General features: G+C 67.6%; 55 protein-coding genes and 2 pseudogenes (1 of these 57 only partly in view). 30 read left to right on the plus strand and 27 right to left on the minus strand.

Annotated elements, in window-relative coordinates; genetic code table 11:
- The 3 genes in view from ACFSXZ_RS04680 to ACFSXZ_RS04690 are tightly spaced (at most 40 nt apart) and all read left to right on the plus strand, a layout consistent with a single transcriptional unit that may run on beyond the window.
- Positions 1–171: the final stretch of a TauD/TfdA family dioxygenase gene (locus tag ACFSXZ_RS04680; RefSeq protein WP_378261568.1), read on the plus strand. 831 nt of this gene lie to the left of the window's left edge; 171 of the gene's 1,002 nt are visible here — the last part of the coding sequence; its start codon lies off the left edge, out of view; the stop codon is at positions 169–171.
- Positions 168–1,769, plus strand: a complete 1,602-nt coding sequence (locus ACFSXZ_RS04685; RefSeq protein WP_378261570.1) for an acyl-CoA ligase (AMP-forming), exosortase A system-associated — start codon at positions 168–170, stop codon at positions 1,767–1,769. Before ACFSXZ_RS04680 ends, ACFSXZ_RS04685 begins: the two co-directional genes overlap by 4 nt.
- Positions 1,770–1,809: 40 nt before the next feature.
- Positions 1,810–2,118 carry an acyl carrier protein gene (locus ACFSXZ_RS04690; protein WP_378261572.1) on the plus strand — a complete coding sequence of 103 codons (309 nt, stop codon included), beginning with the start codon at positions 1,810–1,812 and terminating at the stop codon, positions 2,116–2,118.
- On the opposite strand, the gene ACFSXZ_RS04695 is transcribed toward ACFSXZ_RS04690, so the two are convergent.
- From ACFSXZ_RS04695 to ACFSXZ_RS04705, 3 genes are read right to left on the minus strand one after another with little or no spacing between them, the layout of a single operon-like run.
- The gene (locus tag ACFSXZ_RS04695; RefSeq protein WP_378261574.1) at positions 2,108–3,325 is read right to left on the minus strand and encodes an NAD(P)/FAD-dependent oxidoreductase; all 1,218 of its coding nucleotides are present in this window, start codon (positions 3,323–3,325) and stop codon (positions 2,108–2,110) included. The genes ACFSXZ_RS04690 and ACFSXZ_RS04695 overlap by 11 nt on opposite strands.
- Positions 3,322–3,528 (minus strand): ferredoxin, encoded by a 207-nt coding sequence (locus ACFSXZ_RS04700; RefSeq protein WP_378261576.1) that lies wholly within the window; start codon positions 3,526–3,528, stop codon positions 3,322–3,324. The genes ACFSXZ_RS04695 and ACFSXZ_RS04700 overlap by 4 nt, the downstream gene beginning before the upstream one ends.
- A complete protein-coding gene (locus ACFSXZ_RS04705; protein WP_378261578.1) occupies positions 3,525–4,118 on the minus strand; it encodes a hypothetical protein in 594 nt (197 codons plus the stop codon). Before ACFSXZ_RS04705 ends, ACFSXZ_RS04700 begins: the two co-directional genes overlap by 4 nt.
- 273 nt (positions 4,119–4,391) lie before the next feature.
- On the opposite strand from ACFSXZ_RS04705, the gene ACFSXZ_RS04710 reads away from it, so the two are divergent.
- From ACFSXZ_RS04710 to ACFSXZ_RS04720, 3 genes are all read left to right on the plus strand, one after another.
- Positions 4,392–5,732 (plus strand): hypothetical protein, encoded by a 1,341-nt coding sequence (locus tag ACFSXZ_RS04710; protein ID WP_378261580.1) that lies wholly within the window; start codon positions 4,392–4,394, stop codon positions 5,730–5,732.
- Between the two features lie 97 nt (positions 5,733–5,829).
- Positions 5,830–6,243 carry a DUF6924 domain-containing protein gene (locus ACFSXZ_RS04715; protein ID WP_378261582.1) on the plus strand — a complete coding sequence of 138 codons (414 nt, stop codon included), beginning with the start codon at positions 5,830–5,832 and terminating at the stop codon, positions 6,241–6,243.
- Positions 6,244–6,380: 137 nt separating this feature from the next.
- Positions 6,381–7,187: an LLM class flavin-dependent oxidoreductase gene (locus tag ACFSXZ_RS04720; RefSeq protein WP_378261584.1), complete on the plus strand. Its 807-nt coding sequence runs from the start codon at positions 6,381–6,383 to the stop codon at positions 7,185–7,187.
- A gap of 209 nt (positions 7,188–7,396) precedes the next feature.
- Here the strand turns inward: ACFSXZ_RS04720 and ACFSXZ_RS04725 are convergent, their stop codons facing one another.
- Complete coding sequence (locus ACFSXZ_RS04725) at positions 7,397–8,728, minus strand: hypothetical protein (RefSeq protein ID WP_378261586.1); 1,332 nt, start codon at positions 8,726–8,728, stop codon at positions 7,397–7,399.
- A gap of 269 nt (positions 8,729–8,997) precedes the next feature.
- A complete protein-coding gene (locus tag ACFSXZ_RS04730) occupies positions 8,998–9,609 on the minus strand; it encodes a TetR/AcrR family transcriptional regulator (RefSeq protein WP_378261588.1) in 612 nt (203 codons plus the stop codon).
- A gap of 111 nt (positions 9,610–9,720) precedes the next feature.
- On the opposite strand from ACFSXZ_RS04730, the gene ACFSXZ_RS04735 reads away from it, so the two are divergent.
- Positions 9,721–10,686 carry an amidohydrolase family protein gene (locus ACFSXZ_RS04735; protein WP_378261590.1) on the plus strand — a complete coding sequence of 322 codons (966 nt, stop codon included), beginning with the start codon at positions 9,721–9,723 and terminating at the stop codon, positions 10,684–10,686.
- 68 nt (positions 10,687–10,754) lie between these two features.
- On the opposite strand, the gene ACFSXZ_RS04740 is transcribed toward ACFSXZ_RS04735, so the two are convergent.
- Both ACFSXZ_RS04740 and ACFSXZ_RS04745 read right to left on the minus strand, forming a co-directional pair.
- Positions 10,755–11,531 (minus strand): TetR/AcrR family transcriptional regulator, encoded by a 777-nt coding sequence (locus ACFSXZ_RS04740; RefSeq protein WP_378261592.1) that lies wholly within the window; start codon positions 11,529–11,531, stop codon positions 10,755–10,757.
- A 39-nt stretch (positions 11,532–11,570) separates the two neighbouring features.
- Positions 11,571–12,449 (minus strand): alpha/beta hydrolase, encoded by an 879-nt coding sequence (locus tag ACFSXZ_RS04745; protein WP_378261594.1) that lies wholly within the window; start codon positions 12,447–12,449, stop codon positions 11,571–11,573.
- Positions 12,450–12,610: 161 nt separating this feature from the next.
- Here ACFSXZ_RS04745 and ACFSXZ_RS04750 point away from each other — a divergent pair, with 161 nt between their 5' ends.
- The 11 genes from ACFSXZ_RS04750 (at position 12,611) to ACFSXZ_RS04800 (ending at position 24,071) form a co-directional block, all read left to right on the plus strand.
- The gene (locus ACFSXZ_RS04750; RefSeq protein WP_378261596.1) at positions 12,611–13,222 is read left to right on the plus strand and encodes a VOC family protein; all 612 of its coding nucleotides are present in this window, start codon (positions 12,611–12,613) and stop codon (positions 13,220–13,222) included.
- A gap of 163 nt (positions 13,223–13,385) precedes the next feature.
- Complete coding sequence (locus ACFSXZ_RS04755) at positions 13,386–13,643, plus strand: hypothetical protein (RefSeq protein WP_378261598.1); 258 nt, start codon at positions 13,386–13,388, stop codon at positions 13,641–13,643.
- Positions 13,640–14,902 (plus strand): alpha/beta hydrolase, encoded by a 1,263-nt coding sequence (locus ACFSXZ_RS04760; RefSeq protein ID WP_378261600.1) that lies wholly within the window; start codon positions 13,640–13,642, stop codon positions 14,900–14,902. Before ACFSXZ_RS04755 ends, ACFSXZ_RS04760 begins: the two co-directional genes overlap by 4 nt.
- Before the next feature lie 5 nt (positions 14,903–14,907).
- Complete coding sequence (locus ACFSXZ_RS04765; RefSeq protein ID WP_378261602.1) at positions 14,908–15,480, plus strand: flavodoxin family protein; 573 nt, start codon at positions 14,908–14,910, stop codon at positions 15,478–15,480.
- Positions 15,477–16,619: an FAD-dependent monooxygenase gene (locus ACFSXZ_RS04770; RefSeq protein WP_378261604.1), complete on the plus strand. Its 1,143-nt coding sequence runs from the start codon at positions 15,477–15,479 to the stop codon at positions 16,617–16,619. Before ACFSXZ_RS04765 ends, ACFSXZ_RS04770 begins: the two co-directional genes overlap by 4 nt.
- Positions 16,620–16,650: 31 nt before the next feature.
- Entirely contained in the window at positions 16,651–18,324 is a 1,674-nt protein-coding gene (locus ACFSXZ_RS04775; RefSeq protein WP_378261606.1) for a (2,3-dihydroxybenzoyl)adenylate synthase, read from the plus strand.
- Positions 18,325–18,349: 25 nt separating this feature from the next.
- Complete coding sequence (locus ACFSXZ_RS04780) at positions 18,350–19,339, plus strand: AraC family transcriptional regulator (RefSeq protein ID WP_378261608.1); 990 nt, start codon at positions 18,350–18,352, stop codon at positions 19,337–19,339.
- A gap of 60 nt (positions 19,340–19,399) precedes the next feature.
- Positions 19,400–20,584: a cytochrome P450 gene (locus ACFSXZ_RS04785; RefSeq protein ID WP_378261610.1), complete on the plus strand. Its 1,185-nt coding sequence runs from the start codon at positions 19,400–19,402 to the stop codon at positions 20,582–20,584.
- The gene (locus tag ACFSXZ_RS04790) at positions 20,581–21,531 is read left to right on the plus strand and encodes a PDR/VanB family oxidoreductase (RefSeq protein WP_378261612.1); all 951 of its coding nucleotides are present in this window, start codon (positions 20,581–20,583) and stop codon (positions 21,529–21,531) included. Before ACFSXZ_RS04785 ends, ACFSXZ_RS04790 begins: the two co-directional genes overlap by 4 nt.
- A gap of 51 nt (positions 21,532–21,582) precedes the next feature.
- Positions 21,583–22,929, plus strand: a complete 1,347-nt coding sequence (locus tag ACFSXZ_RS04795; RefSeq protein WP_378261614.1) for an MFS transporter — start codon at positions 21,583–21,585, stop codon at positions 22,927–22,929.
- Positions 22,930–23,075: 146 nt separating this feature from the next.
- Positions 23,076–24,071 carry a hypothetical protein gene (locus ACFSXZ_RS04800; RefSeq protein WP_378261616.1) on the plus strand — a complete coding sequence of 332 codons (996 nt, stop codon included), beginning with the start codon at positions 23,076–23,078 and terminating at the stop codon, positions 24,069–24,071.
- Between the two features lie 867 nt (positions 24,072–24,938).
- Here ACFSXZ_RS04800 and ACFSXZ_RS04805 read toward each other — a convergent pair.
- Positions 24,939–25,820: an SAM-dependent methyltransferase gene (locus ACFSXZ_RS04805; protein ID WP_378261618.1), complete on the minus strand. Its 882-nt coding sequence runs from the start codon at positions 25,818–25,820 to the stop codon at positions 24,939–24,941.
- Between the two features lie 133 nt (positions 25,821–25,953).
- The gene (locus ACFSXZ_RS04810; protein ID WP_378261620.1) at positions 25,954–27,564 is read right to left on the minus strand and encodes a glycoside hydrolase family 27 protein; all 1,611 of its coding nucleotides are present in this window, start codon (positions 27,562–27,564) and stop codon (positions 25,954–25,956) included.
- Between the two features lie 391 nt (positions 27,565–27,955).
- Between ACFSXZ_RS04810 and ACFSXZ_RS04815 the strand changes: the two genes are divergently transcribed.
- From ACFSXZ_RS04815 to ACFSXZ_RS04825, 3 genes and pseudogenes are all read left to right on the plus strand, one after another.
- Positions 27,956–29,494, plus strand: coding sequence for a glycoside hydrolase family 76 protein (locus tag ACFSXZ_RS04815; RefSeq protein WP_378261622.1), 1,539 nt, complete (start codon positions 27,956–27,958; stop codon positions 29,492–29,494).
- Between the two features lie 107 nt (positions 29,495–29,601).
- Positions 29,602–29,835 (plus strand): annotated as a pseudogene (locus tag ACFSXZ_RS04820) (transposase); the annotation flags it as partial.
- Positions 29,836–29,881: 46 nt separating this feature from the next.
- A complete protein-coding gene (locus tag ACFSXZ_RS04825) occupies positions 29,882–30,217 on the plus strand; it encodes a hypothetical protein (RefSeq protein WP_378261624.1) in 336 nt (111 codons plus the stop codon).
- A 32-nt stretch (positions 30,218–30,249) separates the two neighbouring features.
- Here the strand turns inward: ACFSXZ_RS04825 and ACFSXZ_RS04830 are convergent, their stop codons facing one another.
- Positions 30,250–31,056, minus strand: a complete 807-nt coding sequence (locus ACFSXZ_RS04830; protein ID WP_378261626.1) for an alpha/beta fold hydrolase — start codon at positions 31,054–31,056, stop codon at positions 30,250–30,252.
- A gap of 103 nt (positions 31,057–31,159) precedes the next feature.
- On the opposite strand from ACFSXZ_RS04830, the gene ACFSXZ_RS04835 reads away from it, so the two are divergent.
- Positions 31,160–31,993 carry a helix-turn-helix domain-containing protein gene (locus ACFSXZ_RS04835; protein ID WP_378261628.1) on the plus strand — a complete coding sequence of 278 codons (834 nt, stop codon included), beginning with the start codon at positions 31,160–31,162 and terminating at the stop codon, positions 31,991–31,993.
- Positions 31,994–32,010: 17 nt separating this feature from the next.
- Here ACFSXZ_RS04835 and ACFSXZ_RS04840 read toward each other — a convergent pair whose 3' ends face one another.
- The 3 genes from ACFSXZ_RS04840 to ACFSXZ_RS04850 all read right to left on the minus strand — a co-directional run bounded on the left by ACFSXZ_RS04840 (position 32,011) and on the right by ACFSXZ_RS04850 (position 33,551).
- Positions 32,011–32,295, minus strand: coding sequence for a DUF202 domain-containing protein (locus ACFSXZ_RS04840; protein ID WP_378261630.1), 285 nt, complete (start codon positions 32,293–32,295; stop codon positions 32,011–32,013).
- Positions 32,292–32,642 carry a YidH family protein gene (locus ACFSXZ_RS04845; RefSeq protein WP_378261632.1) on the minus strand — a complete coding sequence of 117 codons (351 nt, stop codon included), beginning with the start codon at positions 32,640–32,642 and terminating at the stop codon, positions 32,292–32,294. The genes ACFSXZ_RS04840 and ACFSXZ_RS04845 overlap by 4 nt, the downstream gene beginning before the upstream one ends.
- Positions 32,643–32,774: 132 nt before the next feature.
- On the minus strand, positions 32,775–33,551 hold the full coding sequence (locus ACFSXZ_RS04850) for a helix-turn-helix transcriptional regulator (RefSeq protein ID WP_378261634.1): 777 nt from the start codon (positions 33,549–33,551) through the stop codon (positions 32,775–32,777).
- 206 nt (positions 33,552–33,757) lie between these two features.
- On the opposite strand from ACFSXZ_RS04850, the gene ACFSXZ_RS04855 reads away from it, so the two are divergent.
- The 3 genes from ACFSXZ_RS04855 to ACFSXZ_RS04865 all read left to right on the plus strand — a co-directional run bounded on the left by ACFSXZ_RS04855 (position 33,758) and on the right by ACFSXZ_RS04865 (position 35,988).
- Positions 33,758–34,849 carry a hypothetical protein gene (locus ACFSXZ_RS04855; RefSeq protein WP_378261636.1) on the plus strand — a complete coding sequence of 364 codons (1,092 nt, stop codon included), beginning with the start codon at positions 33,758–33,760 and terminating at the stop codon, positions 34,847–34,849.
- Positions 34,850–34,987: 138 nt separating this feature from the next.
- Positions 34,988–35,458 (plus strand): VOC family protein, encoded by a 471-nt coding sequence (locus ACFSXZ_RS04860; RefSeq protein ID WP_378261638.1) that lies wholly within the window; start codon positions 34,988–34,990, stop codon positions 35,456–35,458.
- A gap of 47 nt (positions 35,459–35,505) precedes the next feature.
- Positions 35,506–35,988 carry a winged helix-turn-helix transcriptional regulator gene (locus ACFSXZ_RS04865; RefSeq protein WP_378261640.1) on the plus strand — a complete coding sequence of 161 codons (483 nt, stop codon included), beginning with the start codon at positions 35,506–35,508 and terminating at the stop codon, positions 35,986–35,988.
- 10 nt (positions 35,989–35,998) lie between these two features.
- On the opposite strand, the gene ACFSXZ_RS04870 is transcribed toward ACFSXZ_RS04865, so the two are convergent.
- The 10 genes and pseudogenes from ACFSXZ_RS04870 to ACFSXZ_RS04915 form a co-directional block, all read right to left on the minus strand.
- Positions 35,999–36,490 carry a PaaI family thioesterase gene (locus tag ACFSXZ_RS04870; protein ID WP_378261642.1) on the minus strand — a complete coding sequence of 164 codons (492 nt, stop codon included), beginning with the start codon at positions 36,488–36,490 and terminating at the stop codon, positions 35,999–36,001.
- Positions 36,487–37,191: an SDR family oxidoreductase gene (locus ACFSXZ_RS04875; RefSeq protein ID WP_378262763.1), complete on the minus strand. Its 705-nt coding sequence runs from the start codon at positions 37,189–37,191 to the stop codon at positions 36,487–36,489. Before ACFSXZ_RS04875 ends, ACFSXZ_RS04870 begins: the two co-directional genes overlap by 4 nt.
- Before the next feature lies 1 nt (position 37,192).
- Positions 37,193–37,537 (minus strand): annotated as a pseudogene (locus ACFSXZ_RS04880) (steroid 3-ketoacyl-CoA thiolase); the annotation flags it as partial.
- 289 nt (positions 37,538–37,826) lie between these two features.
- A complete protein-coding gene (locus ACFSXZ_RS04885; protein WP_378261644.1) occupies positions 37,827–37,964 on the minus strand; it encodes a hypothetical protein in 138 nt (45 codons plus the stop codon).
- Between the two features lie 144 nt (positions 37,965–38,108).
- Positions 38,109–39,146 carry a glycoside hydrolase family 15 protein gene (locus ACFSXZ_RS04890; RefSeq protein WP_378261646.1) on the minus strand — a complete coding sequence of 346 codons (1,038 nt, stop codon included), beginning with the start codon at positions 39,144–39,146 and terminating at the stop codon, positions 38,109–38,111.
- A 6-nt stretch (positions 39,147–39,152) separates the two neighbouring features.
- Positions 39,153–40,343 (minus strand): ROK family protein, encoded by a 1,191-nt coding sequence (locus tag ACFSXZ_RS04895; protein WP_378261648.1) that lies wholly within the window; start codon positions 40,341–40,343, stop codon positions 39,153–39,155.
- A gap of 171 nt (positions 40,344–40,514) precedes the next feature.
- On the minus strand, positions 40,515–42,110 hold the full coding sequence (locus ACFSXZ_RS04900; RefSeq protein ID WP_378261650.1) for an ABC transporter permease: 1,596 nt from the start codon (positions 42,108–42,110) through the stop codon (positions 40,515–40,517).
- On the minus strand, positions 42,107–43,018 hold the full coding sequence (locus ACFSXZ_RS04905) for an ABC transporter ATP-binding protein (RefSeq protein ID WP_378262765.1): 912 nt from the start codon (positions 43,016–43,018) through the stop codon (positions 42,107–42,109). Before ACFSXZ_RS04905 ends, ACFSXZ_RS04900 begins: the two co-directional genes overlap by 4 nt.
- Positions 43,019–43,046: 28 nt before the next feature.
- On the minus strand, positions 43,047–43,682 hold the full coding sequence (locus ACFSXZ_RS04910) for a TetR/AcrR family transcriptional regulator (RefSeq protein WP_378261652.1): 636 nt from the start codon (positions 43,680–43,682) through the stop codon (positions 43,047–43,049).
- A gap of 359 nt (positions 43,683–44,041) precedes the next feature.
- Positions 44,042–44,293, minus strand: a complete 252-nt coding sequence (locus ACFSXZ_RS04915) for a hypothetical protein (RefSeq protein WP_378261654.1) — start codon at positions 44,291–44,293, stop codon at positions 44,042–44,044.
- Between the two features lie 217 nt (positions 44,294–44,510).
- Between ACFSXZ_RS04915 and ACFSXZ_RS04920 the strand changes: the two genes are divergently transcribed.
- From ACFSXZ_RS04920 to ACFSXZ_RS04935, 4 genes are read left to right on the plus strand one after another with little or no spacing between them, the layout of a single operon-like run.
- Positions 44,511–45,458 (plus strand): ABC transporter substrate-binding protein, encoded by a 948-nt coding sequence (locus ACFSXZ_RS04920; RefSeq protein WP_378261656.1) that lies wholly within the window; start codon positions 44,511–44,513, stop codon positions 45,456–45,458.
- Positions 45,445–46,323: an amino acid ABC transporter permease gene (locus ACFSXZ_RS04925; RefSeq protein ID WP_378261658.1), complete on the plus strand. Its 879-nt coding sequence runs from the start codon at positions 45,445–45,447 to the stop codon at positions 46,321–46,323. The genes ACFSXZ_RS04920 and ACFSXZ_RS04925 overlap by 14 nt, the downstream gene beginning before the upstream one ends.
- A complete protein-coding gene (locus ACFSXZ_RS04930) occupies positions 46,316–47,089 on the plus strand; it encodes an amino acid ABC transporter ATP-binding protein (protein WP_378261660.1) in 774 nt (257 codons plus the stop codon). The genes ACFSXZ_RS04925 and ACFSXZ_RS04930 overlap by 8 nt, the downstream gene beginning before the upstream one ends.
- Positions 47,086–48,804, plus strand: coding sequence for an aminotransferase class V-fold PLP-dependent enzyme (locus tag ACFSXZ_RS04935; protein WP_378261662.1), 1,719 nt, complete (start codon positions 47,086–47,088; stop codon positions 48,802–48,804). The genes ACFSXZ_RS04930 and ACFSXZ_RS04935 overlap by 4 nt, the downstream gene beginning before the upstream one ends.
- Before the next feature lie 116 nt (positions 48,805–48,920).
- Here ACFSXZ_RS04935 and ACFSXZ_RS04940 read toward each other — a convergent pair whose 3' ends face one another.
- The gene (locus ACFSXZ_RS04940) at positions 48,921–49,970 is read right to left on the minus strand and encodes a C40 family peptidase (protein WP_378261664.1); all 1,050 of its coding nucleotides are present in this window, start codon (positions 49,968–49,970) and stop codon (positions 48,921–48,923) included.
- Between the two features lie 392 nt (positions 49,971–50,362).
- Between ACFSXZ_RS04940 and ACFSXZ_RS04945 the strand changes: the two genes are divergently transcribed.
- Positions 50,363–52,711, plus strand: a complete 2,349-nt coding sequence (locus ACFSXZ_RS04945) for an ATP-binding protein (protein WP_378261666.1) — start codon at positions 50,363–50,365, stop codon at positions 52,709–52,711.
- Between the two features lie 16 nt (positions 52,712–52,727).
- Here the strand turns inward: ACFSXZ_RS04945 and ACFSXZ_RS04950 are convergent, their stop codons facing one another.
- The 3 genes from ACFSXZ_RS04950 to ACFSXZ_RS04960 are packed head-to-tail and all read right to left on the minus strand — an operon-like array spanning position 52,728 to position 55,143.
- On the minus strand, positions 52,728–53,525 hold the full coding sequence (locus ACFSXZ_RS04950) for an SDR family NAD(P)-dependent oxidoreductase (protein WP_378261668.1): 798 nt from the start codon (positions 53,523–53,525) through the stop codon (positions 52,728–52,730).
- 34 nt (positions 53,526–53,559) lie between these two features.
- Positions 53,560–54,525, minus strand: a complete 966-nt coding sequence (locus ACFSXZ_RS04955) for an MBL fold metallo-hydrolase (protein ID WP_378261670.1) — start codon at positions 54,523–54,525, stop codon at positions 53,560–53,562.
- A gap of 21 nt (positions 54,526–54,546) precedes the next feature.
- On the minus strand, positions 54,547–55,143 hold the full coding sequence (locus ACFSXZ_RS04960; protein ID WP_378261672.1) for a TetR/AcrR family transcriptional regulator: 597 nt from the start codon (positions 55,141–55,143) through the stop codon (positions 54,547–54,549).
- Positions 55,144–55,156: the final 13 nt, after the last annotated feature.

Here is a 55,156-nt window from a genome sequence, read left to right on the forward strand (position 1 = left end):
GCCAAAACCACGCGGGAGCCCTGGCAGGCCGGCGATCTGATGCTCGTCGACAACATCCGCAGCGCACACAGCAGGGAGCCCTTCACCGGACCGCGCGAGGTCCTGGTCGGGATGGCCGACCCGGTTCGCCTGGCCGACTGCTCGCCGACCGTCGAGGTCGGCGCCGGATGACGATGATCACCCGGTTGCCCGACCTCCTCGCCAGGTCCGCCCAACGCTCCCCCGGCGCGCCGGCCTTGACCGCGCGAAAGACCACGATCTCCTACGCGGATCTGTACGACCGGACGGAGCGAGTGGCCGCGGGCCTGCACGATCTCGGACTCGATCGCGGTGAGCGCGTCGCGGTCTTTCTGGACAAGAGAATCGAAACGGTCGTGGCGCTGTTCGCGTGCTCGCGGGCCGGTGGTGTGTTCGTCCCGGTCAATCCCGTGCTGCGGCCCAGACAAGTGAGGCACATTCTCGATGACTGCGCCGTGCGGGTCATGGTGACCTCCACGGACCGGCTCCGGGCCCTGCGCGCCGAACTCGCCGCCTGCAAGTCACTCTCCCACGTCCTGGTGCTGGGTGACTCGCCTGGTGAGGACAAGGAGGCCCCTTACCGCGTGCATTCCTGGCCGGAGATCGCCGAGCGCGCAAGCCAGGCGCTGTGTCCTCCACCGAGTGGTGTCGACACGGACATGGCCGCGATCCTCTACACGTCGGGGAGCACGGGGGCTCCGAAGGGCGTTGTGCTGTCGCACCGCAACCTGGTCGTCGGCGCGGAGAGTGTCAGCACTTACCTGAACAACACGGCGGAAGACCGGATCCTCGCGGTTCTTCCGTTGAGCTTCGACGCCGGACTGAGCCAGTTGACTACTGGCTTCTTCGCCGGTGCCCATGTGGTGCTCGCCGACTACCTGCTGCCGGGAGATGTCGTCCGGCTGTGCGCGAAGCACCACATCAGCGGGATGGTCGGTGTACCGCCGCTGTGGATCCAACTCGCGGCTCAGACGTGGCCATCCGAGGCCGTGGCCGGGATGCGCTATTTCGCGAACACCGGAGGGCGCCTCCCCCGCGTCACCCTGCAACGGCTGCGAACGATCTTTCCGGCCGCGGCGCCGTACCTGATGTACGGCCTCACCGAGGCTTTCCGCTCTACCTACCTCGATCCGCGGGAGGTCGACCGTCGGCCGGATTCGATCGGCCGGGCCATCCCGAACGCCGAGATCCTCGTAGTCCGGGAGGACGGCGACCTGTGTGGTCCGGGTGAGCCGGGTGAGCTGGTACACCGAGGTCCGCTCGTCGCCTTGGGCTACTGGAACGACGCGCACCGAACGGCCGAGCGGTTCCGGCCGCCGCCGAACCGTCCGGTCGAGCTGTCCACCCCGGAGCTGGCAGTCTGGTCCGGCGACGTCGTTGTCCGCGACGAGGAGGGCTTCCTGTACTTCGTCGGACGGCGCGACGACATGATCAAGACATCGGGGTATCGGGTCAGCCCGCAAGAGATCGAGGAAGTGGCCTACGAGACCGGGCTGGTCCACGACGCCGTAGCGCTCGGCCTCGAGGACGAGGCGCTCGGCCACCGGGTCGTCCTCGTCGTGACCCCCCGCGATCCCGCCGGCTTCGATCCGGCCGCGGTGACCGCGCGCCTGCGGCAAGAACTGCCCGGCTACATGGTGCCCGCCGAGGTGATGGTCCGCAGCGCCTTGCCCCACTCGCCGAACGGCAAATTCGACCGGGCGGTCCTTCGCCACGAACTCGCCGCCTCCCGCCCTCAGGAGCCCGCGTGACCGAGTCGCCGGGCCTGTACGACCGATGAGGAGAATACGTATGACTCGCTCGCCAGAGATTTCGCAAGCGATTTTCGACGAGGTCAAGGCCATCGTGGTGGTCACGCTGAACCTCAAGGACCAGGCCGAGGACCTCGGGCCGGAGACGGGACTACACGGCAATCTTCCTGAGCTCAATTCGCTCACCGTCGTCAAGCTCATCGTCGCCTTGCGGAAACGGTTCGGGATCGAGATCGAGCTCAACGAGATCAACGGCGACATCTTCGACACCCTCGGGCGGCTCGCGTCCTTCGTGGAGTCCAAAGTGGACGGTCAGCCTCCGGTGCGGTCAGGGCCGGTCACGCCGTGAGTGGTTCGGGCAGCCGGTGCCTGCCTCCCCGTCTCGCGAGCCGGTGATTCAGCTTGGGCGTCCAGCGCAGCACCCCGCGCGGGTTCTCCCGCGCGACAACTCCCGCGAGTTCCCCGTGCTCGAAGTAGCCGAGCACGCCCGGGCCATTGGCCAGATCACCTTCGAGAGAGATCCGGGGTCCTCCCGGATCGACGAAACCCACGGCCTGGAAGCGCTCGCCGTAGTGCTCTGACCAGAACCGGGGCAAGGGCTCGAACGGAATCGCGGCCGGCCGGCCGGAGAGCAGGTTGCGCGCCGCCGCCCGTCCCATCTCCACCGCGTTGAGCCAGTGTTCGACGCGGCGGGGCGGATACCCCGGGCGCACGGGCCACCGAGCGACATCGCCCGCCGCCACCACGTCCGCCAGGCCGGAGACATGACAGGTGCGCTCGCACAGGACGCCCTCGCTGATGTCGGCACCCGACCCGGTGAGCCACGCGGTATCCGGTTCACCGCCGACAGCCAGCACCACCGACCCCGCGACGACGAACTGCCCGTTGGTGAAATACAGGCCGATCCCGCCGTCACCGGGTACCCAGTGCCGCACCGTCGTGTCGAGCCAGACCCGGACACCGTGGTCCTCATGGAGCCGGCGCACGGCATCGCCGGACTCCGGTCCCAGCGCGCTGACCAGTTTTCCGGATCGAGATGCCAGCACGACGTCTCGTCCCTGTTCGGCCAAGGTCGAGGCGAGTTCGGATCCGGTGAATCCACCACCGATGATCACGCAAGGGCGGTCGTCGGCGCGGAGCAGACGCTGGAGCTTCTCGGCGTCGTCGAGCGTGCGCAGCGTGAGCACCCGGGCGTCGCGTGGCGCGTCCGCGGTCCGCCGGGTCCGGACGCCGGTCGCGATGACCAGGCCGTCGTAGCGCAGCGGTTTCCCACGCCCGATCTGCACGAGCCGCCGTCGTGGGTCGAGCCTGCGCACGGCTTCGCCGAGACGCCACACGGCGTCGAGTTCGACGTAGCTCGCGAAGGTCAGGTCACGACCGCGCAGATCGCCGGCCAGGAACTGCTTCGACAGGGCGGGCCGATGGTACGGTCGGTGTTTTTCCACGCCGACCATGACGAGCTCGCCGGTGAAGCCGAGCTCACGAAGGCGTTCCGCGGCCCGCAGACCCGCGAGACCGGCACCGGCGACAACGACGCGTTCCCTCCGCCCGCTCATGGTGTCTCCACGTGAATGGCCTGCATCGGACAGTTGCGGGCCGCCATGAGCACATCTTCGCGGCTCCACAACGACGGCTGCGCCCGGTAGGCCAGGCGGCCGTCGGCCGTCAGCCGAAACACCTCGGGTGCCTCCACCTCGCACAGGCCATAGCGGTGACAGCGATAGTTGTCCACCGTGATGGCCACCCTGTGCTTGCTCACCGCCGCACCTCCAGCAGCCGCACGCCGGTGAGCAACCCGACCGGCAGAAACCGCAGGCCTGCCATCAGCGCGGCGGGCACCGTCAGGATCACGCCGAACATCCAGAAGGCCCGCAGATGGTCGTCGACGAACGCGCCGATGAAGCTGTGCAGCACACCCAGTGCCACGGCCGGATAACCGAAGCGATGCAGCCACAGCCAGCGGCGGTGGCTCAGCAGCCGGCGGATCACCGTGGCGGCGGTGACGGTCAGCATGAGTTCGAGCGACATGATGCCGGCCGCCACGCCGTAACCACCCGAGAGAAACGGGACAGCCAGTTGCGGTATTCCGACGTGGGTGTCCCGCATCAGCAGGAACGCCGCCGCGTGCAAAGTCGCGAAGGCCAGCGCCATCGTGACGAGCACCAGATGGCTACTTCGGGTGGCCTGCCTTCCCGTGAGCCGGTGGAGCCAACCCGTGCTGGTGAAGATCCCCCAGCACAAGCCAAGGCACAGGAACACGAACGCGGCACGCGCCGAAAGCGCCGCGACGTCGTGCACCCCTGCGTCGTGCGGGGACTCGAGCGCGTTCAGGTACGCGGCCGAATTCATGGAAGCACCTCAAAGATCACAAATATATCTCGAACCGGTAATGCGAGGGAACCTACAGGGAAGTCGCGATCGACGACAGAGCTGTGACTTTGGGTCAGTGATCTTTCACCCTGGGGTCCAAAAAGATCGGTCGACGAACCGAAGATCACATCTGTCTATTTTGGATCAAGTTATAGGCCTGTTATTGCTCCGTTATTCGTGCTAGCGTCCCCCACCGTTCGGCTGGGGGAACGGGAAAAGATCCCGCAAGCACGTCCTCAAGGAGAAAGTCCCTTGCCAACTCGACCTGGGCGGCACCGGGCGCCCAAGCCCACTCGCCGCCGCACTCTGCTCGGCACGTTCGTGCTCGCCGTTCTGCTTGCCGCATCCGTGGGCGGAGTGAAGTTGACGGCACAGCAGGGCGTGGCGGAAAACGTGACCACGGCGGCCGACACGAGTGCGCGGCATGCCACCTCGCGGGCCGCGGCACCGACCTCGGCAAGCGCTTCGGCGACGCCAGGCACGCGGACGCAGGCCCCGGAAACCCGGGATGGCAAACCGCGGAAGCGTGAGCGGCCACCCGCCGCGCCAGACCTGAACACCGACTGCACACTGACCGTTCCGGCCAATCCACTCACGGCACAGGGCCTGGCCACGCCGTACGTCCTGAGCGGCACCAAGCGCGGTAGCTCCTGCCATGAGGCGAACGACGCGCAGTCGGCGTTCGTCGAGGCCACGATCATCGATCCGGCGACGGGTAAATTGTCTGTCTACCAGCCACTCGTGATCGACCGCGGCACCGAGCCCGCCGCCCCTCCGGTCATGCCCGCGTTGCCCGCAGGCGCTGTGGTCGGCGTCTGGTTCGGGTTCAACGGCGCCACCCTCACCCTGTCCGGTGAGGGAACCGCGCTCAATGACGGAGCCTGCGTCAACGGCGCCCCCGGATCCCCGTTCGGCCAGTTCGGCTACTGCGGTGCCCCCGCCTTCTTCAACGCCGCCAACGCGGCCATCGACAAGGGCCGGCTGACGATCCCGCCACTGGGTGTCGCCAAGGACGGCCGGACTTGCCCGACCGTGCGCGACTTCAGCGTCGTCGACCAGGACCAGAGCGACAACGTCACGAGCACCTATGTCGCGACCTCCGACGGCCGGACGGCCCAGGCCGGCGCGCCGGGCGCGCCGAAGGGCACCAAACTCGTCAACGGTAGTGACAACCGGCTTCTGGATGCGTTCATCGATCCCGCACTAGGGTGCGCCCCGTTCACCGCGCCCGATCTGACCCTCGGTGGCGCGCCCGGCACGTCGCTCGCTCTTGATGAACTGCAGGCCGCCGCGCACCAAGGCGCTCCCGTCGCCCTGGCGCCGATCAGCGACCCGATGACCCAGGTCGACGGGAAGCCGAGCGTGTCCAAGACCAACCTGTACCGAGCGGGTGTCGACCAGCCCCCGGTCAACACCGTCACCGACACACCGCAGGCGTACTGCACGAACCTGAACACCATCGCAACGGCCCGGCTGGCCGCCGACCGCCACCTCTTCACGCGAGCCGCCTCGCCCGAGGAGGGCGTGACGCTGGCGGAGTTTCTGACGCAGCGACTGCAGACCTCGTTGGAACTCCTGGACTGCCCACGCTGAACCGGGATGCCATGCGCTCGGCCGCACCCGCCTTTCAGCGGGTGCGGCCCCGCGCGCTGTCATGCCGATGAGCGCATGCCGGCGCTATGGTTCGCGCATGACAGCGTTAAGAAGCGCAGTCCTTGTCCGTACGTGGTTCGGCGATGACGGCGCCTGGGAGTCGCTGCTGCGGGAGGCTCGCACACCCAGCGAGGACGGGTTTCTGGCGAATGTCACTCCGGTCGATGATCCGGAGTGGGAAGGCCTGGGCATCGAAGCACTGAAGGCGAAACAGACGGTCGGCCCGTTCGTGTCCTTCCTCGCGGACGAAACGACCCTCACCAGCGCCGAGCATCCCATCCTGGCCGTCTGGGTTTTCTCACGCCATGACGGCGACCAACGCGAACACCAGCCGTTTCGAGTAGTGCCCTCGGCGCTGTGGAGCGTGGAGAACAACATCAACCTGGCGAACATGGACTGGGCGGACTTCACGAGTTCCGTAGGCGAAGACGGCATCTTCCGCGGGTTCTGACACCCGCGACCGCGATCTCGGCCCCGCCGATGAGTTTCGGGTGGATCCCTTGTCACTATCTCCGGATGAACCGAAGAAGATGATCGTGGATCTTCCCCAGGAGGTGGGAAGGCCGAACGCGGGAGAGGAATCCGGGCATGACGAGACCGTTTCGATTCGGGGTGGTCGCCCCGCTCACGACCGACCTGCCGACGTGGCGGGACCAGGTCCGCCGCATCGCCGACAGCGGCTATTCGACGCTGCTGATGCCGGATTTCCCGCAGCTGCAACCGGCGCCCGGCCCCACGCTGGCCACCGCCGCGGCCCTGACCGACCTGCGCGTGGGTACCTGGGTGTATGCCTCCCCGCTGCGCCCGGCCTGGATGACGGCGTGGGAGGCGCACTCGCTGTCGAAGCTCACCGGCGGTCGCTTCGAGTTGGGCATCGGCACCGGCAGACCGGGAATCGGGGACGAGCTTCGCGAAAAGGGCATGCCCGACGTCCCGCCGGACGAGCGGCTGGCCCGGATACGGGAGACCGTCCGGGCGCTGCGAGATCTCGACGGCGCCGAGGCTCACACGCCGGTGGCGATGGCCGTGCGCGGGCCGAAGGCCCGGGCGCTGGCGGCCGAGGTCGCCGACACGGTCACCTTCGTGCAGATGCCGGATGAGCCTCGCGCCGAAGTCACGCGGCTGGCACGCGACTTCCGCGCTGTCCGCGATGCCGAGCTCGCGGTCGCCGTTTCCGTTGCCGGCGACAGGATCGCGCCGTTCATGGCGCCTCCCGACACCGACCCCGCCGCGGTTCGCGCGGCGGACTCGCTGACCACACTCCCGGAAGATCCCACGGCGGCCGCCGAGGAAATCCAGCGGCGACGGGAGGAGAGCGGCTTCTCCTATTTCGTCTTCGGCGCCGACTTCGCCGACACCTTCGCCCCGGTCGTCGCCAAGCTCGCCGGACGGTAGTCGGGGCGGCGAGAGATGACGGGAGGCGGAACCCACCGGTTTTGAGAGCCGGCGCACGGGACTCGAGCGATCGCCGTCGCAGGCGAAACGCCGGGCGAGTCCGTAAGGATCGCCCGGCGTTTCGTGCCGGGTCTCGATCGTCCACAGGCTCGTGGCGAGCCGATATTCAAATGTTCGACCGAGACTGGTTACACCATCAGGTACCGAGGTCAGAAACAGCCGGGTACGGTGCTCGGGGACCCACAATTGTTCGGCTGGTTTCCGACGACGGGGCTGGCGGTCAGGGTCACCGTGCCGCTGGCATTGAAGATTCCGCCACCGTTCGCGCCCGTTCCCAATGCCTGGTTGTTCGTTACCGGGCTACTGAGGAGGGTCGCCGTGCCGCCCCCGGTATTGAAGATTCCACCACCACGGGCGTTCGTGCCGTTGACGGTGTTGCCCACGATCGGGCTGCTGACGAGCCGCACTGTGCCGACCGTGTTGAAGATTCCGCCACCCTGCGCATTTGTACCGTTGGCGCTGTTGCCGAGGACGGGACTACTGGTGAGGGACATGGTTCCGGCTTGCGCTATGCCGCCGCCCTGCGGGTTGGTGCCGGTGACGTTGTTGCCGATGACTTGGGTGGCGGTCAGCGCCACTGTGGTGCCTACGGCGGCGGCGATCCCGCCGGCGAGGACGCGCGCGTGGTTGCCGGTGATGGTGCCGGCGTTGAAGGTCGCCCTGCCACCTCCACCGAACGGACTGACGAACACGGCGCCGCCGGCACTTGCCGTGTTGTCGCTGAGCCTGCTGGCGGTCGCCGTCACCGTGCCGTTGTCGTTGTCGATGGCCCCGCCGAAGCTGTCGGCGGTGTTGCCGGTGAGGGTGGTGCTGGTCAGCGCCAGCATGGGACCGCTGCCACTGAGCCAGATGGCGCCGCCACGTCCGTTTCCAAGGCCACCCGACGCGTGCCCATTACTGAGGCTCAGAGTGTTGAGCCGGAGGTTTCCATTGGGGCCGTCGACTTCGAAAAAACGAAAATTGGCGGCGGTCGCGGCCCGGGTAATGGTGTCGCCGGCTCCGTTGATCGTGACGGTGTTCGTGATGACGGGCAGTCCGTTGTCGTCATTGGGTGGTACGGCGTCGGTGAGGATGTAGGTACAACCGGGCCTGAGATCGACCGTGCCTCCCACAGTGGCGACGGCACCGATCGCGGCTTGCAGGTCGCTCTCGCTACAGCTGGTCACGGTCACGCTCAGCGCCCGGGTGTCGGCACCGTCGGAGTGGACGGGGAACAGCGGGGTGGTGGGCGCCGCGGCCGACGACGACACGCCGAGCAGGTCCAGACCCGGCTCGGCAGCTTGTGCGGTGGCGGGCAGCGTTGCTGCGCCAAAAGCGCCAAGTGCGAGCGCGACAGGGATCAGGGCGACACGAGAGATGCCCAGACGCATCTGAAACTCCTTTTCGAAGATCACAAGAGTGTCGTTGTGGTGACTGATGACCAAATGTGATGCTCCATGTTCGGAAAATCGGCTGGAAGGCACGTAGCCGACGATGATCACCAATTCAGCCGAGTGATCTTCGCCCGAACAGCAAGCCTGACGCGCGCGTGCGTGTCAGCGGGCCGAAGCCCCTCCGTTCGCGCCACGATTTGGTGACGGTTCACTCAGAGGCGTCGGGCGCGGCACGTCAGAGTAATTACGCCGTCGTTCTCGTCGGTGCCGGGTGATCCGCCCTGTTGTCCCGGTCGATGATGAACGTGCCCTTGGAACGCAAAGTGAGGACGAGTCCTCGCTGCGCGGGACCGGTCCGGCACAAACGTGAGTTGCCTTTATCCGGCGGCGCCGGCGTTTTCCAGCAGAAGCAACGCGGTGTCCAGTGCCTGCGACAACTTCTCGACCGACCGCGACGCCTGCATGAGCACGAAACCGCCTTGTACCAGTGCGAGGATCGAACGCGCGAGAGCGGGCACGTCGGTGGTGGCTGTCAGGTTGCCGTCGCGGCGCATGGTTTCGAGTCCGCGTTCGAAGTGAGCGAGCCAGGTGTCGAACCCAGCGCTGATCAGTCGTGCCGCTTCCGGATCGCTCTCGGCCATCTGGGCGGCGAGCGAACCCAGCGGGCAGCCGCCGACGGCACCGCGCGCCGAATACACCGCCAGCAGGCGAGAGCGCCATGCCTGCCAGGATTCCCAGGAATCGAGAGCGTCGAGTTCGGGACGCTGGTCGTCCAGTGCCCGGCGGGTCTGACGCTCCACCACGGCCCGCAGCAGTTCGGTCCGGCCGTCGGGAAAGTAATGGAAGACCTGCCCGTGACTGGTCGAGGTCGCCGCCCGCACGTCGTTGATCCCGACCGAGGCGAGACCGCGCTCGTAGATCAGCGCTGCCGCCGCGTCGATGATGCGGGACCGGGTGGCAGCCCCCTTCGCCGTCCATGCCTCAGCCACGACCGCCCTCGCCGCCTTCCTCCGCCGACTTCGAATTTTGGTGTTGCCTCTCCAGAACATACACCCTATGGTTCTGGAGAGAATGGTCCAAAAACACGGAAGGCACTTCTGATGCCCAAGATCGACGTCCACACTCACTTCCTGCCTGAGCCCTATGTCGAGACCCTGGTCAGGCACGACATCAACTGGACGGGCGGCGTCGATCTGGCCGCCTGGACACCGAAAGCCCACCTGCGGTTCATGGACGAGTGGGGTATCGACGTCGGGGTGCTCTCCTGCCTCGCCGAGACCGGGGTCTACTTCGGCGACCAGCGAGAAGCCAACGAACTGGCGAGGAACGTCAACGACATCGGCGCCGACGTGGTCCGCCGGCATCCGAGCCGGTTCGGCGTGTTCGGCGCGCTCCCGCTGCCCGGCGTCGACGACGCGTTGGCCGAAATCGACCACATTTACGACGACCTCGGCCTTGACGGTGTGTACGTCGTTTCGCAGGTCGACGGAACGTACGTGGGAGATTCTCGTTGGGACCCGGTGTACGACGCGCTCGACAAGCGGGCCGCCACCGTCCTCCTGCATCCGGTGGAGCCCAAGGAGACACCGGATCTTCCTTGGCAGCACTGGATCGGCGAGTACGTGTTCGACACCACGCGCGTCTTCATGACCCTGGTGTTCAACGGGATCCTGGACCGCTACCCGAACATCAACTGGATCCTGTCGCACGGCGGCGGCGCGGTCCCCTACCTCGGTCACCGGATGGCCGCGGCACCCCGGGTCGTGGCCGCCTACCGCGAACTGGTGCGGCGTCCGATTTCGGAGTACCTGCGAGCCGTGTACTACGACGTGGCGGTCGCCGACTCCCAGGTCCAGGTCAACACCATGGTCGACGCGGTCGGCACGGACAGGATGCTGTTCGGCACCGACTGGATTTACGCCGACGGGTTGTTCGACCGCACGGAGATCGGCGAGCACGACCTGACGCACCTACTCGGCGCCGGCCTCGGTGCTCGCGTTGCCGGTACCAACGCGCTTCGTATCCTCCCCGGCGTCGCCGAGCGCCTGGAAGCCGACGCCGGCTGAGCGCAAAGACGATGGTGCTTGCCGGTTCCCGAAGGGGCTCATTCGGGAACCGGCGAAGCGCTACGCCACTACACCTCGTCGCGAGGGATGCCCTCTTCCCCGTTCCCGGTGGTGAGGAGACGGGTGAGGTAATCAAGATCCTGCTGAAGCAGCGCGACGGCTCCGAGTGGAGTAGGCGCCTCGGGAGTTCGCCCGACCTCCCGAGCGACCATCGCCACCGCGTTCTCCGCGATCTGCTCGGCCACCGGTTCCGCCGGGTGCGAAGGAGACGGGTGGAACCACCAGGCGACCCAGTTGCACATGCCGATGATCGACAGTGCCGTGACGCGAGCATCGACGGGGCGAAAACGGCCGGCCTTGATCCCCTCCTCGATGACGGCCGTGACCTCCTTCAGAACGGCTCGACGGCCGCGAAGGTGCTTTTCCGCGATCTTGGGGGGAAGCGCCTGATCGCTGCGGTCGAGCGTGCGGAACTGCGCCGGCTGCTCGGCGCGACGGAGGACGAGGGTGCGCACCAGCAGGCGCAGTTTCCCCGTCGAGTCGAGGTCGGTGCGCCGCCGGATCTCCCGCAGTGAGTCCGCCGCGCTCTGCGTCGTCGCCTCGACCATCGCGACGAGAAGATCTTCCTTGCTCTTGACATAGTTGTAGAGGTTGGGACGGCTCAATCCGACCGCGTCGGCTATGTCCTGCAAGGTCGTTCCGTCGTATCCGCGTTGGGCGAACAGGCGCATCGCCTGCTCGATGATCTCGCTCATGAGCAACTTGCGCCGGGGCGCTCCGCTCCGGCGGGGCGCCGATGCCTCACCGGACCGCCCCTTCGCCTCGTAGCTCTCTGCGGTCACCATGTCCCCTCGTTCGGCGGCTCGGCACTTGATCGGATCATCCTAGCCGCGAACAGCGGATCCCCGCGCCGCGCATTCGCACGCGAAGGCCAGCTGCCGCAGGTGCAATGCGCGAGAAAGCCGATGATGGTCGAGGTTGTGACCGGCGCCCGCCTGCAGCCTGGCGTCCACCCACGCCGCGGACGTGAAGTACCCGGCGAACGCCGCCAGGCGGCTCTCGTCCACAACCCACAGACCGTCGTACTGGGCAAGTGTGTATTGCACGGGGACGACGATGTCGGCGGCGAGTTCCGCGACGCCCTCCGGCCAGCCCCCAACGATTTCGAGCATCTCCTCGACCGGTATGGGCTCCGCCGACGCCTTCGCCAAGTCCACAACGCCGGCGTCGAACGTATCCTCCGGGCCGTACAGCAAAGCGCGGCGCTGTTCGGACGGCAGTTCCACTGGCCCGCCCTGGGGGAGGGCGCGCCAGGCATCGACAACGTGCGCGGGAGACCGGTCACCCACGCCGTGGAGCGAAATCCCCAGGAGCGGCCAACGCGGTTCGCGCGCGGCGATGTGCACCGCGATGGCCGAGCCGATGGAGTGGGAAAGCAGGACCACACCCGGGTGCCCCGCACCCAGTTCGGTCCACAGTGCACCGATCGCGGCATCCAGGAACTCGGCACTGCCGCTGAACGACACCTCTCCACCGGCGAGCGCGTCGCTTTCACCGTAACCGGGCCGGTCGAGCGAGATCACGCGAAACCCTGCCGCCTCACCGAGGTCGAGCAGGGAATGACCGGGTACGTCGAAATAGCGGGAGTTGAGTCCCCCACCGTGGAGGGCCACGATCAGCGGCGATCCGGCGCCACCACCCGTAGTCGTGATGCCGGAGATCCTCCGCCCGTGGACCGGGTAACCGACCCGCGCCTTGGTCATGTGTTCCGCTCCCAGCAAGCAGATTGACAGCAACGTCGTGATACTGACGTCAGTGTAACCATCCGTCAAGTTGTCGATACTTGCCCGTCAGAATCTTGACGTTCATGACAGCGGCTTCTACGCTCGCTGTCATCAGGAGCCGTCGCGAAAGGAGTACGCGGATGTCATCCCCGGAGCGAGAGCCGCTTGCGCACACGGTGCGGGGCGTCGACCACGCAGCGTTCCCGACCTTCGACCCGAAGGGCACCATCACCTTCTACCGAGACGTCCTCGGCTTCCCGGTCGTGCACGCGACCTGCGCGCTCGGGTGGGGTCCCGGGGAGCACCCGGACTTCATCCACTTCTTCTTCGACATCGGCAACGGCGACCGGCTGGCCTTCTTCTACTACTTCGGAGTCGAGCCCTACCGCGATGAGGGCGTTCCCGACCTGCTTCGCCGCGCCCGGCACCTGGCGATCCATGTGGACAGCCAGGAGGATCTGCTGGAGTACCGCCGCCGGCTGGACGCCAGCGACCGGCCGTGCGAGCTGCAGGTCCGGCACGAGACGGTCGAGTCGATCTATGTCACCGACCCCAACGGGTACCTGATCGAGATCACCCGCCCGCTGCGGGCGATCACCCCCGAGGACGACATCGACGCCAACCTCAGCGTCGACGCGCTCATGGAGGTGGCGGATGAGCCAGAGCCATCCCTGGAGAAGTTCTTCGCGCGCAAGGCAAAGCTCATCGCCGAACGCTACGAAGGCGAACCAGAGCTGGTGACGTTCGCATGACGCTCCTCGCGCCAACTCGCGGCTCGCAAAGTGACCACAGAGCGCGCCCTTTCTTTCCGCTCTCGGGGCGGCAGGGCGCCCATCCTCCCGACGTGATGTACGCAGGGAAGGAGCGCCCTGTCGACACGATCGCGGGGGCGCGCGAGGCCGCGGAGGGAACAGCGTGACGACCTTGTTCGTCCTTGATGTCGAGGACTTCCGTCCGCTGGCCGAGGTGGCGAGCAAGGACCCGGACGTGACCGTGCGGCGGCGCGGACCCTACCTCGAGGTCGCCGCGCCCGGCTCGATCCGGATCGAACGCAACGCCACCGGTTGCCGCAACGCCGTCTGGTACAGCTCGGTCGCCGCTGTCGAAGCCGGCAGGGTAAGCCGGTGGGATTCCTCGGAGCTGGTGGTCGAGCCCACCGGAGCCGGGGAATGAGCACCTTGGCGGTGGACCGGCTCGGAGCGGGCCGGGACGTCGACACGGTCGAGGCGCCGCCCGGCGTCACCGTGAGCGCGCACCAGCTCACCACCTTCGACGGCGCCAAGGTCGAGGGAGTGCTCTATGCCCTCGACGGCGCGACGACGGTGGTCACCATCATGCACCCGCGCCAGTCGATGACGCACCATCCGATGATCCCGCTGTTCCTGCGAAGCGGCGTCTCGGTCTGGACGCAGGGCTCCCGCTCGCCGAACAACGACATCGCCCTGGTTCACGAACAGGCGGTGCTGGACGCGGCGGCGGGGCATGTGTTCCTCAGGGACGCCGGGTTCGAGGCGGTGCTGACCTTCGGCCATTCCGGCGGGGGGACCCTGTCTGCTTTCTATATCGAGCAAGCGTCCTTGGAGCCGGAACTGCGGCTGGACGTGACGCCGGCGGGCAGGCCGATCGCGCTGGCGGGCGCGCGGATGCCCGTCCCGGACGGCGCGATCTTCCTCGCGCCGCACCCGGGTCAGGGCCAGGTGCTGCTGCACTGCATCGACCCGTCCGTCACCGACGAGTCCGACCCGATGTCGGTCGATCCGGCACTGGACATGTATTCGCCGGGGAACGGATTCGCCGAGCCCCCCGAGCAAAGCCGTTACCGCGCGGACTTCCTCCGCGCCTACCGTGCCGCGCAGAAGGATCGGATCGCCCGGATCGACGGCCGTGCCGTCGAACTGGCCGCCGAGGCCTCACAGGCCCGCACCCGGTTCGCCCGCACCAAGGATCCCGCCGACCGGCGGAGGAGCCTTGCCCCGCGGATCCTCACCACCTACCGCACCGACGCCGACCCCTGCTACGTCGACCTGTCGATCGACCCGAACGACCGGCACTACGGCTCGTTGTTCGGCCGCCGGCCGGATCTGATCAACTACGGTCTGGTGGGTTTCGGCAGGCTCACCACTCCCGACGCGTGGTTGTCGACCTGGTCGGCGAACCACACCAACGCGGATTTCGTGCGGTGCGCGGCCGGAGTGCGACTCCCGGCCCTCTACCTCGAGTTCAGCGGCGATCAAGCCGTTCTCCCCACCGCCAGTGCCCGGATGTTCGCGGCGTTGGCCGGTGCGGACAAGATCCGTCACGTGGTGCGGGGCCAGCACTTCGGACAGTCCATTGTGGACGGCGAACCCACGGGATACGCCGCCGCCGCCGTCCACATCGACCGCTGGCTGGCCGACCGTTTCGCCACCGCACCACCACAGAGAACGAGGTGAAGGAAGTGGGCTCCATCGGAGTCGTCTACGACAGCGGCTACGGCCATACCGCCGCCCAGGCCAGGGCGGTGGGAGAAGGCGCGGCTTCGCTGCCGGACATCGATGTCGCGCTGTATTTCGCCGAGGATGTCGCCGCCGATCCGCGACAGCTCGACCATTGTGACGCGCTGATCTTCGGGACCCCGACCTACATGGGCAGCGGTTCGGCGGTGTTCAAGACGTTCATGGAGGCAAGCTCGAAGATCTGGCTGGAACAGGGCTGGAAGGGCAAGCTGGCCGCGGGTTTCACCAACTCCAGTGGCCATTCCGGGGACAAGCTCAACACCCTCACCCAGCTTTGGCTCTTCGCCATGCAGCACGGAATGGTCTGGGTCGGACTCGGCCTGCTGGACGGCAACGGGCGCAGTACGGGGTCCGACGCCGAACTGAACCGGCTCGGCGCCTACGCCGGTGCGATGGCGCAGTCCAATTCGGACCAGGGCCTGGAAGGCATGCGGGACAGCGACTTGCGAACGGCATGGGTGCTGGGCGAACGCGTCGCGCGCCTCGTCGCTTCGTGGCAGGGAGGTGGACAGTGACATCGGGAAAGCCGATGAAGATCCTGGTGGCCGGGGGCGGGCCCGCGGGCCTCTTCTTCTCCATCATCGCCAAACGAGCCGTACCGGCCGCCGCGATCCACGTCAGGGAGCGGAACCCGCAAGGGGTCACCTATGGCTGGGGCGTGGCGTTCAGCGAGAGCGCGGCCGATGCGCTCCGGCCGGCCGCCCCGGATGTGATCGGCGCGCTCACCGCCAACACCCGCCACGATCGGATGGTCATCAGCCTCGACGGCGTCGGCGTGCCGGTCCAGGTCGGGGGCAGCCACCTCAACGCCCGCTGGTCACTGCTGGCGACGCTGGAGAAGTTCGCCCTGGAGGCCGGGGTCGTCATCGAGCACGAGTGCGAAGCGACCGTGACCGACAGCGACTTGGCCGACTGGGATCTCGTGATCGGTGCCGACGGCGTCAACAGCCTGACCCGCGAGCGCTTCGCCGAGCGTTTCCGGCCGAGCGTCGAACTCGGTGGCAACTGGATGGCCTGGTACGGCACGCCGAAGCCCTACCCGCCGTCGATCATCCTCCAGAACAGCGAGCACGGTGTCCTCATGGTCCATGCCTCCGGGTTCTCGGCCGGGATGAGCAACTTCACGGTGGAGGTCGGCCAGGAGACGTTCGACCGGCTCGGCTTCGCCGACATGACCGAGGACGAGTCACGAGAGCTGTGCGAGCGGCTCTTCGCCGACTCGCTGGAGGGCGCACCGCTGCGGAGTAACCACTCTCCGTGGTTTCAGACGAAGTTCGTCAGTTGCGCCCGCTGGACACACCGCAACCTCGTGCTGATCGGGGACGCCCTGCACACCGTCCACCCGTCGATCGGCTCCGGCACCCGGTTCGCGATGCGGGACGCCGTGTATCTCACGCAAGCTCTGAGCGGCGCGGGGTGGGACGTGGAAGTGGGGTTGAAGGAGTTCGAACGCGTGCGCAAGCCCGTCGCGGACGCCTTCCAGGCCGCCGCGAAGCGGAGCATCGCCTGGTACGAGGGGCTCCCGTCGCGCACCATCACCCACCCGACGAAGTTCGCGCTCGAGTATCTGATGCGCACCGGCCGGGTCTCCTACCGTGACTTCCGGCGGGAGAACCGCGAGGTCGTCCTCGGCTACGAGCGCGACCTACGGTGACCATGCCGCCGCTGATGAGGAGAAACACGCGATGACGCTTGCTTCTGAGACTTCGGAGAACCCGGAGAAGCTCGTCCTCTACCCGCCCGAGGACGAGGCTCGCTACGTCCGCGACGGGCTGTGGGAACCGGCCACCATCGCCGAGCACCTGCACGCCATCGCGCGGGAACACGGCGATCGGGACGCACTGGTCTGCGGTGAGACCCGGCTGAGCTTCGCGGAACTGGACCGCATCACCGACCGGCGTGCCGCGGGCCTTCACCGGCTCGGGCTGAAGCCGGGCGGATCGGTCCTGCTGCAGGTACACAACACCGTCAACACGGTGATCGCCTGGTACGCCCTGCTCAAAGCCGGCCTCGTGCCCGTGTGCACGCTTCCGTTGCACCGTGGCCACGAGATCGGCGAGATCGCGCGACAGACCCGTCCGGTCGCCCACCTCGTCGCGGCCCGCGATCCCCGCTTCGACCTCGTCGCCTTCGCTTTCGAACAGGCCGCGGGCGTGGAGCGCACGGTCCTGGTCTCCGACGGCCCGGCCGACGACCCCCGAGCCGTCGAACTCGACCGGCTCGGGGACGACATCGACGGTGCCGAGGCCCGCGGGATCGTCGAGGGCATCCAGGGCGCACTCGGCATGCAGTCGCTCGCGGTGTTCCAGCTCTCCGGTGGCACCACCGGGGTGCCCAAGGTGATCCCGTGCCTGCAGGCGCCTTACTGGCACTACGGTGCGAGCCTCGCCCGCGCGATGGGCTGGGGTCCCGGGGACCGCGTCGCGTTCCTGATGCCGATCGTGCACAACGCGGGCATCATCATCGGCCTGCAGGGCCCGCACAGCGTCGGAGCCACCCTCGTGCTCGGAGTTCCCGACGCCTCCGCCGCGCTCGACCTCATCGTCCGGAACGGGGCGACCGACGCCCTGCTCGGTCCGTTCGTCTTCGATCTCGCCCTGGACCCGGGCCTGGCCGCCGCGACCACGCTGCGGCGGGTGCTGTTCAGCGGTAAGAAGGTACCCCGCCGGTGCATGGCCGCGCTGGACGCGCTCGGGATCTGGGGCGGGCAGATCTTCGGGATGAGCGAGGGACTCTGCCTCACCACCCCGCTCGACTTCCCCCTCGAGGCCCGCGCGGCGAGCGTGGGGGTGCCGATTTCGCCCGCGGACGAAATCCGGCTGTACGAACCGGGAACCGAGCAGGAGGTGCCACCGGGTGAGGTGGGCGAACTCTGCGCCAGGGGCCCCTACACGCTGCACGGCTACTACGACGCCGCCGAGCACAACCGGCGAGCCTTCACCGCCGACGGCTTCTACCGCACCGGTGACCTGATGGCCGAGCGGACGATCGCCGGTGTCCGGTGCTACACCGTCGAGGGCCGGATCAAGAACATGATCAGCCGCGGCGGCGAGAAGATCAACACTGAGGAGGTCGAACTCCTCCTCGGCTCCCACGACGCGATCGCCGAGGCCGCCCTCGTCGCGATGCCGGACGCGCGGCTGGGTGAGCGGGCGTGTGCCTTCGTGGTGACCCGGAACAACGTGGAGATCGACCTCGCCGAGGTCCGCGCCCACTTCGAACGTCTCGAGGTCGCGAAATACAAGTGGCCGGAGCGGGTCGTCGTACTCCCCGAGATGCCGCGGGTCAGCCAGGTCGGCAAGATCGATCGCCGCCGCCTGCGGGAGATCGCCGAAACGCTCGGGGTCGAGCCGCGGTAGGCGTGCCCGCGAACGGAGGATCGAGATGACGGCTCCGGTACCGCTGCATCGGCATGCCAGGCTGCGGACGACCGACGTGGACGAGGCCGAGGCCGCCGCCGGGCGGGTGATGTCGTCGCACCGGCTTCGCGTGAGGCGGCCCCGGGAGTTCGGAGCCCGGCTCCATGCCGTGGACATCGGCTCGTCGACGATGCTCTACGCCGTCTACCACGGCGAGGCGGAGGTGACGGCGCTCGCGCCCATGGAGTACTACACGCTCCAGCTCATTCTGGGCGGCGCCATGGACATCGTCACCGACGTCGGCAAGCGCCGGGCCGGGCCCGGGCAGGCATGCGTCGTTTCGCCCGGCGAACGGTTGCGGCTGCGTTTCGCGCCCGGCACCGTGCAGGTCGCCGCGAAGCTGCCCCGGGACGTGGTCGAACGGGCATACTCCGGGCTCGGCGCCGAACCCTCCGGTGATCCGGTTTTCGAACTGGAGGTACCCGAGCACTCACCGTGGCCGGGCCTGCTGCGGCTCGCGGTGACCACGGTGGACCGATTCGACACGGGAATCCTGCCGCCGGGCGTGGGTTTCGAACTGGAACGCATGCTGGCCACGGCGCTCCTGCTCGCTCAACCCCATGACCACGTCCGGACGATGTTCCGGAGCGGCGGCGCGCGCGGGTACCGCGCCGCGGGTATCGCCGCCGAGGCGCTCACGGCGGACCCCACGACCCCGGCGACAGCCAAGGAACTCGCGCGCCTGGCCGGGGTGAGCGCGCGGACGTTGCAGGAAGGCTTCCGTTCGCGATTCGGCACGACCGTGACGGGCTACCAACGTGATCTGCGACTGGAGCGCGCTCACCGGATGCTGTCCGCGGCGAACACGACCTCCTCCGTCGCCGATGTCGCCCTGGCGTGCGGGTTCCTCCACTTCGGCCGGTTCGCCCGCGACTACCGGCTGCGTTACGGCGTCACGCCGTCGACCACCCTGCACACCTCGCGCATGGCGGACAGTGCCGCGCGAAACGGATAGACCCTTCGAGCCCTTCGTCACCACACTTGACCCATCGTCGGCGCAGACGAAGGAGCCCTTATGAGCAACGAAAAAACCGCCCTCGACCACCTCGACGGGAAACTGTCCACAAAGGAGGTACGGCGGGCGCATGCGGAAATGCGCGAAACGTGTCCCGTCGTGCACAGCGACCGGCACGGTGGGTTCGACTTCCTGACCCGCTACGACCACGTCCGCGCCGCGCTGAACGAAACGGGGTCGTTCTCCTCGGCCGACGGGGTGCACATCCCGGCCAGCGGGTTGCTGCCACCGGTGCCCGCTCTGGAGTTCGACGAGCCCGAACACAGCGAGTGGCGCAGGGTCCTCGACGGCCCGCTGACCCCCCGTGCCGTGCGAGCGTTCGAACCGGTCATCACCGAGGTCGTGGACCTCCTGATCGGCGAATTCGCCATCGACGGCAAGGCCGACCTGGTCGACCGGCTCACCGAACCGCTGCCGGCGATCGTGATCGGGCGGATGATCGGCCTCGACCAGGCCGAGGCGGTACGCGCCCGTGGCATCGCGGCGGCCTTGTTCGCCGCCATGGGTTCCGGCGAGTTCCCGGCACGGTTCGCCGAGTTCTCCGACCACACCCAGCGCTGGCTGGCCGACCGCCGGGAGAACCCTCGCGACGACATGCTCACCGCGCTGGCAAGCGGCGTCGTGGCAGGCAAGGAAATCGACGAGGCCGGCGCCACCGGGCTGCTTCTGGCCTACATCGTCGGTGGGCACCACTCGACGGGATCCGCACTCGGCGGGCTCATCCGGCACGTGCTGACCGTGCCCGGCCTGAAAGACGACCTCCTCGCCGACCGGCGTGGACTCCCCCGCGTGATCGAGGAGAGCCTGCGCTTGACCACCCCGCTGCAACTGTTCGCGCGCACGCTCCGGTGCCCCGTTCAGGTCGGCGACCAGGAACTCGCCGAGGGCGGCCGAGTCCTGCTCGACCTCGCCGCCGCCAACCGGGATCCGCGGGAATTCAGCGACCCGGAGGAGTTCGATCGAGGCCGAAGCCGCAACCGGCACCTCAGTTTCGGTGCGGGCCCCCATGTTTGCCAGGGCCAGCACCTCGCCCGCGCCGAGCTCCGGATCGCCCTCGGCCGTCTCCTCGACCGGCTGCCGGACCTTCGTCTCGACGGGGAACCGGTGGAGAGTGGTCTGGTCGGTGGATCGCTGATGACCCACTTCGCTCTGCCGGTGGCCTTCACGCCGGAAGTCGCGGCGTGAACGGCTTCACGGACCTCCAGCTCACCGTCGGCAGACGCCGGACGGTCGCGCTCGACGTGGTCGAACTGGAGCTGCGCCGCGTCGACGGCGGCAACCTGCCGGAATGGCAACCCGGCGCTCACCTCGACGTCGTGGCCGGAGCCGGAATCGTCCGCCAGTACTCGCTGTGCGGTGACCCCGGCGATCGCACGAATTACCGCATCGCCGTGCTGCGCCAGCCCGACGGCCGCGGTGGGTCGATGTGGCTGCACGAGCGGCTGCACACGGGTGACCGGGTCACGGTCAGCAGCCCCCGGAACCACTTTCCACTGGAACCCGGTCCCCGCTACCTGTTCCTGGCGGGCGGGATCGGGATCACGCCGCTTCTGCCGATGATCCGCAGGGTTGCCCGCGGCGGCGCCGACTGGTCGTTGCATTACGGCGGGCGGACCCGGGCTTCCATGGCCTACACCGAGGAACTGCGGGCCGTCGACGCGAGCAGGGTGGTGCTGATCCCGTTCGACGAATTCGGCCTGATCGACCTCGATTCGGTGCTCAGCGGTGTGGCCCCGGATACTTTCGTCTACTGCTGCGGACCCGAGCCGTTGATCGCCGCGGCCGAGGCGGAGTGCGCACGTCGCGGAATGCGCCTGCGCACAGAACGGTTCTCGCCGAAGGAAATCGGATCATCCACTGTGGACTCGCCGTTCACGATCCGGATCGCCTCGACCGGTATGGAGCTGACGGTGCCCGCCGGCCGATCCATTGTGGACACTCTGACCGAGGCAGGCGTGGACGTGCTCACCTCCTGTGAGGAAGGCACCTGCGGCACCTGCGAAACGGCTGTCCTCGACGGCCGTCCGGACCACCGCGACTCGGTGCTGACCGAGGAAGAACAGGCGGCAGGCGACCGGATCCTGCCGTGCGTCTCCCGGTCTCTCACGCCCCGGCTCGTACTCGATCTCTGACCAGCCCGCCGGCCCCGGCGAGGCGTAGCCATCACATCACGGAGGACAACGATGTCCCGAACCCCATCCGCAGGCACGCCTGCCCGCCCCTGGCGGGTCGGCGTCGCCGGGCTCATCGGCACCACCATCGAGTGGTACGACTTTTTCGTCTACGCCCTCGCCGCGACGCCCGTCTTCGCGCCGCAGTTCTTTCCCAGTACCTCCCCTTTGGCGAGCAACCTCGCCGCACTCTCGACCTTCGCCATCGGTTTCGTCGCCCGGCCGATCGGGGGCGCGCTCATCGGTCACTTCGGGGACCGGGTCGGGCGGAAGCGCATGCTTGTGCTGTCCCTTCTCGTCATGGGCGTCGGTACCGCCCTCATCGGACTGCTGCCGACCTATGCCACGATCGGCGTCGCGGCCCCGATCGTGCTCGTAGTGGTGCGCATCGCCCAGGGACTCGCCGTCGGCGGCGAATGGGGTGGCGCGACCCTGCTCGCCCTCGAGCACGCCCGCTCCCGCGGCCAGCGCACCCTGCTCAGTTCGTTGCCACAGGTCGGGCTGCCGCTCGGCGTCGTCCTGTCCAGCCTGGTTTTCCTGCTGGTCCGAATCGGATCCGGAGACAACGGCTTCGCCGACTGGGCATGGCGCATTCCCTTCCTGGCCAGTGCCGCCCTGGTCGTCGTCGGCCTGGTGATCAGGCTCAAGCTGGAGGAAAGCCCCGAGTTCGAACGTGTCCGCCGCGGGCACACCGTGCGCCGGGCACCGATCATCGATGTGCTCCGCGCCCCGCGGATCTGGGTGCCGGCCTCCGGCATCACGATCGGTAGCTCGACTTTGGGAAATCTCGTGCTCGCGTTCGTCCTGAGCTACGCGGCCCGGGCGAAGTTGTTCAGCGCGTCGACGATGCTCACGGTCACGATCGTGGCCGCGCTCTTCTGGTGCGTAGCCCTTCCCCTCGGTGCTCTGCTCGCCGGCCGCGTCGGCCGCAAGCGCGTCCTCATCGCCGGCACCGTGGGCACGATCGTCTGGGCGTACCCGTACTTCACGTTGGTCGAGTCCGGGTCCCAGGCCGGGCTGTTCGTCGGGACCATCGTGGCCGCGCTGTGCATCGCGGTGGCCACCGGGCCGTATGGCGCCTACCTCAGCGAAGCGTTCCCCGCCGAGATCCGGTACAGCGGCGCATCTGTCGCGTATGGAATCGGCGGCGTGCTCGGCGGTGCGGTCGCGCCCCTCATCGCTACTCTTCTCGTCGCCTCGACCGGAGGACTCGTCGCTGTCGCGGGCTACGTCGCCCTCGCTTCGGTCGTCAGCCTCATCGCCGTACTGACCCTCCGCAGCCCGCACTCGACCACGCTGCCCACTCAGGAACCCATCGGTCCGCTGACCGAGCCGGTCCAGGACGGCACCGCGGCGTAGCCGATTCCGGCGCGGAAACGGCTGCGGCAGCGCGGATGGAAAACGGGTGAATTACCGGACGCGCGGCGCCGACCAGAAAGAACGTGAAACATCCGAGTCGTGTCGTCGATATAACGGGGGAACCTGAGGGAAGGCAGGTACCACCCATGCCCGACGACCAGACCCGAACCGGGTCCGCGCCCCGCATCATGAGCACACGAGCACCCGCGATGGCCTGGACTACGCAGGATGTGAACACCGACAGGATCTATTGGTCGCCCGGCACATCGGCCCCCGGAGGTGAGCCTCATTGGGGAGAACCGTCCGCGTTGCTCGCGGACGACCCGGCGTTCAGCACCACCACACCATCCCTCTGTGGCAACCAGTCTCCCGAACTGATGGCATGGAAGGGCAGTGGCGACAACAACATCTGGTACTCCCAGTGGGACTCCGCCAAGAACACCTGGGGGCCGCAGATCAAGAGATTCAAAGACCAGACCCAGAACTTCCCGACTCTGGTCCGCTATCGTGATCGCACCTTCATGTTCTGGCAGAACTCCCTGGACACCGGCCAGGAATCCGAACGCGACTCGATCTTTTGGGCCGAGTTCGCCAACGGAGCATGGTTCCACCCGGGGAGGCCCGATCTTCAAATCTGGGAAAATCTCGATTTCACAACGGACGGTGTGGCAGCGGCGTGGAACACGCATACGGATTCTCTCTACATCGTGTATCGCGGGTACGACGGCCGGCTGTGGCTGAGGGAGTTCGATGACGGGGCCGGTTGGGACGAGAATGGTCCTCGCCCCATTGGTGGCGCGAAGACCAGCGCGCCACCTGCCCTGGCGTGCGACGGGAACGTGATGTTCGCGGCCTGGCGCAACATCGACGACGAGCACATCTCGTGGGCGTGGTCCGTCAGCGGCGGGACAGGCGCCTGGTTCGGGCCTTACACGCTCACCGACCGGCTCACATCGTCCGCCCCGGCCCTGGCGGCCGTGAGCACCGGTGACGTCGTCATGGTCTGGAAGGGCGGAGGCAACGACCCCCGTGTCTGGTGGTCGCGACTCCGGAACAACGAGTGGGGGCCACAGCAAGCCTTTCCCGACCGGTGGGTCCACGCCGACCGTCGCATCTCGCTCTGGGCGCCGACGCTGGGGTGACGCGAACTGGCGGACCTGGCCGGGCGGCGATCCTTTCCACCGATCGGTACTCAGGTGGCGTTCGCGAGTTCTTTCTCCACCATCTCCTCGAAGCGCCCATTTCAGGACCACTTTATTTTCCGACGTTTTTTGTTGATTTTGCGCTTGAACCGATTCACTCTCGCCGTGCCGGGCGGGCCGTCCGCCAACACCTCATGCACCAATCCGGTTCGAGGTTGAATAACCCACAACTTGTGCGCGTTGTCGAAGACCTCGCAGTAACGAATCAGAACCCGGGCATTCCGAGCAGTTTCTTTCCCGTCATAGAATGCGTCATTCGGCGCTTCGACTTCTCTTCCTCTGAGGTCGATCGGCTCTCCGGGTGGAACCACCAGACCCCCACCGTAACCCGAGCTGACCTTGATCGCCTCGTCGCCATCCCATCCCGCCGTACGCCCTGTGTGTGCCAGAAAAACGATCTGATACTCCAGACTCTTGATAGAGAGAGGGAGACTGCCGGGCGGCAGCCATGAACGAACCGGCCGAGAACCAAGCCGGCACGTTCCCCCAGTTAAGCCCCAGATAACCCACTGGACTGCATCCTTTCAGGAAGAGGTGCCCAGTCGGCACCCTCCCGGCCTCGTTCGGCAACGCGGAGCAAGCCGGAGCCCGGCTGATAACCCCTTGCCGTCCGGACGATGCGTGTGCCTGGATGATAGATCGCCTGGAGCCGTAGTCGTCGGTAGACCTGGCCCGACGAGTTGGCGCGGAGGGACGCTGAGGCGGTGGTGTTCGCTCCCGCGCCCTAGCGGACGGCCGCTGGTGGACCGGCAGTGCGGCGTATCCACATTCGATTGAGCCGACGCCGCTGATAGTCCCGCAGGGTGTTCACGGCTTCTTCCCGATTTCGACGAGTACCTGCGATCGCCAGGGCTTTGTGCGGTACTCCTCGGGCAGCACGCCGGGATCGGGGACGCGCCAGTGCGAGGTCCAGCCGGGTCCCTCGACGACCTCGAAATCTCCGAGAAATCCCCTGATCCGCTCGCGCGAGCGGAAGTGCGCCGCGGTAGTGGTGTTGGCGTACGCCTGAACGGTGTCCCGCCACCTGGCGAGGACCCCCTCGTCGCTCTCATCGGGATTCGGAGGTTCTTCGAAGGTGATGTGGGATATCGCCAGCAGCGAGCCGCGCGGGAGGATCTCCCGGTAGAATTCGAGGGCGGCTTCAGGATTGGCCTCGTCCGGGATGAAGTGCAGCAACGCCATCAGCATGAGGCAGACCGGCTGGTCCGGCCGGATGATCCGCTTCGCCATGACCTGATCCCACAACTCCTCCGCTTGGAGGAAGTTGGCGTACACCGCGTGGTGCCGGCCTGGGTCGGCGCTCTGGGAAAGCAGGATTTCCGAGTGGGCGACGGCGATCTGCTCGTTGTCGACGTAGGCGACAACGCACTGACCTGGCGCCACCTCGTCGGCGACCTCGTGCACGTTGCCGTCGGTGGGCAAGCCAGAGCCGATGTCGATGAACTGCGTGATCCCGTGCTCACGGTTGGCGTACTCGACGACCCGTCCCACCGCACCCCGGTTGGACCGGAGGATATGGAGGTAGTCGGGGTTGGCGGCGACCTGTTGCTCCACGAAACGCTTGTCCACGGCGTAGTAGTGCTCCCCACCCAGGGCGTAGCTGTAGACGCGCGCGGGGCTGGGCTTTTCGCCGACATCGAACCGGCCGGTGACCTGGGCCAGTCGTTCCCGCGAGACGGGCTCCGACACAGTGGCTTCCCTTGCTGGACGAGGAACGAACCGGCGCTCCCGCCCCTGCTCGCGGGACCGGACGTTCAATCGATCATGGATCCGCGGCGGAGTCTACCGAGATAACGTGCCGTCTGGTCAAACCCCGCCCGGCTCAGCCCAACGACCACTGCTGGTTGCCGCCGCCGTTGCAGGTCCAGAGTTCGACCGCGGTTCCGTTGGCGGTCTCGGCGCCGGTGACGTCGAGACACAGTCCGGATTGTGCTCCGGTGACGGTGCCGTCGGCGTTGAACGTCCACCGCTGGTTCTCCCCGCCGTTGCAGGGCCAGATCTCCACCTTCGTGCCGGGCGCCGTCCGGTTGTCGTAGGCGTCGAGACAGCGCGTGGAGTCTCCACTGTAGACAGTCAGCTGACCGGACGGGGTGCGCGTCCAGATCTGGTTCGGCCCCGAGTTGCAGGTCCAGATTTCGACCTGGGTCCCCTGCGTTGTGGCGAAGTTCGGCACGTCGAGGCAGGACCCCGCGCCGAGAGCGTGGACCCCGCCCGACGGCGCCGCTCCGGTGGCGCCTCCCGAGACCCGGTACATCACCACGCCGTGCGCCTCCACGGAGGCGCTGATGTCGCCGGTCGTGGAGGAGGTTCCGCCGGACCAGAGGTCGGTCAGGGTGTAGGCGGACGCGCCGGTCTTCCCGATCGCCGCCGCCGTGGTGCTGATCGTCGCGGCCGATCCGGTTTCGTTGAAGAGCACAACCGAGACGTCGCCGTTGGCCAGCGGCTTGGCCAACACATCCAGACCATTGACCGAGGACACCAGGGTCCCCTGCCTGCCAAGGGAATCCTGGTCGACCGCGATCACGTTCCGGTTCGTCAGCACGTTCAGGGTCTCGGCGGAGGCTCCGGCTATGTCGGTACCCGCGAGCAACGGGGCGGCCATTTCCGCCCACAGACTGAACTCGGACCGGTTCTCCGTCGGCGACATGCCGTTGTTGCCGATTTCCAGCATGTCCGGGTCGTTCCAGTGACCCGGACCGGCGTAGGGCGCCAGTCCGGCGTTGCCGTGGAAGGTGGACACCATGCTGGCGAAGCTCGCGCTGATGTCACCGGTGGTGCGCCAGCTGTTGCCGACCGGCGCACCCCAGGTCCAGACCGATTCCTCACCCCAGTTGCACAGGCTGAACAGAATGGGACGACCGGTCGCCGCCAGCGCGTCGCGCATCGCGGTGTACCGGGTCCGCGCGCTGACTCCCTGGTTGTTGCAGTTGTCGTACTTGAGGTAGTCCACGCCCCAGGCGGCGAAGGTGTTCGCGTCCGTGGTCTCGTGTCCCAGGCTTCCGGGATAACCGGCGCAGGTCGCGGTTCCGCCGTCCTCGTAGATACCGAGTTTGAGCCCGAGGGAGTGCACGTAGGCGGCGGTACCGGAGATCCCGTCGGGGAACTTCGCCGGGTCGGGGACCAGCCGCCCCGCCGAGTCCCGCGCCGAGGTCATCCAGCAGTCGTCGATGTTGACGTAGGCATAGCCCGCCGCCTGCATCCCGTTGTCGTGCATGGCCAGCGCGGTCGACTTGATCAACGACTCCGAAACGGCGCAGCCGTAGGCGTTCCAGTCGTTGAAGCCCATCTGCGGGGTCAGGGCCAGACCATTCTCCAGCGCGGCGGCGGGCGGCGCCCCGACCGTGAGGGCCACCACCGGCGCGGCGAGGGTGGCCGCGAGCGCGAGCCTGCCGACGCCGGCCAGGCGTCCGGTGAACCGCGAAAACACCGACATCTGCACCGCGACCTCCGTTGGCCGGATGGAAGGGACGCCATTGAATCCGGAAATCTCCGGGCGGAACGCCGGCGACGGCCGCTACCGTTCGCCCACGATGACCGAGTCAACCTTCCGGTCTCGCGGTTGTCAAGTTTCCAAGCGGTCTCGCTGTGGGCAAGCGCTTACCCGTTGCTCCTGGCGCATTCCACCCGTTTGAGAAACGCCGCTCCAGTGGTCTGGACCGGCAGCCTCACTGCTGCCGCTGATCGCGGAATCCCGCGGTCACTTGTCTTGTCCGATAGTGGTCCAGACAAGACAGGATGTTTGCTCTGGCGCGGCAATCGGCGGTATACCTCCGAGATAGCTCCACGAGGCGACCGCCCAGAACCCCCTGCACCGGGAGGTCCGTGTGAGATCAGTCCTGCTCGCCGTCCTGCTGGCAGCCGCGCTCACCACCGCCGTGCCCGCGCACGCCGCCACCGCACCCCCCGCCGGTGCCGCATCGGACTGTGGGTCTTACTGCGACACCCGTGACCCGGCGCTGCCACCCGCCGCCCAGCACACGCGACCACCGGGCGAGGCGAGCACTGCCCCCGTCACACCGGCCGCGACGATCTGCGACAAGTACTGCGACACCCGCGATCCCGCTCTGGCGGCCGGTGACCGCGTCGCGCAAACGGTCACCGACAACGGCCGGGCCATCAGTCTGCACCTGGACGACGGCGACGACATGGGCTGGGCGGTCACCGATCAGGGCGGCGAGGGCGACGAGGCGTGGCTGGACCGCTCGTTCGACAACGGCCGCACTTGGTCCTCCGGCTCGAAATTGGGCGACACCAAGGTACCCGCCGGCTACGGCGGCTGGCGCACGCTGATGTACAACGTCGACGACTGGAACAACCTCGGGGTCGGCCTGCTGCGCGCCTGTGGCCTGCCCGCCGGAACGTCGGCCATCGCGTGCACGAGTTGGTACCGCACCACCTGGAACGCCGACCGGCCGAGCACCGCCGCCGCGACCGCACTGATGGAGGACTACAACCTGTCCACCAACCTGTTCGACACCACTGGCTGGTGGAACTCCGCGAACGCGCTGACCGCGCTTGTCGACAACGTCCGGGTGGCCGCGATGGGCAGCTACAAGTACGCGATCGATCGCACTTACACCACCAATCGGTCCGCCTGGGCGGGCGACTTCATCAACGACTACAACGACGACACCGCGTGGTGGGGGTTGGCGTGGGTGGACGCCTACGATTTGACCGGCGACACCGACTATCTGAACACGGCGAAGGCCGACGCCGATCACATCAACGGGTACTGGGACAGTACGTGTGGCGGCGGGGTGTGGTGGAGCTCCAGCAAAACCTACAAGAATGCCATCACCAACGCGCTCTACGTGGAGTTGAACGCCGCGCTGCACAACAGAATCTCCGGTGACACGGTGTTCCTGCGACGCGCCGAGGACGGCTGGAGCTGGTTCCGGAACTCGGGCATGATCAACGGCTCGAACCTGGTCAACGACGGGCTGACCGCGGGCTGTGCCAACAACGGTCAAACCCCGTGGAGCTACAACCAGGGTGTGCCGCTGGCCGCACTCACCGAGTTGAACCGCGCCACTGGCGACTCCGGCTACCTCACCCAGGCCCGGACCCTGGCCGACGCCTCCACCACGAACGCGACGCTCAATCCCGGCGGCATCCTCTTCGACAACGGCGGCGGCGGTGATGTCCCGTCATTCAAGGGCGTCTACGTGCGCGGGCTCGCGGTGTTGAACAACCAACTGACCGGCCACCCCTACGCCGGCTACCTTCAGCGCCAGGCCGCTTCCGCCTACGCCCACGACCGCGGCAGTTCCGACAACTACGACCAGCCGTGGGCCGGCCCGTTCACCCAGACCGACGCCGCGCGCCAGCAGTCCGCTCTCGACCTGATGAACGCCGCCGGATAACCGACCGCGGGGTTCCACGGTCACCAGTCTGGATCGTCCACGCCGCCAGGGCGGCCGTGCACGACGCGGCGAAGAGCCGGGAATCTCAGGCCTACGACATTTCTGCCGTGCGCGTCTGGCTGCGCCGACGCGGCATCATCCCGCGCATCGCCCGCAAAGGCATCGAATCCTCCGACAAGCTCGGCACACACCGCTGGGTGATCGAGAGGTCGATCGCCTGGCTGTCCGGGTACCGCCGCCTGACCATCCGCTACGAACGCAAAGCCACCCACTTCCTCGCCTTCCTCACCCTCGGCGCCGCCATCACCTGCTACAAGAAACTCCAGAAACTGGCCACATGAGACACCCTCAGCAACCTGGTGAGGGGCGGCTGTTCCGTCGGACACCGTGCCCGATCCCACCCAGCACGACGTGACCGATCAGGATGCCGCCTACTACACCGACGTCGACAACATGGCGATAAACCTCAACAACAATGGCGTGCTCCCGCACGGCCAGGACGCCGCGAGTTTCTACGCCGGCTCCGGTGAAGCCAGTTTCGTCGGCAGCGACGGAAAAATCCTGCCGTTCCGCGAACTGCGGGGAGATGCGGCCAAATGGCACGCCTTCCCGGACTGGATGCGCGACCAGAACACCGGAGCGACCGCACTCAATCCGTACTTGAGTCAATACGACACCGGCTTCGGCAAACCTCTCACCATGGGTGGCTCCACACCGGTCTGAGGCGTTGCCGGGAATCGCGCGGTGAATATCGATCAGCTCCGGTGGGATGTTCCTCGGCCGACACCGGTGATGAACGGTGCGTCCTGGAGAATCAAGGCGAGGTCGGCGGGTGCTTCCAGCGGGATGAGGTGGCCGCTGCGGGGGATGACACGCAGGTCCGCGCAGTCCAGATAAGGCAGGAGGTTGTCGCGGAGCACCTCGGCTGGCTCGACCTGGTCGTGTTCACCGGCGATGACCAGGACGGGGACCTCGATGTCGCGAGCCTCGCGGGTGATGTCCTGGGCGATCCCGTGCAGCGGCCACTCGGCGCGGGCCCCGGGAGCGCCTGCGCGGGAGTCGGCCACGACCTGGGCCTTGACATCGTCGCTCAGCGGTGTAGCGGTGAGGATGGCGTCGCGGGCCGCGGCCGTGGACTCGTCGGAGTCGTAGGCGTGCGACAAGGCATCCTGGTATTCGGGGGCGACGACGCTCGCGGGTTTGGCCGGTCCGGGCCCGACGAGGACGAGCCCGACGAGTCCGGCGGGGCGCGCGGCGGCCACGAGCTGGGCCACCTTGCCGCCCATCGAGTGCCCGACCAGGACGTAGTCGGTCACCCCGGCGTCGGCGATGACCTCGCGCGTGTCACATGCGAGCTGCTCCAGGGTGTACGGGCCGGGCAACTCGCGGGAGCGTCCCCAGCCGCGGGCGTCGATGCTCAGCGTGCCGCGTCCCGGAAGCCGGTCGATCACCGGTTGCCAGGTGCGCGCTGTCCCTCCCCAATAGTGAAGAAAGACCAGTGCCGGGCCGTCCCCGGCTCGATGGTCATAGGCCGGCAGGTGGGACGAGATGGCGAAGGTCATGAGAATTCCCTGTCGTAGTGGCTCCAACGATGCCTCAAGTCCATCGCGCCGGGCCGTCGGGCGCATCGTCACGGCCGGACGGGGCATGGTGAAAAATGGACACATGACCGCGATTCGGCAACTCACCTATCAGCCTCCGAGGGAGCGTCCCGCGCCGGTGGAGACGATGTCCTTCGCGATGTTGCGGCGGCTCAACGACGGCTTGACCCAGCGCGGTGATTTCCACGTGCTCGCGGTGGTCCGCCGCGGCCGCGGACGGGTCTCGATCGACTTTTCCGGGCACCGTCTGGCGGAGAGAAGCCTGGTGTGGATCCGGCCCGGCGTGGTGCACCGCTGGGAGGACATCGGTGACCTGGCCGGCGATCTGGTCCTGTTCGTGCCGACCGCGCCGATCACGCCCGGCAGCCGCGACCTGGCCGCCGACCCGGACATCTCGGCATGCTGGGCTGCCACGGACACGCAGTGGCCGTTGATCACGACCGCGCTCGGGCATCTTCGTCTCGAGGCCGGCGCCGCGCAGGACACCCGAACCGGAGAACTCCTCGGCCTTCTCCTGTCCGCGCTGCTGCTACGCCTGAGCCCGCTCACCGGCACCGGCCGGACCGGGAACGACATCTTTCGCCGGTTCCGCAACGCCGTGGAGGAGGACTTCCGCGTTCATCACGATGTCGCCTACTACGGACGCCGACTCGGATACTCCCCACGGACGCTGTCGCGTAGTGTCCACGCGGCGACCGGTCGGAGCACCAAGGCCTACCTCTGCGAGCGGCTCGTTCTGGAGGCCAAAAGGCTGCTGGCACACGATCGCCTGACCCCGGCCCGTTGCGGACAACGGCTGGGCTTCCCCGACGCCTCGAACTTCTCCGCCTTCTTCCTCCGCGAAGTCGGCCTCCGTCCTGGGGCGTGGCAAACGGAAAACGTCGCCGGCCGTCCTTAGCGTCCGGGATGACCTCTTTACTTCGCGGTCCACAGGAGCCGCACCGTGACGAGGAAAGCCGTGGCGACCGTCGCCCACGCGGTCAGCGGCAACAGGCGCCGGTTCACCCCGGGCCGCCTGCCCGCCACCCAGGTGAGCACGACCACCACCAGGGCACAACAGCCCGCCACGACGTCGAAAAGCGATCCGGCACCGATTCCCGACCGGAGCTCCAGCACCGCCACCACCGCGGCCGACAGGCCGGTCCGCTGCCACGCCAGTGTGGTCCGCTCGGGTTGCAGACCCCGATCGCGCGCGGTCATCGGACGAGTACCACGACCACCACGACCAGGCCCGCCACCGCCGCCACCGCGCCGACGATCGCCGGCAGCCAGTCCATCGGCAGCGGACGTCCCTGCCGCATCGCCCGTTGCACCGTGGCCCATCGCCGGTAGGACAGCGCGGCCAGCACCGTACCCGCCACCGCCAGCAGAACCGCGAGAGCGGTCCGCAGGTACGGCACCGCGAACGGCGGCACCAGCTGGCTCAGCGCGACCGCTCCGGCGACCAGTGCCAACGCCGTCCGCAGCCAGGCCAGGAAGGTGCGTTCATTGGCGAGGGTGAACCGGTAATCCGGCTCCTCTCCCTCTTCGTACCAGCGCGGGCCCACTCAGACCCCCGCCGGCCTGGGCCGGCTAACCCGCGGCCGCGCATGGTGCGGCACTCCCTCGGCGCCGAGGATCCTCCGGGCGAAGTCGACGTTGGTCACCATGTCCGTGAAGATACCGCCAGACTTCGTTGATCAACCCTCACCGTGAGGGTGGTTCTGCGGGAGGAGACCGAGGGCACGGGACTTGTTGAGCACGGCCACACGATCGTGCACGCGAAGCTTCCGGTAGAGGTTCTCCTTGTGTTTGATGACGGTCTTCTCCGCGATATGGAGCTTCTTGGCTATGGCGCGAGCGGTCAGCCCTTCGTTCAGAAGCGCGAGGACGGCCATCTCTCGCGAAGTGATCCCGTATTCTTCGGGATCACCAAGCCTCGGGATTCCGAGTGTCACTGTTTCGTGGGCGGATACCGTGTCGAGCAAGGATCGGGCCAGGCCGGCGTATTCCAGGTCGCGATCGGTGAAGCCGTGACCGCCACGGCTCATGATGACGCCTCTGACCTGCCCAGCGCGAGAGCTCAGCGGCAGCACCAGTTGGCGGTCGATACCGATGGCTGTCTTGCCGGCGTGATAGGCCTCGCTCTTCCACCATCGGTCGTCGGCCATTTCGTCGAGAGCCAGCGGAGTCCGGTCTGCCGTGTGCGCGTAGTGGCGTAGCAGCGGGTGAGCCCGCATGTGTGCGTCGATCAGGGAGTCGAGTGGCGCCTTGTGCAGCCAGTCGGGTTTACCGGTCAGGGCGTGGCCCGTGCCGGACTTCCAGTCCACGTCGATGAGCACGGCTAGATCCACCGGCAGATCGGTGGTCAGTCGTTCCATCAGCAAAGGCCAGACGTGTACCGGCCGAGGCTCGGTGAGAATTGCCTTCGCCAGGTCGTGAATCAGCCTGGCATCACGCCCGGACAAAGCTGTCATCCGCATAGTTTGCCTGATCGTTTTTGTCTCGTCCGCGGGTCGCGACATTACCTCGCCACTTTTTTCTGTCAGGTTCGGCAGGCACATGCCTGGACGGCTATCACCGGGAAAATACGAAGGTCTTCGTATTTATCGGTCTCGCGCAGGCTGCCAAGCTGACCGAGAAGGCGGTTATCGCCCGCCACGTCCCTACCTTGGAGGCATCGATGTCCTGGTCACGTCGATTGTTTGTGTTCGGAGTCGCCTTGCTGCTGGGCGTTTTCGCTACTGTCACCCCCTCGGCTCTGAGCCCGAACTCCATCCCCGCTTACGCGGTGCCACCCGCGCCGAACACCAACACAGCCGGCGCGACCGTGACCGCCAACGTCCTCGGTACCCAACTGCGCTTCTACTACCAATTGGACGGGAACCCGATCGACGCCTGGAACTCGACTCCGGTGCCTGGCCCCGGCGCCTATTCCCGACCTGCGATCGCCCGGGACGGCTCGGCCACAGTAATCGCTGCCAAGGGGCCCGACAACAGCCTCTACTTCTACTGGAACCTGCACGGCAGTCCGACCTGGAACTACGCGGAGGTGGCTGGGCCGGGCACCATCCTCTCGGCGCCCTCGATCGTCAGAGACAGCACCCGCACGATGATCGCGGCCACTACGCTCGCCGGCGACGTCGCCGTCTACACCAATCTGCATGGCAGCCCGGCCTGGACCGCTGAATTCCTGGCGACAACCTACGCCCAGGGCGTCCCGTCGCTGGTCCGTGACGGCACGACCACGGCCCTGGCGTTCCGGGGCGTCGCCGACAGTCTGTACTTCTCCTGGAGGTGGAACAGCGGGAGCACCTGGACTCAGACCTTGGTCGATTTCGCGGGCAGCACCGCCTCGGACCCCTCGTTGGTCCGAGACGGCACCTCCTCCGCCCTGGTGACCCGCTCCCCCTCCAACGCGCTGCGCTACTACCGCAACCTGCACGGCACCCCGAACTGGATCATGACCCAGCTCCATGACCCCGGCTACCTGGCCGCCAACAGCGAACCCCAACTGGCCGACGACGGCACCACCTCGGCCATGATCGTCCAGCGGGCCAACGGTTCGCTGGACTACTTCTACCGGCTGAACAGCGGCAACTACGCCTGGAGCTTCCTCGAGTTGGAGTGGCCGAACGTGGCGCACTCTCCCTCGCTCTCGCGCGACACTTCGGCGACCAGGATCGTCGCGCCCAGCGACGACGGGACGCACCTGCGGTTCTACCGCTCCTTCCATGGCCGGCCATGGGCGGTGGGTGCGTTCCCCGTCAGTTGATCTGTGACCGGGTGCCAGGGGGCCGCCCGATGGGCCACCCCCTGGTGTCCGCGCTCTGGCTGGATTCACCGATGAGTTCCGCCCGGTCGGCGGGTCTGACAGGACGTACACCATCGAGCCACCGACTGGAGACCCACCATGACCAACCCCGCCCACCCCGGCCGCATGCTGTTCGTGAACCTCCCCGTAGCCGACCTCGAGCGCAGCAAGGCGTTCTTCGCGAAGCTCGGGTTCAGCTACAACCCCCTGTTCACCGACGAGACGGCCGCCTGCATGCCGGTCGGTGAGCACGCCTTCGTCATGCTGCTCACCCGCGAGAAGTTCGCCGAGTTCGCGAAACTGCCGATCGCCGACCCCACCACCCACACGCTGGCGCTGTACAGCTTCAGTGTGTCCTCCCGCGACGAGGTCGACGCGGTCAGCGCCGCCGCGCTCGCGGCGGGTGGTTCCGAGGCGGATGACGCCGAGGACTACGGCTTCATGTACTCACGCAGCTTCTTCGACCTCGACGGCCACGGCTGGCAGGTCATGTGGATGGACCCCGCGGCGGCAGAGCAGGGACCCGAAGCGTTCGCGGCCTCCGCGCAGGATGCCGGCACCCCCGCCTGACGGGACCAGGCTGGCCTCGACGCAAGTCAGATGCCTATATTCGAGGCATGACGAATCCGCTCCAGGATCGGGATGCCTGGTCGATGGAGAACTGCTCGATCGCGCGCACGTTCGAGATCATCGGCACCCGCTCGGCCATACTCGTGCTCCGCGAGGCATTCCTGGGCTCCCGGCGATTCGACGAGTTCGTGCGCCGGTCGGGCCTCGGTGAACCCGCGGTCGCCGCCCGCCTCAAGGAGCTGACCGCGGACGGCCTGCTGGAGCGCGTGCCTTATCAGGAACCCGGCCGGCGAACGAGGGACGAATACCGGCTGACCCGCAAGGGCCGTGATCTGCTGCCAGTGATCACGGCCCTGCGGGAATGGGGCGACACCTGGGCGGCCGACGCCGACGGACCGCCAGTGCGGGCACGGCACCGAGGATGCGAAGCGACCGTGCGCGCGCGGTTGCTGTGCGACGACGGCCACCTCGTCCCACCCGAAGAGATCGAAATCCAGAAAGGCCCGGGCTTCCGCCCGAACCGGCACTAGACTCCTGCGATCACGAGCTGCCGGGCATGATGAGACAGGTCGTCACGGCATGCGCGACCACGCGGTCGGCGCTGTCGGTGATGCGCGCCTCCGCGGTGCCGACGCGACGTCCGATCGACGTCACTTGCCCAACGCAGGTGAGCAGGCCGCTGTCGAGCGTCGCGGCCCGGGTGAACTTGATCGTCAGATCCAGCGAGGTGTAACCCGTTCCAGCCGGAAGCTTGGTGTGGATGGCGCAACCGAGTGCGGTGTCGGCGAGGGTCGAGAGAATGCCCCCGTGTACCGACCCGATGGGGTTGTAGTGCCACTCGGCCGGTCGCAGTTGGAACACGACGTTACCGTCGCCGATTTCCACGGCAACGATACCGGTGGTGGCCCCGAACGGCGGTTCCGGAAGTTCACCGCTGCCGATTCGCGCCAAGAAGTCCCGTCCGCTCAACCTTTGCGCCGCTGTCGCGAGTTCCAGCGGATCGCCCCAGGTGTAGCTGCGTTCCCGGTTCACGAACGGCCGCCCGCGAGTTGCGGATAAAGGCCTTCGATCGGGCCGGCAAGACCGGTCTTGACCTGCCGGCTGATGTCATCCACCAGAATCTCCGGCTCATCGGCTTCGATTCCGTCATAGGCGGCGCTGACCACATCGGCCGGGTCGTTCTTTTCGGTGGTCAATCGCGCCGTCATCGGGGTGTCGGCGTATCCCAGATGAAGCGCCGCTACCCGGACGCCGTCACTCGCGAGCTTCAGGCGCTGGGTGTTGGTGGCCGACCAGAGCGCCGCTTTGGTGGCGCTGTAGGCGTCGCCGACGCCGAGCCAGCTCAGCACGGACAGGACGTTGAGCAAAGTACCGCGACTTCGCCGAAGGGCCGGCGTGAACGCGTTGGCCACTGCGAGCGCGCCCCAGAAGTTGGTCTCGAAAAGTGCGCGCACCGATGCCAGGTCACCCAGGAGGCTCGCGCCATTGGCGGCGCCGGCGTTGTTGATGACGATCGTGACGTCGGTGGCCGCGGACGCGGCCGCCGCAACGGATCCCGGGTCCGTGACGTCGAGTTCGAGCGACACGATCCTGGGATCGTCCCACTGACGCGGAGTGCGCGCGGTGGCGTACACCTTGGCCGCGCCCCGCTCGAGGGCTCGAGTCACGAACTGACTACCGAGACCTCCGTTGGCGCCCGTGACGAGCACGACCGAGTTCGTCAGGCTGGGCATGTCAAATCCTCTCGATGATCGTCGCGTTGGCGAGGCCGCCTGCCTCACACATCACCTGCAGGCCGTACCGCCCTCCGGTCTGCTCCAGGACGTTCAGCAGTGTGGTCATCAGGCGCGCCCCGGAACCGCCGAGCGGGTGACCGATCGCGATGGCGCCCCCGTTGATGTTGACCTTGTCGAGGCTGGCGCCGATCTCTCGCTGCCAAGCCAGGACGACCGAGGCAAAGGCCTCGTTGACCTCGAAGGCGTCGATGTCGCCGACGCCGAGGCCTGCGCGTGCGAGCACCTTGCGGGTGGCCGGGATGATGCCGGTGAGCATGAAGACGGGATCGTCGCCGACGACGGCGAGACCGCAGAAGTCATTGCCAGGGCCCTTTCTGAACTCGTTACGTCCGGCTGACGCGTGATCGACCGGGCGAACTCGGCCAGGCCCGATCGGCTCGCTCTCGGCGACGCACCCCGCCACCTGAGGCGTCATTCCCCCAACATACGCCGCTGGCTTACTTTAGCCATAGTCAGATGTGACCGGGATCTAGCTTCGGATGCTCGAAGTCAGCAAACGCGCCACTGGGCGCCTCGATGAGGCAAGACCGTTGACCGCCCCGTGACGACTCGGCCGCGAACCGCGCGGTGGATCATTTCAGCCTGCGGCGGAGTGTCCGGGCGATCGCCGTTCCGCCGATACCGCTCAAGCCGGTGATCAACGACCATGGTCCGAGTACCGCGGTCAGCGTGGCGAGGCCGGCCATGACCACGAGGACGAGGAACGCCAATCTCAGGACTGGATCCCACCCGCCAGTCCTGAGCAGGTTCAGGACAGCGAAGGCCAAGCGGTAGCCCGGCGGATCCCCGGGCCTCCATTCGGGGAGGTGCGAAGCAGGCTTGGTGCTCATCACGGGCCGCGGATGTCTGTGTCGTCACTCGTGCAGGGATGCCACGAGAATCAGGTGCATCGCGTGCGACCACAGCAGCGGCGTGGCGACCGGACCCCACTTGTCGATCCACGGTGCGACCATCTTGGCGGACTGTGGATGAGTGAGGAGTTGTTCCGGTAACCGGCCATCGACGGTGAAGGCGGCTTCGACCCAGCGCAGACGTCCGGTGGCGCCGGTGAAGTCACCCAATGTCGCGTAGTGCCAGCCGAGCCATGCCGTGAGGAGCACCCACTCGCCACCGCCGTAGTAGGTATCGCCGAGATACCGGCGCACTCCGCCGGCCGGGCCGGTGAGTTCGTCGGCGACCCGCTGCGCGGTGCGCACCATGACGGGATCGTCAGGGGCCACGACGGCCAACGGGGTTGCCAACCACAGCAGGCTGGCATCGACGGCATCTGTGGCGTCGTGTTTGACGAATGAGCCGGCCCGAACGTGTTCGCCGAAGAGCGTCGTCCTGAACCGCGCCGCGGCGTCGGCCATCCCCTGGTCGTCGAACAGCTCGGCAGCCATGGCCAGCCCTGCGATAACAGCGCCCAGCGTCGAGGTGTGCCGACGCTCAGAGTGTTCTTCCCAGCAGTCATAGCAGCGTGACGAGCCTGCCACCTGGAGGTAGCGGGCTACCCGCTTCGCGGCATCGAGTTCCTCGCTGGTCGGCCGGTGCCCGCGCTGAATATGGTTGCCGAGCACCCACAACCAGGTGCCGTAGCCGTCCAGCTGGAAATTCGGCCATGGCTCCCGTCCGGGTTTCTCCACCTGGCCCGTCAACGTGTAACGGGTAGGTGGCGTGAACTCACTCTCCCCGCTGAACAGGTTCGCGTTGGCCTTCACAGTTCGGGCGATGAACCGATGGAACGCCGCGGCACTGTCGTCGTGGCCGTGCAATCCGGCCGCGTAGGCGCACCAAGCACCGTCACGCAACCACGCGTAGTCGTAGGTAGGAAACGTCGGGCAGGCCACGTAACCACCGCCGGAATGCTGACCGGACAAGATCACCTGGACGCTCGAGTCGACGTAGGTCATGGCGGATCAACCTCCAGTAGCCGTTCGTTGCCGTGGGGAGAGGATCACGCGCGAACTCACCACGTTCTGGATGGCCAGGCAGGCCGCTCCCCTGGCCCACATGTCCTGGTCGACCACATCGAAGATCAGCTCGCAGTCGTCGGCCGCGGTGGAGAAGGAATGTGCTCGCCACGCGGCTTCGAGCGACGGCGCGAATAGGTCGTGCGCGCCCACGCCTTCCCCGGACAAGATGATCTTCTCCAGATTGAGCAGGTTGCACAGCGCGGCCAGGCCGCGGCCGAGCGCGGTGCCGGCGATGGCGAACGCTTGACGGGCCACCGTGCCGGCGTTCGTGTCATCGTGCCGGGCCAGCCGCACTGCCTGTGCGATCGACCGGCACGCTATTCCCTCGTCCCGCACCATCCGTTGGATCGCCGGAAACGACCCGACCGCTTCCAGGCAGCCACGGTTCCCACAGGTACACACCGGGCCGTCCGGATAGAGCGGAATATGGCCGAACTCGCCCGCCAGTCCGCTCGCCCCGGTATGGAGGGAATCATTGAGCACCAGGCCGCACCCCACGCCGAGCCCCATGGTGACCACCGCGAACGACCGAACCCCCCGGCCCTTGCCGAACCAATGCTCAGCCACGGCCAGGGCGTTCACGTCGTTGTTGACCACAACGGGAAGCCCGGTTTCCGCGCCGAGCCGATCAGCGATGGCCACGTCTTCCCAGCCCAGGATCCCGGAATGCACGCACACCCCGAGTTGGCTGTCCACGTGACCCCCCAGCCCGACACCCACGCACACGGCCGGAATCCGCGCGGCCGCCGGATGGGCACGGAGTTCGTCGCAGACTTTTCCCATGGCACGGATGGCAGCGTCCGGACCGATCGACGTCAGTTTGCGATCAGTCCGCGCCAGCACCTGTGAATCCATGTCGGTGAGTACGCCGGTGACCCGGGTCCGGGCAAGCTTGATGCCCACCACCGCACTGCGGTTGCGGCGAACCGCGAGCATCTGCTGTGGCCGGCCAGGACCATCCGCATGCGCCAGCCCGACCTCTTCTATGACACCGGACTCCAACAGCGGAGCGACAACCTTGGTCACACGAGACGCGGACAGGCCCGTGAGTTCGGACAATCGGGCACGGGAAATCTCGCCGGCGCCCAAAATCGCTGCGAGCAAACGGATCTTCGCCGCGTCCCCGATGGTCATGACGCCACCTCCTCCGACCCCTAAATAGTGTCCTGAGGAAACAAATTAGGCAACCCCTGACCGCCCCGGTTCGACCGATCGGCCTAGTCACCCGGCATACTGGTCGGCCACGGTCGATCCAGAAGTAGCCGAGTCCGCGTCCAGTGCGACTCAGCCCGTTTGCCGGTCACCTCAACCGAAATCGCGGCGCCGGAGGGCGAGTAACCCACCGGTGAGGAGGAGGGTCGACAGGGTGAGCATCGCGGTGGCCGGGAGGGGGTCGAAGGGTGCTCCGGCAACGGTGTTCGGGATGTAGTGGAACGGTTCCACGGGGGTTCCGCCCCAGAGCCCGTACAACGGGCCGGCGATCCGTCCGAGCACGACGGTCGCGATCCAGGTGGTCCAGGAGATCGCGACGGCGGCCCTGGGGACCAGGCCGTAGGCGAACGTGCAGATCGCGCCGATGAGCCAGGCGGCGGGCACGGTTCCCATCGCTCCGGCGAGAACGCGGAGTATGTCCGGCGGGCGGCCCGCGATCAGCGAGAACACCGCGCCGAAGAGCAGGCCGGTGACCGCCGACAGTGCCGCCGTGCCGAGGCCGGTCACCACCAGGTGCCCGGCGGCCCAGCGCAGCCGGGTCACCGGTGTGGCCTGGAGCGCTTCGGCCCGGCTGCTGGTCTCCTCCGCCCGCAGCCGCTGGATCATGAGGACCGGGTAGAGCGCGATGACGTAGGCGAAGATCAGGGTGATGGCCCAGAGGCCGTTGTCGAGGTAGGTCGCTCCCGGCTTGCCGCCGAAGCCTTCCACCAGTTGAAGCGCGAAGGACGGGGGCGTGGCGCCCGGCGTAAGCAGGTTGGTGAGCAACCCTGCGGCCGCGGCGAAGCCGCCTGTCGCGGCGGCCCATTTGATCAGCAGGCCGCGGTTGAGGCGCCAGGACAGGCTGATCGGGCCGCGTAGTCCGGGAGCCCTCGCGTGTCCCAGACGCTCGGGGATCAGCCCTTCGCCGAGGTCGCGGCTGCCGGCCAAGCGGTAGGCGAGGGCCGACAGAACGACGGCCGCCGTGAGCGACACCGCGAGCATCCCCCAGTGATCACCCCAATACGGCACGACCAGGTGGCTCCAGCCGATCGGCGAGAGGTACTTCATCCAGTACTGTCCGGTCGCGTCACCCGCATAGCGCAGGAGGTAGGCGACGCCGAGCACGGTCAGGCCGATGGCCCTGGCGGTGCGGGCGGTCCGCGCGAGTTGGGCGGAAACCGCGGCGACGGCGGCGAACACCCAGCCGGCCGCGGTGATGGCGGCGCCGTAGGCAATCGATCCGGCCGGGTCCAGCCCGGTCGCGACCAACGCGAGCGCGGGCAGCACCCCGCCTGCCAGACTGACACCGCCCGCCACGAGCAGGGCCGTGGTCAGCGCGGCGGAGCGGCCGATCCGGCCCGCGCGGAGCAGTTCGGCGCGGCCGGAGTCCTCGTCGGCGCGGGTATGGCGGACGACGATCAGCACGGCGGCCAGCCCGTTGATCACGTAGAGGAATCCGCCGCTGCGCCAGGACGCCATGAAGCCGAGGCCGGGCACGACGAACGAGCCGCCGAGTGATCGGAGGAAGGCGCTACGGTTGATCAACTCGACGTAGGCCGCCATCGCCTCGGGCGTGGGCATGGTCCGCTCGATGTAGCCGACCATGACCAGCGCCATGGTGCAGAGCAGGAGAATCCACCACGGCGCAAGGGTTTTCTCGCGGCGCAGCGCCAGCTTGACCAGGCGGCCGGTGCCGGTGGTCGCGTTCATCGGCCGGCCTTCGCGTGGTGGGCGCCGGAACGGTCGTAGTGCCGCAGGAACAGTTCCTCGAGCGTCGGCGGCCGGCTGACGATGCTGCGAACGCCGAGCACGTCGAGGTGACGCAGCGCCGGGCCGAGCGCGTGGGCCTCGACATCGAAGCGAACCAGGCCGTCCTCGTCCCGCAGGTCGTGCACTCCCGGCAGATCCGCGAGGCCGTCCGTGGGCCCGGAGATCTCGGCCACAATGGACGTACGGGTCAGATGGCGAAGCTCAGCGAGGCTGCCGGTGTCGACCGTACGACCGTCGCGGACAATGGTGACGCGGTCGCATAACGCCTCCACCTCGGCGAGAATGTGGCTGGAGAGCAACACGGTCCGGCCCGCGCGGCGCTCCTCGCGGACGAGTTCCTGGAACACGTTCTCCATCAGCGGATCCAGACCGGTGGTGGGCTCGTCGAGAATCAGCAGTTCGGTCTCGGAAGCGAACGCGGCGATGAGCGCCACCTTCTGCCGGTTGCCCTTCGAGTAGGCGCGGGTCTTGATCCTCGGGTTCAGGTCGAAGCGTTCGATCAACGCGTCCCGCCGGACGCGGTCGGCGCCACCACGTACCTGCACGAGGAGATCGATGACCTCGCCACCGGACAGACCCGGCCAGAGCGTGACATCCCCGGGCACATAGGCAAGCCGCCGGTGCAACGTGGTCGCGTCGGCCCACGGATCGCCGCCGAGCAAGCGGACGGTACCCGCGTCCGCGCGCAGCAGGCCCAGCAGAATACGGATCGTGGTGCTCTTCCCGGCACCGTTCGGGCCGAGGAAGCCGTGCACCTCACCAGTGCGCACGGCGAGGTCGAGCCCGTCCAACGCGGTGGTGCGGCCGAACGTCTTGACCAGACCACTTACCGAAACCGGATCGGTCATCATGCGCCTTTCCCGAGTCTGCTGAGGTTCAGTCCTTGTTTCCGTCCTTGCCGAGACGTGACCGGAACTCGGCGGCCTCCCGCGGACTGAGGTAGGGATGGGAGTAGAGGTCGAGCAGGATCGGGGCCAGCACCTCGGCTCCCCCTGGGCTGAGCACGTCCACACCGAGCCCTCGTGACACGTGGTGGTGGAGAACGGCGATGGACAGCGTCATCGCCGCACCCACGACGGCCCTGTCCTTCAGCGGCAGATCGGGACGGTCGGAGCGTTTCTCGTCGACCTCGGCCAGCCATTGCTGACCCAGCTCGACCAGCTTGTCGAACAGCGGCGCCGCCCGCCCCTCGCTCAGGGCACGTGCGATGTATTTCTGGTGCGGGCCGAACACCGCCCCCGTGACCGCCACGTAGTTCACTCCATCGTCCGCACCGTCGGCCCTGACCTGATCATTGATCCGCTCCAGAGCCCTGACCAGGTACGCGTCACACGCGTCGCGGAGCGCTTCCTTGGAGCCGAAGTGGTGGCGCACCAGCCCCGACGACACTCCCGCCGTTTCAGCGATCCCACGGATCGTCGCCCGGTCGAAGCCGTGCTCGCCGAAGTGCCACAACGCCGCGTCCCGGATCCGGGCACGGGCGGTGAGATCCTCCGGATCGGGTCCGGTCATTGCTTCGCCCTCCTACACGATTGCGCACCTTACTACACAACGGTACAAGATGCTATACGATCGTGTAGTTCGACGGGGGCTATCTTTCCCGGCCTTGTTACTGTGTCAGTCACGTCTCTTTCGCTGCGGTGCCGGGAAAGTGCGCATCGGAGGAAGGCGGGCCGGGGTTACGGCTGGTTTCGCACTCGGATACGAACGCGGCTTGATTCGTGCCGCGAAGACCCTGTCGTCAAGTTCCGGGGCGTCGACTACGACGTCCGTAAGTGTCTGCTGCAACAGAGCCACATTGGCCCGCCCATTGCCGACGTCGAACAACGACTCAGGGTCAAGCCTCAACCCCGCCTCACGCGCGGCGGCTGTCAGAAACGCGGCACGAACACGTTGAGCCGGCGGGTGACGCACAGCCACTCGACCAGCCCGAGCGTTTCTCGCGTGACGCGCAGAAAAGCGGCGATCTTGCCGAAGTCGCCCACGGCCACACCCACGGGTTGCCCCTCGGGCCGGCCCTTCACCCGGTTCACCGTCGCCGGGTTCATCGCGACCACTCCATACGGCAGGGGCGACGGCAACGGCAGAGCCACGGCGTCGCCCGCCCGCAGCGCTTCGGCCACGCGCGGAACGCTGTCATGGATCGGGACGAGCACGGAAATCGCCTCCCTCCAGACCGGATCCCGATGACCTGTGGTGGGCAGGGTATCGGGCTCCGTCTTGCCTGCAACGCCAACGGCACCGGCCCGGTGGCCCGGCGACCACGCGACTCAACTCGTTGTTGACCACTTCAACACCGCGTTGTAGCGTCTCGGCCCAGCCGACGAGTGGAGGTCCGCGTTGTCCCGTTTTCGTGCCTGGCAAGCCGTCCTGCTCGGTACCGCACTCGCCCTCACCGCCTGTGGAGGCGGCCCGGACGGCGCGGGCGGCGCGCCACAGGGGGCAGGCGGGCAGGCCTCCGCCATCCCGGACACCACGGCGATCATCGCCGCGGTGCACAAGGATCCGCAGTTGACCGCCGCGCTCCCGGCACCGATCGCGCAGGCGGGCACGCTGCGTCTGGCGTCGAACCTGCAGTCCGCGCCCAACAACTTCTACGCCGCTGACGGCAAAACGCCGGTCGGCTACGAGGTCGACCTCGCCAGGGCCATCGCGGCGAAACTCGGCGTCGCGGTGACTCATCAGGACATGGCGTTCGGTTCGCTGATCACCAGTCTCCAGTCCGGCCGGATCGACCTGACCATGGCCGCGATGAACGACACCAAGGCGCGCCAGCAGCAGATCGACTTCGTCGACTATTTCACCTCCGGCATAACGATCATGGTGCGCAAGGGCAACCCGGACGCCATCACCGGGCCGGATACCTTGTGCGGCAAGAACATCGCCGTCGTGCAGGGCACCAGCCACCAGCAGTTCGCCGCGGACCAGAACACGAAGTGCACGCAGGCGGGCAAACCCGGGCTCACCGTCACCGCGACCGACAGCGACAACCAGAACCAGACCCAGTTGCGCACCGGCAGGGTCGCCGCGATCCTCAACGATCTGCCCAGTGCCGTCTACATCTCCCGCACCGCCGGTGACGGGAAGTTCTTCGAGGTCGTGCCCGGTGAGCCGATCAACGGCGGCCCCTACGGCATCGGGGTGAACAAGCAGAACCGTCCGCTCGCCGACGCCGTGCGGAACGCACTGAGCGAACTGATCGCCGACGGCACCTACACCAAGATCCTCGACGCCTGGGGTGTCGAGCGGGGTGCGGTCAAGGAGGCCACGATCAATGGCGGAAGCTGAGCCGCTCCCCATCGTCCGCCTGCGGCGCTGGGGACGCTGGGTCAGCGCGGTGGTCATCCTCGCACTCCTCGCGCTCCTCGGCGTCGCGATGGCCGGCGCGCGCATCGAGTGGGGCTCGGTGCCGGACTTCCTGTGGTACCGGGTGATGGCGACCGGTCTGCTCAACACCGTGGTGCTGGCGGTTGTCTCGCAGGGTGTGGCGATCGTGCTCGGTATCGTCGTCGCGTTGCTGCGGCGCAGTGCCAACCCGGTCTCGCGGTGGTTCGCCGCCGGGTACATCTGGCTGTTCCGCGGGCTGCCGGTGCTGTTGCAGATCCTGCTCTGGTACAACCTCGCGCTGGTCTTCCCGGTCATCTCGATCCCGTTCCTCGTGCACGCCGAGACCAACGTGCTGATCAGCGCGTTCACCGCGGCGTTTCTCGGGCTGGCGCTCAATGAAAGCGCTTACATGGCCGAGATCGTCCGGGCCGGGCTGAACAGTGTCGACAGTGGACAGACGGAGGCGGCGAAGTCGATCGGCATGACGCCGGCCACGACGTTGCGCAGGGTCGTGCTGCCGCAGGCGATGCGCGTGATCATCCCGCCCACCGGCAACGACTTCATCAACATGCTCAAGGGCACGTCGATGGCGTCGGTGATCGGGGTGACCGAGTTGATCCACGCGGCCAACAACATCTCGTCCGGCAATCTGCTGGTGATGGAGACCCTGCTGGCCGCCGCGGTCTGGTACATGGTCGTGGTCACCGTCGCCGGGGTGGGCCAGCACTACCTGGAACGCGCGTTCGGCGCGGCGGAGGCCGGGCCGATGGCGCGGGCCGCGAAGGCGCTGCGAACGGTGCCGTTGACAAGGAGTTCCCGTGCCTGAAGGAACACCGCTGCTTCGGGCGGTGGGTGTGCGGAAGAGCTACGGCCACACCGAGGTGCTGCGTGGCATCGATTTGGAGGTCGTCAAGGGGCAGGTCGTCTGCCTGCTCGGGCCGTCCGGCGCGGGGAAAAGCACGTTCCTGCGCTGCGTCAACCATCTGGAGACCATCGACGCCGGGCAGATCTGGGTCGACGGGAAGCCGATCGGATTCCGGCTCCAGGACGGCAAGCTGTACGAACTGCGCGAGCGCGAGGTCGCCCGGCAACGGCGCGACATCGGGATGGTGTTCCAGCGGTTCAATCTCTTCGCCCACCGGACCGCCCTGGAGAACGTCGTGGAGGGGCCGGTCCGCGTGCTCGGCACGGATCCGGGCACAGCCCGGCGCGAGGGACTGGAACTGCTCGACCGGGTCGGCCTGGCGCACCGGGCCGACGCCTATCCGGCGCAACTGTCCGGCGGGCAGCAACAGCGCGTGGCGATCGCCAGGTCACTGGCCATGAAGCCGAAGCTGATGCTGTTCGACGAGCCGACCTCCGCGCTCGACCCGGAACTGGTCGGTGAAGTGCTCGAAGTGATGAGTACGTTGGCGGCGGAAGGGATGACGATGGTGGTGGTCACGCACGAAATGGGGTTCGCGGGACAGGCCGCCGACGAGGTGGTGTTCATGGCCGACGGCGCCGTGGTCGAGACGGGACCGCCCGGCGAGGTGCTCGGCGCGCCGAAGCACGAACGCACACGCCAGTTCCTGGCGAGGATCCTCGCGTGAGGAGGATTTCGCCCCGGTATCTGCTGGAGTTCGACGAGCCCGCCGGATACCTCGACTTCGCCCGTTTCGGGCCGCCTTCGCACGCCGTCCTGGACACCACCGCCACCCTGCTGCACCGGGCCACCACGGCGGGTCCGTCCACAGTGGACGAGCTGATGCGGCAGGAGGTGCGTGCCAAGGCCGCGGTCTCGCGGCTTTCGGGCAGCGACACCGACCACATCGTCCTGCTCCCCCACACCAGCCTCGGACTGTTCCAGGCCGCGTTCAACGCACCGGGCGGAGAGGTGCTGGTGGCGGCGTCCGAATTTCCCGCGAACACCTATCCCTGGGCGCGCGCCGAGCAGGCCGGCCGGCTCACGGTGCGGCGACTGGAGAGCGGGTACGTCACGCCCGAGCGGGTCGCCGAGGCCTTGACGCCGAGCACGTCGATGGTGGCCGTGAGTGCCGTCGACTACCGGACCGGTTACCTGGCCGACCTCGCCGCGTTGCGTGAGGTCGTCGGCGACCGCCTGCTGGTGGTGGACGGCATCCAGGCGTTCGGGGTGACCGAGGCGCCATGGGAGGCCGCGGACGTGCTCGTGGCCGGGGGCCAGAAGTGGCTGCGCGCGGGCTGGGGCACCGGGTTCGCCGTGGTGTCGGACCGCGCGCTGGAGCGGATGGACCCGGTGCTTTCCGGTTGGACCGGCGCGCGTGACCCCGGACTGTTCGACGACGAGATCCACCCGCCGGAGAACACCGCTGCCGCGTGGTCACTGTCCAATCTCAGCCCGGTCACCTCGGGTGCTTTCGCCGCGGCGCTGGAACTCCTCGAGCAGGCCGGGGTCGGCGCCATCTCCGCCCGGGTCGCGGAACGGATCGGCGAACTGGAGGAAATGCTGCTCTCCTTGGGCGCAGAGATCGTTTCCTCGGTCGAGCGCCGGGCCGGGATCCTGGCGTTCAGCCTGCCTGACCACCCCGCCGAGCGGGTCGGCTCGGCGCTCACCGCGGCCGGCGTGACTTCGACCGTGCGGCCCGAACACGTCAGGTTTTCCCCCCACGCCACGACCCCGCCCGAGGCCGCGGAGCTGGTCCGGTCCGTGCTGAAGGGCCTGGCCCGGCCATCGGGCTCGCGGCCGGTGCCACCCGCCGTGACCACCCACGAGGTCCTGGCCGCGCTCGTCCCGGCGATTCCCGGACTGGCCGCGATGATCGGGCCGGGCAACGAAGTGGTGCTGCACGACCTGAGCCGCCTGCCCGACTCGATCATCGCGATCGGGGGCGAGCTGACCGGCCGCGGCCTGGGCGGCCCGATGACCGATTTGCTCCTCGGCCTGGTCCGCCGTGGCACCACACAGGATCTCACGAACTACCGCACGCACGGCCCCGACGGACGCCCCATCCGCTCGTCGACGCTGTTCCTGCGGGACGCGGACGGCGTCGCGGTGGGTGCCCTGTGTGTCAACAGCGTGGACACCGCGGCGGCGGTGGACGGCAACGGTGAACTCGAGACGTTCCCGCCGGATGTCGACAGCCTCCAGCGTTTCCTCGTCGAGCGCGCGATCGGCAGGGCAGGCATTCCGGTGGACCTGATGAAGAAGCAGCACAAGGCGGCAGTGGTGCGGGAGCTGGACGAGGCCGGGTTCTTCCTCATCAAGGACTCCGTCGACCACCTCGCCGGACGCCTCGAAGTCACCCGCTACACGATCTACAACTACCTCAACGAAATCCGCGCCTGAGACACTGTCCGGCGCCTTTGTCGAAGGTCTCGGCAACGACGTCACCGGGGCCAGTGATCACGCACAGGACGGCACCCGCCTTCCGCTGAGTGCCGCCCTGTTCGGAATGCCCGAGGTCAGGTCGCGAACCTCCGGGCGTTGTAGATGTTGTTGGGCAGGGCGGCGATCTTGACGACATCGCCGTCGGTGGGCGCGTGCACGATCTTGTTGTCGCCCAGGTACATGACGACGTGGTACGCGGGCGACCCTTCGAAGAGCAGGTCTCCCGGCTGGATCTGGGACAGCGGCACCGCGACGCCCGCCTGCTGCTGGTCCTGGGACACACGCGGGATGGAGATGCCGGCCTGTCCGTAGGCCCACTGGGTCAGGCCCGAGCAGTCGAAGGAGTTCGGGCCGGTCGCGCCCCAGACGTAGGGATCACCGAGCCGGGACAGCGCGGCGTTGACCGCCTTCTGCGCGGCCGTGGTCGCTGCCGGCACGTTCGGTGCGGCGGCTCCGGTGCTGTGCAGCACCGTTTTCTGCGCCGTGGTCATCTGGTTGCGGACCGCGTCGAGATCGCTGAGTTGTTTCTGCAGGTCCCGCGAACGGTTGTTGAGGTCGTTGAGCAGCGTCGCGGCGGCGTCGGAGGCGGCCTGTGCGCGGCTCTTGGCGTCGGCGGCCTGCTGTTCCGCCGCGGTGGCCGCGTCGGCGGTGTCGCGGTAGGCCTGCATGGTCTTGTTCTTGTTGTTCGCGAGCACGTCCAAGGCCGAGGACCGGTCCAGGAACTCCTGTGCCGACTTGCCCGTGAGCAGAGCCGACAACTTGGCGAACTGCGCCCCGCTGATGAAGGACTCGTCGGTGAGCTGATCGACATCGGTCTGCAGCCTGCCCTTGTCCGCCAGCGCCGTCCGGCCTCTCTGGTCCGCCGTTCGCAGGTCGGCACTGGCTTTGTTCAGCTCGGCCTGCTTGGCGTCGAGGTCCTCCTGTGCCTTCAGTTTCTGCTCGTTGAGTTTTTCGGCCTGGTCGGCCACCTGCCGGTACTGGGCCAGGGCGTCGGCCGCGTTGGCCGGAGGACTCGCGAGCATCGGGCCGGGGTTGGCGTCGGCTGCGGGGATACCCAGAACCGTGAGGACCGCGGTGGTGGCGAGAAGGCCCGCGACCACGCCTTTGGCTTGTTGCGACTGCACGCCGCGCCTGTCTCCTTCGTGTCCGGCCACCAACCGGACCGCCGTCCCCCGCGCGGAGGCCGGGGCTCCTCCGATCGCGGCGGTACGCCTGGACGAGCCCGACTTCCGCGCTCGCGTCCTGGCGCACTCTGACACGGCAGTACCGCACCTCGTTTGCGGTGCTGGTTCCGGCGCAACTCCCCACAGGCTGCGTCGATGGCAATTCCGCACCGCCGTTACAGGGAGTAGCGACTACCGGGTGCGAGATCTCGGACAGGTTACGAAACTACAACGGCCACGTCTAGTTGCTTCAAACAATCACTTTCTGTAGCCCCATTCTCGGCTCGGTAGCTACTCGATCACGTCGTGTCCGTACTTTGACCTGGGTGTGCGGGGCGCATAACGTGACCCCCATGGTCCGCCGGACGTGGCCTCGGCCGGCGGGCAATCTCCCGGCCACCCTGACCAGTTTCGTGGGCCGCCGGGACGAGATGTCCGTTGCGAGGCGCTTGTTGTCCACCACCCGTTTGCTGACCTTGACCGGGGTCGGCGGGGTGGGGAAAACTCGCCTTGCCCTCCAGATCGCCCGGAACACGCACCGGTCCTATCCGGACGGTGTGTGGTTCGTCGACCTCACCACCGTGGAAGACGGCCTGTTCCTTCCCGGAACGGTCGCGGCGGCGCTGGGCCACGGGACCATGGTTCCCTTGGACGGCAAGGCGCCGGTCGAGGCGATGGCCGAGTTTCTTCAGGACAAAGAACTGCTCCTGGTGCTGGACAACTGTGAGCATCTGCTCGCGTCTTGCGCGGCTCTGGCACACGCCGTCCTGAGCACGGCGCCCGGTGTTCGAATTCTGGCCACCAGCCGGGAATCGCTGGGCATCACCGGCGAGCAGTTGCTGACCGTCTCACCGCTTCCGGTACCCGACGGCACGAGCGCGAACCTGAATCTCCCGGAACCGGCGGTGGAGTTGCTCACCGAACGTGCCAGGCTGGTCGCACCCAGCTTCGCGGTCACCCCGAAGAACAAGGACAGCGTGGTCGCGTTGTGCCGACGGCTGGACGGTATCCCGCTGGCCATCGAACTCGCCGCGGTACGACTGCGTGTCCTGTCGGTCGAGCAGATGGTGGAGCGGCTTGATGACACTTTCCGCCTTCTCACCACCGACGACCCGACCGTACCGGCCCGCCTGCAGACGCTGCGGGCGGCCATCGGCTGGAGTCACCAGCTCTGTTCACCGGAAGAACGCCGGCTCTGGGCCTGGTCCTCGGTTTTTTCCGGCGGTTTCGACCTGGCCGCCGCCGAAACAGTCCTGGCCGGGGCCGGTATCGCCTGCGGCGACGTGGTCACTCTGCTGGGCGGACTCGTCGACAAGTCCGTCCTGATCTGCGAAAACCACGGCCCGCGCATCCGGTACCGGCTGTTGGAACCGATCCGCCAGTACGGCCAGGAACTCCTCGCCGCCTCCGGCGAGGAGAAAACGGCTCGCCGCCGGCACCGTGACTATTACGGGCACCAGGTAGCCGCCGCGGAAGCGAACTGGCTGAGCCCCGAGCAGACCGAGTGGACCCAGCGGCTCTCGCGAGAAGGCCCCAACCTCCGCGCGGCGCTGGAGTTCTCCCTGTCCGACTCCGGCGAAGCCCCGGCCGCCCTCGACATCGCCGGTTCCCTCTGGTGCCACCGCCCCATGTGGAACTCCGTGCAGGCCGGTGTCCCCGAGGGCCGGTACTGGGCTGCCCGGGCCCTGGCTGCCTGCCCCGGCCCCACTCCCGCCCGCGCCAAAGGACTCTGGGTCGCAAGCTGGTTCGCCCAGTCCGAGGGTGACTGGACGGCGTCCGGCCGGCTGCTGGAGGAATGCCGTACGCTCGCTGACCGCATTCACGACGACGCGGCGGCGACCAAGGCCCTGCAGTTGTCCGGGTTCACCGCGCTGGCCCAGCAGGATTACGAGCGCGGAAAGCCTCTGGTGAGGGAGGCCCTGACGCGCTATCGCGCGACAGGTGATGTCAACGGTGAGTGGTTCGCCTTGTACCATCTCGCCTTCGCCACCGCCCTTGGCGACGACCCCCCTGCGGAGGCGGTTGCCGAGGAGTGCCTGGCTTTGGCCAGGAAACACCGGGCGCGCTGGTCCGAGTCGTGCGCGCTGTGCGCGGCAGCGATCTGCGCACTGCGTGCCGGTGATCCCCGGCACGCCGCCAAGCTGGCCAAGGACAGTCTCCGCATAAAGAGAACCCTCGACGACGACCTGGCGATCGGGCAATGCCTCGAAGTGCTCGCCTGGATCACGCAAGCGGAAGGCCACCACGCCCGGGCAGCACAGTTGCTCGGCGCGGCGGAGCGGATCTGGCACGTGATCGGCGGGCCGAGATGGCGCGAACAGACCAAACGGCCGCACGATCACTGTCGAGCACAGCTTCATGACGCCTTGGGAGACAACGGTTTCGACGCCGCGCTCCGCAGCGGGGCACAGCTCGCGCGCCACGAGGTCCTCGCGTTCGCCTTGCAGCAGAAGCCTTCGCGGGAGGCCGCGCGGTCCTCGGATCGCCCGGCCGTACTCACCCGCCGCGAACACGAGATCGCCGGCCTGATCGCCGAAGGCATGACCAACAAGGGAATCGCCCGGAAACTCGTCATCGCGCCACGCACAGCGGACAGTCACGTGGAAAACATCCTGAAAAAACTGGGCTTCACCTCACGGTCCCAAATCGCCGGCTGGATCACCCGGCACCGCTCTCTCACCGACGAGAGAACCACGAAATAGCGGGAGAGCCGCCGTCTCACCTGAGAATGACGCCACCGTTCACGTCGAGGCAGGCGCCGGTCATGTACGAAGACGACGGCGAGCAGAGAAAAGCCATGCACTCGGCGACCTCGGCGGCAGTCGCCTGACGACGCATCGGGATGAAGGAGTCACGCTCGCGCCGGGCTTCCTCCTCGGTTATCCCTCGGCTCTTGGCCGTACGCTCCAGGTCCTCGCGTCCCATCGCCGACTCGACGTGAGCGGGCGCGATGGCATTGACCCGGATTCCTTCCTCGGCCAACTCCAGGGCAAGGCTCTGAGTCAGAAGCAATACCGCGGCCTTCGATGAACAGTAGGCGGAATAGCCGTTGATTCCCCGCTGACCGGCAAAGGACGCGAGAAGCACAATGCTGCCGCCAGGCCGGGGCAGGACAGGAACAGCGCTGCGGCACAGCAAAAACGGCGCCCGGGCGTTGTTCGCCATGACCCGATCCCACTCCGCGGGGTCCAGTTCCGCGAGCGGCCCGCGCTTTTGCAGTACGGCACCCGACACGATCACCGTGTCCAGCCGCCCGAAGGTGCCGACGGCCGTGGCCACGAGGTGGTCGGTGGCAGCCGGGTCGGTCACATCGGCACGGAGGCCGATCGCGCGGGAGGCAGGAAAGTCCTGGGCGATCCGGGCGGCCGCGGAGACGACGTCTTCGGTCAGATCGGTCAGGACGAGCCTCGTCCCGTCCTGGGCCAGACGCCGGGCGGTGGCCTCGCCGATTCCCTGCGCGGCTCCGGTGACCAGCGCGACGCGCTCGGAGGCTACAGGCTGTGCGGTACTGGGCATGGTCTCTCCTGGTGCGTGATGTGGAGGTCCCGGCTCACGACGCGCGCGAGCGCATCTCGGCGACGAACGCCGACAGCCGGTGGAAAATGTCGAGACGGTCGGGGTCACCGCGTCCGTCGAGTTCGCGATAAACCGCGTCGATATTGATCAGAATCCGCTCGCCGTCGATCCAGTCGGCGTAGCGGGTCAGGTCGATGACACGCGCGGCCTCGTCGACGCCGAGGCCGCGCTCGTGCAGGACGGTCGACTGCTCGCGCACGTCTTCGAGGTAGGAACGGAACTCGGCGACCTTTTCCCGGGTGGTGACCGGCCCGTGGCCGGGGACGATCGCGTCGACCTCCATCCGCGTGATCCGCGCGCACACGTCGATCCAGTTCTGGAACGGACCTGACCAGACGGCCGGATGACCGCTGGAGAAGAGGATGTCGCCGGCGAACAGCACGCGGTCGCCCGGCACGAACACCATGAGGTCCCCCTGCGTGTGCGCGGGGCCCACCTCGATCAGCTCCACGGTCTTGTCCCCCACCGTGACCGTCAGCGAGCCGTCGAAGGTCTCCGTGGGGAAAGTCGGGACCAAGTCCGTGAAATCGAGGCCGGCGAAGAAGTTCCTGAGGAAGTCGCCGCGGCCGTCGTCCGTCGCTTCGGCGGCGATGAGCGCCTCGATCTGCGGGGGCGTCGCGGCGCCGCGCATGTCCCGTGCCGCTCGCGTGGTCGCGACGATCCGGGAAGAGGCCAGCAGCTGGTTCCCCCAGAAATGGTCGCCGTCGCCGTGGGTGTTCACCAGGACATCCACGTGACCGGCGGCGGCCTCCGCCCGCGCCATTTCCGCGAGCATGCGCCGGGTCATCCCCGGCGTGATCAACGTGTCGACCACCAGCGACGCACCGTTCGAGGTCACCAGACCGCTGTTGCTCTGATGCCAGCTGCCGATGCCCACGACGTAGGCGTAGCTGCCGGGTCCGACCGGCTCCAGTCGTGCCGGGAACTGTCCGTGCGGCATGGATGCCTCCTTGTTCCTTGGTCAGCGCGAAGTTTCCGGCGCTGACCGACCGGGGCCGCCCTCGATCAGTTGAGCGAGAGACGAAAAAGCCTGGGTGATGTCGACCTGGTCCGGGGCGAGTTGCCACTGCGCCTGGAACCCGATGGAGGCTGCCACCACGACCACCGCGACGTCCTCGGGCGACAGGCCGCCTGGCCGGTGCGGCAGGGTGCGCGCCCAGTCCGCGACCACCGCCCTGGCCCGCTCGTGGAACTCGCGGTATCGCTGGTGGATCGGCGAATCCGGATTGATCGCATCGATCAGGATCGCGAGCAGGGCACTGGCGGACGTCGTTCGCAGGATCTCGGCGACGTCGGTGAAGAACTCGCGCGTACCGCGCCCTGGTTTGCCCGGCGGCAGTGCCGCGCGCAACTCCTCCGCTGCCCGCTCGATCACCGCCATGAGCAGGCCGTCCTTACTCCCGAAATGCCACGGGATGGAGCTACGGCTGATGCCGGCGCGGTCGGCGATGTCGGCCACGGTCGTCTGCTTGTACCCGCGTTCGGCGAACAACGCGGCCGCGGCCTCGATGAGCAGTTGCCGGCTCTCCTGGGAGCTTTCGGCTCGTCGTGTCGGCATTGGACCCCTTCGG

The organism is Amycolatopsis pigmentata (assembly GCF_042684065.1).
Taxonomy (GTDB): domain Bacteria; phylum Actinomycetota; class Actinomycetes; order Mycobacteriales; family Pseudonocardiaceae; genus Amycolatopsis_E; species Amycolatopsis_E pigmentata.

Bases quoted from the DNA above. Each gene is read 5' to 3' on its own strand.
- ACFSXZ_RS04685 (WP_378261570.1), top strand. From the start codon at position 168: ATGACGATGATCACCCGGTTGCCCGACCTCCTCGCCAGGTCCGCCCAA.
- ACFSXZ_RS04690 (WP_378261572.1), top strand. From the start codon at position 1,810: ATGACTCGCTCGCCAGAGATTTCGCAAGCGATTTTCGACGAGGTCAAG.
- ACFSXZ_RS04695 (WP_378261574.1), bottom strand. From the start codon at position 3,325: ATGAGCGGGCGGAGGGAACGCGTCGTTGTCGCCGGTGCCGGTCTCGCG.
- ACFSXZ_RS04705 (WP_378261578.1), bottom strand. From the start codon at position 4,118: ATGAATTCGGCCGCGTACCTGAACGCGCTCGAGTCCCCGCACGACGCA.
- ACFSXZ_RS04715 (WP_378261582.1), top strand. From the start codon at position 5,830: ATGACAGCGTTAAGAAGCGCAGTCCTTGTCCGTACGTGGTTCGGCGAT.
- ACFSXZ_RS04720 (WP_378261584.1), top strand. From the start codon at position 6,381: ATGACGAGACCGTTTCGATTCGGGGTGGTCGCCCCGCTCACGACCGAC.
- ACFSXZ_RS04735 (WP_378261590.1), top strand. From the start codon at position 9,721: ATGCCCAAGATCGACGTCCACACTCACTTCCTGCCTGAGCCCTATGTC.
- ACFSXZ_RS04740 (WP_378261592.1), bottom strand. From the start codon at position 11,531: ATGGTGACCGCAGAGAGCTACGAGGCGAAGGGGCGGTCCGGTGAGGCA.
- ACFSXZ_RS04745 (WP_378261594.1), bottom strand. From the start codon at position 12,449: ATGACCAAGGCGCGGGTCGGTTACCCGGTCCACGGGCGGAGGATCTCC.
- ACFSXZ_RS04750 (WP_378261596.1), top strand. From the start codon at position 12,611: ATGTCATCCCCGGAGCGAGAGCCGCTTGCGCACACGGTGCGGGGCGTC.
- ACFSXZ_RS04760 (WP_378261600.1), top strand. From the start codon at position 13,640: ATGAGCACCTTGGCGGTGGACCGGCTCGGAGCGGGCCGGGACGTCGAC.
- ACFSXZ_RS04775 (WP_378261606.1), top strand. From the start codon at position 16,651: ATGACGCTTGCTTCTGAGACTTCGGAGAACCCGGAGAAGCTCGTCCTC.
- ACFSXZ_RS04780 (WP_378261608.1), top strand. From the start codon at position 18,350: ATGACGGCTCCGGTACCGCTGCATCGGCATGCCAGGCTGCGGACGACC.
- ACFSXZ_RS04785 (WP_378261610.1), top strand. From the start codon at position 19,400: ATGAGCAACGAAAAAACCGCCCTCGACCACCTCGACGGGAAACTGTCC.
- ACFSXZ_RS04795 (WP_378261614.1), top strand. From the start codon at position 21,583: ATGTCCCGAACCCCATCCGCAGGCACGCCTGCCCGCCCCTGGCGGGTC.
- ACFSXZ_RS04800 (WP_378261616.1), top strand. From the start codon at position 23,076: ATGCCCGACGACCAGACCCGAACCGGGTCCGCGCCCCGCATCATGAGC.
- ACFSXZ_RS04810 (WP_378261620.1), bottom strand. From the start codon at position 27,564: ATGTCGGTGTTTTCGCGGTTCACCGGACGCCTGGCCGGCGTCGGCAGG.
- ACFSXZ_RS04830 (WP_378261626.1), bottom strand. From the start codon at position 31,056: ATGACCTTCGCCATCTCGTCCCACCTGCCGGCCTATGACCATCGAGCC.
- ACFSXZ_RS04835 (WP_378261628.1), top strand. From the start codon at position 31,160: ATGACCGCGATTCGGCAACTCACCTATCAGCCTCCGAGGGAGCGTCCC.
- ACFSXZ_RS04840 (WP_378261630.1), bottom strand. From the start codon at position 32,295: ATGACCGCGCGCGATCGGGGTCTGCAACCCGAGCGGACCACACTGGCG.
- ACFSXZ_RS04850 (WP_378261634.1), bottom strand. From the start codon at position 33,551: ATGACAGCTTTGTCCGGGCGTGATGCCAGGCTGATTCACGACCTGGCG.
- ACFSXZ_RS04855 (WP_378261636.1), top strand. From the start codon at position 33,758: ATGTCCTGGTCACGTCGATTGTTTGTGTTCGGAGTCGCCTTGCTGCTG.
- ACFSXZ_RS04860 (WP_378261638.1), top strand. From the start codon at position 34,988: ATGACCAACCCCGCCCACCCCGGCCGCATGCTGTTCGTGAACCTCCCC.
- ACFSXZ_RS04865 (WP_378261640.1), top strand. From the start codon at position 35,506: ATGACGAATCCGCTCCAGGATCGGGATGCCTGGTCGATGGAGAACTGC.
- ACFSXZ_RS04875 (WP_378262763.1), bottom strand. From the start codon at position 37,191: ATGCCCAGCCTGACGAACTCGGTCGTGCTCGTCACGGGCGCCAACGGA.
- ACFSXZ_RS04890 (WP_378261646.1), bottom strand. From the start codon at position 39,146: ATGACCTACGTCGACTCGAGCGTCCAGGTGATCTTGTCCGGTCAGCAT.
- ACFSXZ_RS04895 (WP_378261648.1), bottom strand. From the start codon at position 40,343: ATGACCATCGGGGACGCGGCGAAGATCCGTTTGCTCGCAGCGATTTTG.
- ACFSXZ_RS04900 (WP_378261650.1), bottom strand. From the start codon at position 42,110: ATGAACGCGACCACCGGCACCGGCCGCCTGGTCAAGCTGGCGCTGCGC.
- ACFSXZ_RS04905 (WP_378262765.1), bottom strand. From the start codon at position 43,018: ATGACCGATCCGGTTTCGGTAAGTGGTCTGGTCAAGACGTTCGGCCGC.
- ACFSXZ_RS04910 (WP_378261652.1), bottom strand. From the start codon at position 43,682: ATGACCGGACCCGATCCGGAGGATCTCACCGCCCGTGCCCGGATCCGG.
- ACFSXZ_RS04925 (WP_378261658.1), top strand. From the start codon at position 45,445: ATGGCGGAAGCTGAGCCGCTCCCCATCGTCCGCCTGCGGCGCTGGGGA.
- ACFSXZ_RS04945 (WP_378261666.1), top strand. From the start codon at position 50,363: ATGGTCCGCCGGACGTGGCCTCGGCCGGCGGGCAATCTCCCGGCCACC.
- ACFSXZ_RS04950 (WP_378261668.1), bottom strand. From the start codon at position 53,525: ATGCCCAGTACCGCACAGCCTGTAGCCTCCGAGCGCGTCGCGCTGGTC.
- ACFSXZ_RS04955 (WP_378261670.1), bottom strand. From the start codon at position 54,525: ATGCCGCACGGACAGTTCCCGGCACGACTGGAGCCGGTCGGACCCGGC.
- ACFSXZ_RS04960 (WP_378261672.1), bottom strand. From the start codon at position 55,143: ATGCCGACACGACGAGCCGAAAGCTCCCAGGAGAGCCGGCAACTGCTC.